This is a genomic window from Kocuria subflava (assembly GCF_012163155.1).
GTDB classification, from domain to species: domain Bacteria; phylum Actinomycetota; class Actinomycetes; order Actinomycetales; family Micrococcaceae; genus Kocuria; species Kocuria subflava.
Genome location: NZ_JAAVUN010000006.1, coordinates 1 through 56,724, shown reverse-complemented (window position 1 = coordinate 56,724; position 56,724 = coordinate 1). Strand labels below are relative to the sequence as shown.

Below are 56,724 nucleotides of genomic sequence, written 5' to 3'. Positions count from 1 at the left end.
CGATTCCTGACGACGACGCCGGGGGCACCTTCCGTACGGAAGGTGCCCCCGGCGTCGTCGTAGACCAGGTGCTGACCAGTGGTTTGTGCCGCCCATCAGCTCTGATGGGCGGCACAAACCACTACTCAGGAAATGAAAGATCAGCCTTCGTAACCGTTGGGGTTGTTCTTCTGCCAGTTCCAGTGATCGCGGCACATGGTGTCCATGTCCCGGTCCGCGGACCAGCCCAGATCAGCCAGGGCGGCGGAGGCATCAGCGTAGGTGGTGGCGGCATCGCCGGGGCGGCGCTCCACCACCTCGTAGGGGATTTCCACGCCGGAGGCCTTCTCAAAGGCGTCCCGGACCTCCAGCACGGAGTACCCGTGACCGGTGCCCAGATTCCAGATGCGCAGCCCACCATTGGCGGCCAGCCAGTCCACGGCCTTCACATGGCCGTCAGCCAGGTCCACCACATGGATGTAGTCGCGCACGCCGGTGCCGTCCGGGGTGGGGTAGTCGCCGCCGAACACGCGCAGCTTCTCCCGGCGGCCCACGGCCACCTGCGCCACAAAAGGCATGAGGTTGTTGGGGATGCCGCGGGGGTCCTCGCCGATCCGACCGGACTCGTGGGCGCCCACCGGGTTGAAGTAGCGCAGCAGGGCAATGTTCCAGCGGTCATCGGCGGCGGCCAGGTCCACCAGGATGTCCTCGATCTGTTCCTTGGTGCGCCCGTACGGGTTGGTGGCGTCCTTCTCCACCTTCTCCGTCAGCGGCATGGTCTCCACCTCGCCGTACACGGTGGCCGAGGAGGAGAACACGATGGTGCGGCAGTCGTTGTCCTCCATGGCATGCAGCAGGTTCAGGGTGCCGCCCACGTTGTTGGAGTAGTACCGCAGGGGCTTTTCCGCAGATTCGCCCACGGCCTTGAGTCCGGCGAAGTGGATGACCGCCTCCGGCTTCCAGGTCTGGAACACGCGGTTCAGGCCCGGGGCGTCCAGCAGATCCACCTGCTCAAAACCGTCGATGCTGCGCCCGGCCAGTTCTTCCACCCGGACCAGGGATTCCCGGGAGGAGTTGGCCAGGTTGTCCAGCACGACGACGTCGTGACCGGCCTCCAGCAGTGACAACACGGTGTGAGAACCGATGTAACCGGTACCGCCGGTCACGAGAATGCGCATGGGATGCCTTTCTGTTGTGGTGAACCGTCCCTCGGTTCACCGGTGATGGGGTGGGACCTGACGATCCCGGTCGGGTCCCACCCACCTCAATCTCTGGCGTGCCGGCGGGCTCACCACCCACCCACACGCGGATCTCAGTTCTTGTGCAGAGCCTCGTTGAGTTCCACGGTGTGCCCGGCACGGGGCAGAGCCTCCACCGCACCGGTGAGGGAGTTGCGGCGGAACAGCAGGTTGGGAACACCGGAGAGATCCACGGCCTTGACCACCTGGGGCTCATTGCCCTCACCCAGCACGTTCACGCGGGTTCCGGCCGTCACGTACAGACCGGCCTCCACCACACAGTCATCGCCCAAGGAGATGCCCACACCGGCGTTGGCACCCAGCAGGACGCGCTCGCCCAGCTGGATGCGCTGCTTGCCGCCTCCGGAGAGCGTGCCCATGATGGAGGCGCCGCCACCGATGTCCGTGTGATCCCCGATCACCACACCGGCTGAGATACGGCCTTCCACCATGGCGGTGCCCAGGGTGCCTGCATTGAAGTTCACGAATCCTTCGTGCATGACCGTAGTGCCCTCAGCCAGGTGCGCGCCAAGGCGGATGCGGTCGGCATTGCCGATGCGCACACCGGTGGGGACCACATAATCCACCATGCGCGGGAACTTGTCCACGGAGAGCACCGTGACATTGCCGGTGGAGCGCATGCGCAACAGGGCGAACTGCAGTTCCTCGGCCAGCACCGGACCGCGGGAGGTCCAGGCAACATTGGCCAACAGGCCGAAAATCCCGTCCAGGTTCAACGTGTTGGGCTGCACCAGACGGTGGGAGAGAAGGTGCAGGCGCAGGTAGGCATCTGCGGCGTCCTGCGGGGCCGCATCAAGATCGATCACGCGTTCCACGATCTCGGCGGTCACGTTGCGCTCGGCATCAGGGACGGCAGCACCGCGGAGGTCGGCATCCAGGGAGGTGTCCGGCTCCTGGGCCAGGACGGGGTTGGGGTACCACACGTCCAAGATGGTGCCGGCCTTGGGGCCTCCAGCCACAACAGTGGCCAAACCCATTCCGGCGGCGTAGCGGGGGGCGTCAGAGTGATTGGAAGTCATGGGTCCATCCTACGGATCACGCGCCGCTAGGGTGGTTGGATGACGATTGCGCATTCCGGCACTCAATCGCCCACACCATCACCGCTGGATCTTGCGGCTGACCCGGCTGAGCTCACAGCAGCGTTGATCGACGTCGAGTCCGTCTCCGGCAACGAGGGCCCGCTGGCCGATGCCGTGGAAGCAGCTTTGCGTGAACATTCTCACCTAGAGGTCCACCGCGACGGCGACGCCGTGGTGGCCCGCACCCAGATCGGCCTGCCCGAGCGCGTGGTGCTGGCCGGTCACCTGGACACCGTCCCGTTGCCGAGCGCGGATGGTGCCAGGGGGACGGTGCCGTCGTCGTGGACTGAGCACGACGACGCCCGGGTGCTCTACGGGCGTGGTGCCACGGACATGAAGGGTGGGGTGGCCGTGCAACTGGCTCTGGCGGCTGAGCTGACCCGCCCCAACCGGGACGTGACCTACGTGTTCTACGACCACGAGGAAGTGGATTCCGCCAAGTCCGGGCTGGGCCGGTTGTACCGCAACTGCCCCGAGCTGCTGGAAGCCGATTTTGCGGTGCTGCTGGAACCCACCGACGGCACGGTGGAGGGTGGCTGCAACGGGACGCTGCGATTCACCATTGAGCCCACCGGCCTGGCTGCCCACTCCGGGCGTGCCTGGCGAGGGGAGAACGCGATTCACAAGCTCGCCGACGTCCTGGAGGTTCTGGCGGGGTATGAACCGGCTGCCATTGAGGTGGAGGGGCTGGTTTACCGGGAGGGACTGAACGCCATTCGGATCAGCGGCGGCGTGGCGGGCAATGTGATTCCGGATGCCGCGCGGGTGGAGATCAACTACCGCTTTGCCCCGGACAAGACCCTGGAAGAAGCCCAGCAGCACTGCCGGGACCTGTTCCCCGGACATGACCTGAGATTCGTGGATCTCTCCCCGGCCGCACGTCCCGGTCTGGACCGCCCAGCTGCTGCAGCCTTTGTGGCCGCGGTGGGACAGGAGCCCAAGCCCAAGTACGGCTGGACTGATGTGGCCCGCTTCTCCGAACACGGGGTTCCGGCCGTGAACTTTGGGCCCGGAGATGCGCTGCTGGCGCACACCGACGACGAACACGTGACCGCCGATGCGGTGCGCGCCTGCCACCGAGCCTTGAAGTCCTGGCTGAGCGCTGAATGAGTCAAACGGGTGGCAGTTCGGTACGTCGTCAACAGCTGATGAGGTACCGAACTGCCACCCGTCTGTGGTTGGGTCCTGGAACTACTTGGCAGGAGTTGGAGCAGCCGGTGCTGGTGCGTCAGGGGTCTTGGTCTTGCCGGAAGTGCGGTAGCTCAGGAACCCGGAAAGCCACTGGGCCAGTGAGGTCAACGCAAAGTTGATGACCACAAAGATCACGGCTGCCATCAGCAAGGTCTGCAGGATGTTGCCATCCCCCGATCCCAGGCGTCGGCCGGAGGCCAGCAGCTCGGGGTAGGTGATGATGTATCCCAGTGCCGTGTCCTTGAGGATCACCACGAACTGGCTCACCAGGGACGGCAGCATGGCCGTGAGAGCCTGCGGCAGCAAGATCGAGCGCAAGGTCTGGGACTCGGTCAGACCCACCACCAGGCCGGCCTCCCGTTGCCCCCGGGGCAAACCGTGGACACCGGAGCGGATGAGCTCGGCAATCACGGATCCGTTGTAGAACATCAGGGCCAGCACCACAGCCCAGAACGGGGTCTCCGTGGGCTGGACCAAACCGGTGCGTCCAAGCCCTAAGTAGAAGAAGATCATCATGACCAGCACGGGCACCGCGCGGAAGAACTCCACCACCACTGTGGAGATCCCGCGGATCACCGCCACCTGGGACAGGCGGCCCAGACCAAAGATCAGGCCGAAGATCACTGAGAGCACCACGGCCACACCAGCGGCCCGCAAGGTGGCGATGATGCCGGGAATGAAGAAGTTGTTCCAAGACCTGGCCGTGAACAACTGGGTCCACTTGGACGACTCCAGCTGACCGCGCTCGCCCAACTGAGCCAGCACGTACCAGGCGATGGCTGCCACCAGCAGCACACCCACGATGTTGAAGATCAACGTGAGCATCCGCCCGCGCGGTCCTTGGACGTCAAACAGAACGTTCTGTGCTTTGGAGGACATCAGCGCACCACCGCAAACTTTCGGGAGGCCCACGTGGTCAACAGACCCACGGGAACCACGATCAGGACAAAGCCGATGGCCACGGTCAAGAACACCGCAATGATCACGTCAGGCCGGAACTCAATCATGGACTTCATCAAGGCGGAGATCTCCGTGACCGAGGCGGCAGCAGCCACCGTGGTGTTCTTGGTCAGTGCGATCAGCGTGTTGCCCAGGGGAGTGATGGCTCCGCGCAGGGCCTGCGGGAAGATGATCAGCCGCGCGGCGGGCAGGAAGCCCAGCCCGATGGCGCGGGCCGCTTCTGCTTGCCCCACCGGGACAGTGTTCACACCGGACCTGATGGCCTCACACACGAACGCTGCGTGATAGATGGCCAAACCGACCACGGCGTAGCGGAAGAAGTTCTTGTTGAAGTCCGGGCTGAGGTTCAGCTGCAGCTGGGACCACACACCCAACACCAGGAAGACCAGGATGATGGTCAACGGGGTGTTGCGGATGATGTTGACGTAGGCGGCACCGAGCCAGCGCATGGAAGTGATGGGGGAGACCCGCATCAGGGCGAGCACGGTGCCCAGCAGCATGGAGCCGATGGCCGCAAAGAAGGTCAATTGGATGTTGACCCAGAACGCGGATGCGACGTCGAACTGCTCGAACAGACTCGCAAAGTCTGAGAAATAGCTACTCACGATGCCTCTTTGAGGTCACAGACGAGTCTGTGAGATGGAAATGGGATGAAACCTGCCCGGTGCATGTTCGGACAGGGGGTTAACGGCGTGTGGTGGGTGCACCACCTGGGCAGTGCACCCACCACACGCTGATCACGATGATTCAACGGGCCTGGTGCGGCCGGTTGGATCAGGAACCGCAGGTCTCGTCAGGAGTCGGCGGGTTCCAGTCGGTGTTGTAGGAGTAGTCCGCGCCCTCGGTGTTGGAGGTCACGGCCTCCTCCCAGGCGCCGTCCTCAACCATCTTTTCGATGGCGGCGTTGATGTCCTCGCACTTGTCCGAGCCCTTGGGCAGGCCCACGCCGTAGCGCTCCTCGGAGAAGGTGTTGCCCACCACGCGGAACTGGCCCTGGTTGGCATCCGTGGAGGCCAGTCCGGCCAGAATGATGTCGTCAGTGGTCACCGCGTCCACACCGCCGGAGCCCAGCATGGTCACGCAGTCTGCGTAGCCGCTCTGCTCCACCAGGTTCACACCTTCGACCTCGTCGCGAACGTTCTCAGCGGAGGTGGAGCCCGTGACGGAGCACAAGTTCTTGCCGTCCAGATCCTGGGGTCCGTTGATGGAGTCGTCATCGGCACGCACCAGCAGGTCCTGACCTGCGGTGAAGTACGGGCCGGCAAAGTCCACGGACTCCTTGCGGGCGTCAGTGATCGAGTAGGTGGCAAAAATCATGTCCACCTGGTTGTTCTGCAGCATGTTCTCGCGGTTGGCCGAAGGGGCTTCAACCCACTCGATCTGGTCCTCGGAGTAGCCGAGTTCATTGGCCACGTACTTTGCGACGTCGACGTCAAAGCCCGTGTAGTCCCCGCCGTCGGCGTAGCCCAGGCCGGGCTGGTCATACTTGATGCCGATGCGAACGGTGTCCGAATCGCCGCCGTCGCCGTTGCCCGAGTCCCCGCCGCCACAGGCGGAAAGGGTCAGGGCGGCAGCTGCGGTCAGAGCCACGGCGCTGTAGATCTTTTTGCTGCGGTGCATTGGTGTCTCCCTTGGTGTTGTGAGGGTGTTGAAGGGTTGGTGGTGCTGGATCAGTGGTTGAGGATCTTGCTCAGGAAGTCCCTGGCGCGCTCGGACTGCGGGTTGGAGAAGAACTCCTCCGGGGTGTTCTGCTCCACGATCTGCCCGTCAGCCATGAACACCACCCGGTCTGCCGCACGGCGGGCAAAGCCCATCTCGTGGGTGACCACGATCATGGTCATGCCTTGGCGGGCCAGATCGGCCATGGTGTCCAGGACCTCGTTGATCATTTCCGGGTCCAGGGCGGAGGTGGGCTCATCAAAGAGCATGACCTTGGGGCTCATGGCCAGGGCGCGGGCTATGGCCACACGCTGCTGCTGTCCACCGGAGAGCTGGGCCGGCAGTTTTTCCGCCTGGTTGTCCACCCCCACGCGCTTGAGCAGTTCCATGGCGCGCTCCTTGGCGGCAGCCGAGGACTTGCCACGGACCTTCATTGGTCCGAGCGTGACGTTTTGCAGCACGGACTTGTGCGCAAACAGGTTGAACGACTGGAAGACCATGCCGACGTCCGCACGCAGCTTGGCCAGCGCCTTGCCCTCCTTGGGCAGGGGGTTGCCGTCAATGGTGATTTCGCCCTCGTCAATGGTTTCCAGGCGGTTGATGGTGCGGCACAGTGTGGACTTGCCGGAGCCGGAGGGGCCGATGACCACCACCACCTCACCGCGCTTGACGTCCAAGTTGATGTTCTTGAGCACGTGCAAGCTGCCGTAATGCTTGTTTACGTTGGCGATCTTCACCAAGGTCTCACCGGCCTGCGTGGCGATGGGACTTGTTGGCGGACTCACAGTCTGGTTGGGCATGTCAAGAACATAGTTGAGGTTTGGTCAATGTGAGGTCAACCACGTTGCAAGTTGGTGAAATTCCTAGAGAATGTTGCGCCACGAAGCCACGGGGGGAGCCTGCGCGGGGCACCCCGATACCGTGGAGACCATGACTTCCACCCCAGAAACCCCCACGCCGGAGCGACAGACCCGAACTGATCCGCCCGCAGATGCTTCCGGACAACCGGTGTCACCTGCGCATTCAGCGAGCCCATCAAGTGGCTCCGGCCAACCGTTCCGACACAAGGGCCCGATTCTTCTGCGCGGCCGTGAGTTGCACCGCAGCACTTCTGACCAGCGGTTCTTGGAGCCGGAAGTGCTGGCTGGGCGCGAACCCGGTGACTTCACGCGCAGCGACCCCTGGCGGGTGCTGCGGATCCAGAGCGAGTTCGTGGATGGTTTCGACACCCTGGCTCGACTGGGGCCTGCAATCTCCGTGTTCGGTTCCGCGCGCACGCCGGAGTCCTCGCAGGACTACTCCATGGGGCGCGCCGTGGGCCGCCAGTTGGGGGAGGCCGGGTACGCCGTGATCACCGGTGGTGGCCCGGGCATTATGGAGGCCGCCAACCGCGGTGCCCATGACGTCGGCGCCCGCTCGGTTGGTCTGGGCATTGAGCTGCCGCATGAGCAGGGTCTGAACCAGTACATCGACCTCGGCATCAACTTCCGGTACTTCTTTGTCCGCAAGACCATGTTCGCCAAGTACTCCCAGGGCTTCATTGTGCTGCCGGGTGGATTCGGCACGTTGGACGAGCTCTTCGAGTCCCTGACCTTGGTGCAGACCAGCAAGATGACCCGGTTCCCGGTGGTGCTGATGGGAACGGCCTTCTGGGCACCGCTGGTGGACTGGATCAAGAACACCTTGGTGTCCGAGGGCATGATCTCCGCCGGAGACGTTGATCTGCTGTGTGTCACGGATTCCCCCGAGGAGGCTGTGGCTGTCATGCGGGAAGCTCACGAACGCCGGTCCCACGAACAGCACCATCTTGACCTTGATGAGTTCCCCGAAGGTGGACAACGGTGAACCCAGATGCCCCCACCCGGGTGCATCTGGCTCTCACACAGGCCACCGGTCGGACGGCCTCTGCCTTCGCCGTTGTCCCGTGGTGGGGCCAGGCTCTTCTGATCTGGTTGGTCTCCAGACTGTGGGCGGCGATCATCTTCGTCGTCGTCGACCGCCAGTCACCTGACGGTCCGTGGGGGCCCACTCCGCTGGGGTACTTCAACGTGCTGAGCATCTGGGACGGCCAGTGGTACGAGCGGGTTCATGACGGCGGTTACCCCTCCGAGCTGCCTAGAGACGCCACCGGTTCGGTGCAAGCCAATGCATGGGCGTTCTACCCGGTGTTTCCCCTGGTGGTGCGAGCCATCACGGCGGTCACAGGTCTGCCGTGGGCCGTTGCGGCCTCCACCGTGGCGCTGTTGGCGGGGTTTGCAGCCGCCGTGCTGATCCTCAAGCTGTTCCGGGAGTTCTTGGCACCGGATCCAGCGGTGTGGGCATTGGCTGTGGTGGCCTTCGGCCCGGTGTCGCCGGTGTTCCAGGCGGCGTATGCGGAATCCCTCCATCTGGCCCTGCTGGCAGCCGCTTTGCTGTTGGCGGTACGGGGCCGGGTGCTGTGGTCCGTGGGTCTGATCCTGGTGATGTGCCTGACCCGGCCGGCCGGTGTTCCGTTTGCTGCCGCGTTGGGGCTGACCTGGTTGATCCACGCCGTGGGATCCCTGCGCAGCCACCACGCCAACGGGACGTGGAAGGCGGGTGCGGTGCTAGGGGTGTTCAACAAGTGGTTCTGGTTGGCGGTGTGGGCCTGCGCCTGCGCGTTGGTCTGGCCGGCCTTCGCGTGGGCCGTGACCGGTGAAGCCACGGCGTACACGGAGACCGAAACCGCATGGCGTGGATCTTCCCTGGTGGTCTTCGAACCCTGGTTCGCACTGGGGGAGAGGTTTATGGGCCCGTACCTGGGGTGGCTGGGCGTGGTGGTTCTGGTGGTGGGCTTTGCCCTGTTGATCACCACCCGCACGGTGCGTACCACGCTGCCGCTGATCGTGTGGATGTGGGTGGCCTGCTACGCCGTGTACCTGCTGGCCTTCCTGCACCCGCAGTCCTCCACCTTCCGCATGTTGGCGCCGTTGTTCGTCCTGGCAGCCCCGTTGGTGGCCGCAAGCCCGGCGCGTTCCTACCGGATCACGCTGATTGTGGTGGGTGCCTTGTTCCAGATCGTCTGGGTGGGATACCTCTGGCAGTGGTCGCCATTGCCCGGCGGCGGTGACTGGCCACCGTGATCCGGCTTGTCACCAGCAAACCCAGCCGGTCGCGCTCGCAAATACCAGCAGGCCGTCCGGTAAGATGTGACGGAAACTCACGTCGATGACAGGAGAACAACCAATGGCGGCTATGAAGCCGAGGACTGGTGACGGTCCCATGGAGGTCACCAAGGAAGGCCGCAGCCTGATCATGCGCGTGCCCCTGGAAGGCGGCGGACGCCTGGTCGTTGAACTCAAGGCCGATGAGGCCGCAGAACTCAAGGAATGCCTGGAAGGCGTGACCTCCTGAGCCTGAAGTGACCTCGTCAGTTCCCGGGCAGTTCTGCCTGGCGGCTGACCACGAACTCAAGAGCCCTCCACCGATCACGGTGGAGGGCTCTTTTCACCAGAGATGTCCCTACAGGGACGGGTAGACGACTGCCAATCCCGGGCCCGGGTCACTTCTTGACGGCCACCAACAGGCCCGAACCGGCTGTGAGGATGGCGGAGAAAAAACGGTCGTCCTCACGGAACACACGGTGCATCTCCCGGTGGATGCGTGTGGCTTCATCCCGGACCACCGGGTCCGGCACCCGGTCCTGGTCCAGGGTGTCCTGGACCACCAGGGTGCCTCCGGTGCGCAGCATCCGTGCGGCTTCATCCACGTAGAGCAGGGCGTTGGCGGCATCGGCGTCCAGAAACACCATGTCGTAGGCCCCCGTGGTCAGGCGAGGCAGGACCAAGGAGGCTCGCCCGGAAATGGTGCGGATCCGGTTGCTGGCCACTCCGGCCTCCCGGAAGGTGTCCCGTGCGCCGCGCAAAGCCCGGACATCGGTGTCCACGGTGGTCAACACGGAACCCTCAGGCAGGCCCCGCAGAATGGCGGTACCGGAAACTCCGGTGCCGGTACCCACTTCCACCACGGATCGTGGCCGGGCTGCGGCGGTCAGCACCGTGAGCGCTGCAGCAACACCCGGTGTGACCGGGCGGATGTTCAAGGTGGTGGCGCGTTCGCGTGCACGCAGCAGGACCTCGTCCTCCCGAGGGTAGGCCTCGGCATAGGACCAGCTGGTGGTCTTGCCTCGGCCCATTTTTCACCCTCCCGTTCTGCGTCAACTCCAGTGTGCCCTGAGCATCCTACTCGTCCCGACCGCTTGGGGGACCGGGGGGGTGAGGATCAGTCCGCTCACGGCCCGCAACGGGCCTGCGCCCAGGAGGCGTTCAGGTTCTCCGGTGACCATGGCGGTGACCTCTTGAACCGGTCTGTTGTGAACACCCCACAGACCTCTTCACCAACGGGATGAATCAGGCGTGCACAAGGTTTTCTGGACTCAACGGATCGTGGTGGTCTCCCTGGCGGTCGCCTCGTTCCTGCTGGTGGGAATCGCCCTGTCCGGTTGGTATGTCGGATCCCGCGGTGCCACCACGTCCACGGGCTCCGCAACGGTCTCCGGTTCCACCTGGATGGGGCCGCAAGGGCTGGTGCACACCCAGAACTCCGACGTCGACACCTTGCGTGCCGACGGCTGGACCCTGCCGCTGGTGGGGCTCAACGGGTACAGCACAGAATCCTTGAGGTTGACCACCGTTGCCGGGCAACCGGCCGTCGTCGTGGTGGTGGAGAACAACCGATCCCGGCAGATCACCGTGGTGGAACAACGCGGCACCGTGGACACCGAGCACCCCGTGGCCGGGGACACCGGGCTGCCGGCCAGTGCCGTGGGGCTGGAGCGCACCTCCATTTCCGGTGCCACCGTGTGGGTCCATGAGGGCAAACCGTGGCGGGCCATGATTGTTCACGACGACGTCGTCTACACCCTGGTCTCCGATGCCGCACCACCGCGCATGGTGAATCTGTTGCAGCAGGTCGAGGCCGGTCACCGGGCCGTTCTGGACCAGCCGGCCCAACCCGACCACGGGACCTTGGAAACCATTGCGCTGGGCTGGCGGCGCATCCTGGGAGTGCAATGAGAACTCGCGTCCGCACCCAACTCCGACTGCTAACCTCTTAGCCGTGTTCGGTATCAGTGGAGCAGAAGCAATCGTCCTGATTGTGGTGGCGCTGCTTGTGATCGGCCCGGAACGTCTGCCCGAATACGCGCAGAAGCTCAAGGACCTGGTCAAAGCAGCACGCCGTTATGCCAGCGGAGCCAAGGACGACCTGCGCGAAACCCTGGGCCCGGAAGTCACTGACGTCGACTGGCGCAGACTGGACCCCCGGCAGTACGACCCCCGCACGATCGTGCGGGAGGCGTTGGCGGAAGTGGATCAGGAGGACGCCGAGGAAAAGCGCCGCCGTGAACGGGAAGAGCGTGAGGCCGCCCGGGAAGCACGCAAGGCCGAGCGGGAGGCTGGAGGCAGTGGGGGAGGCTCCACCGCCGCCACCCAGACCACGTCACTGGTGCGCCTGGCACCCGGTCAGCGGGCTCCGTTCGATTCAGAGGCCACCTGAGCCACCGCTTTCTGGGGCTGGTGCCACGTTGCTCAGCGTGGGGTGACGCCCAAGGACATGCCTGCCAGCCCGCGGGGGCCGTCGATCTGTTCGGCGATCTCACGCAGGGCAACCGCTGCCGGGGAATCAGGCTCCGACCAGACCACCGGCGCACCGGCATCACCGGCCTGACGCAGCGCCACGTCCAAAGGAATGGAACCCAACTTGGGCACGGGGTGGCCCATGCGTTCCGTCAAGGACTCCGCAATCTGCTGCCCACCACCTGAGCCGAAGAGCTCCAGGCTGGAGCCATCCGGCATGACCATGGCGGCCATGTTCTCCACCACCCCGGCCACGCTCTGCTCCGTCATGGCGGCCAAGGTCCCGGCGCGCTCGGCGATGCCTGTGGCGGCCTGCTGGGGGGTGGAAACCACCAGGACCTTGGAGTGCGGGAGCTTCTGCGCCACGGAGATGGCAACATCTCCTGTGCCCGGGGGCAGGTCCAGGAGCAGGTGGTCAAGATCCCCGAAGTGGACATCCGCCAAGAACTGCTCGATGGCCCGGTCCAACAGGGGACCGCGCCACACCACGGGAGTGGCGGGGTCAGTGAACATTCCGATGGAGATCACCTTGACGCAGCCAGGAGTGCCGTTGTCCCGACGGGCGTTGCCCGGAACCTCCACGACAGCAGGCAGGATCATCTCATCCACTTTGGTGGGGCCACGCTGAATCCCGAACAAACCAGGGATGGAGAACCCATGGATGTCCGCATCCACCACTCCCACCTGCCGCCCGCGGGCAGCCAGGGCAGCTGCGACGTTGGCAGTCACCGAGGACTTGCCCACCCCACCCTTGCCGGAGGCCACTGCGTGCACCCGGGTCAGGGAATCGGGATCGGCGAACGGGATGCTACGGGTGTGGCCCAGACGCTGTTTGAGTTCCTGCCGCTGCTCCGGGGTCATCACGCCCAGTTCCACCGTCACGCGGTGAACGCCGTCCACTTGCATGAGGGCGGATTCCAGGTCCGCCTCAATGGTGGAGCGCAGAGGACATCCGGAAATGGTGAGCAGCACCCCCACGGTGGCCGTGCCATCGGCTTCCAGAACGGCCCGCTGCACCATGCCCAGATCCAACAGCGGACGCTGCAGCTCCGGGTCCTGGACCGTGTTCAACGCATCACGCAGCCTGGGATCCACGGTGGGTTGGGGCAAAACGGTCTCAGAACTCACTGGTGTCACTGCTCTCAGGACGGGGTGTTGGTGTCCGGGTCGGTTTGGGTGCGCTCCACGGGCTGATCCAGCGGCTCGGCATGGGGTTCCAGCGAGTCCGGAACCACCGGAATCAGCCCGGTGGGTGCAGCCTTGGAGTCCCGGGATTCACCGGGACCTGTCTTCTTCTTTTTCTTCGTCTTGGGCGCCAACGTGGCAGGTGTTGCCGGAGATTTCTTACCGGCGTCGTCGTCGTTCTCATCCCGGTCCTCCAGCAGTTCCTGGAGGAGGTCACGCATCTCTGAGCGGACGAAGTCGCGGGTGGCCACATCCCGGACAGCCATGCGCAACGAGGCGATCTCCCGGATCAGGTACTCGGTGTCCGCCAGGTTCTCCTCGTCGCGCTTGCGGTCCTGTTCGGCAATCACACGGTCACGGTCGTCCTGTCGGTTCTGGGCCAACAGCAGCAGGGGAGCGGCGTAGGAGGCCTGCAGGGAGAGCATCAAGGTCAACAGGGTGTAGTTCAACGCACGGGGGTCGAACTGCAGGCTCTCGGGCATCAAGGTGTTCCACCCCAGCCACACCACCACGAACACGGTCATCCACAACAGGAACTGCGGAGTACCCATGAAACGGGCAAAACCCTCTGTCATCTGACCAAAGGAGTCCGGGTTGGGACGCAGTCGGTCCCACACGCCGTGACGCAGACCGGATGGCGTGTCCAGACCGGAGGAACGGCGTTCGGCGTTTGCGCGGATGTCACTCATAGCGTCGTCCCACCTTTCGTACGGGGGTTCCATCGTCCCAAGTCCGCCAGTCATCGGGCAGAAGATCGTCCAGGACGTCGTCAATGGTCACAGCGCCCACCAGGCGCCGGTTCTCATTGACCACAGGGATGATGGTGAGGTCATAGGTGGCCAGTTCTTTGGCCACATCGGAGATCGGGGCCATGTCACGCACGGGCTCGATCGAGGTGTCCAGCATGGTGCCCAGAGGTTCAGGCGGCGGCACGCGCAACAACTGTTGCATGTGCACCATGCCCAGATACCGCCCAGTGGGGGTTTCCAGCGGCGGGCGGCACACGAACACGGCGGCCGCCACGGCGGGGGAAACCTCCTCCTGCCGGATGGCGGCCAGGGCATCGGCCACGCTGGTTTCCGGGGAGAGGATGATGGGCACGGGAGTCATCATGGAACCGGCTGTGCCTTCGTCGTACTCGAGCAGGCGGCGGACGTCCTCGGCTTCTTCCGGCTGCATCAACTGCAGCAGGTCCTCGGCCTGGGTGTCCGGCAGCTCGTTGAGCAGGTCCGCGGCATCATCCGGTTCCATTTCCTCCAGGACGTCTGCAGCACGCTCAACGTCCAGGTTGGTCAGGATGTAGACCTGGTCCTCCTCCGGAAGCTCCTGGAGAACGTCTGCCAGCAGTTCGTCCTGCAGCTCACCTGCGATCTCCATTTTTCGCTTGTCGGAGAGCTCGTGCAGTTCCTCCGCCATGTCCGCGGGCTGGTCCTCCTCGTGCGCTTGGACCCACTGCGTGGCGGCCTGTGGCCCCACACTGGCCAGATCGCGGGCCTCTTCCCAGTCCACCACCAAGGTTTCCCCGGGACGACGACGCATCAACCCGCCCGTGGTGCTTGCCCGGCGCACGAACAACTCCGTGAGTTGCCAGTCCCCGGAGCGGGCCCGTTCCATGGCCACGTCCACAATGGTGGCCGTGCCCGAGCCGTCCAGCAGGGCAACGTGTTGATCAAACATCTCCCCGATCACCAGGGTTTCCTGTCCGCGCTGTTGGAACCGGCGCAGGTTGACCAGGCCGGTGCACACTATGCGTTTGGAGTCCATGCTGGTCACACGGGTCATGGGGACGAACACACGCCGTTTGCCGGGGACCTCAACCACCATGCCCACCACAATGGGCCGTTTGACCTGACCGCCGCGTTTGCCTCCGGGGGCGCGGCGCAGCACCACAAAGTCGCGGAGGCGTCCCACACGGTCGCCCAGGGGGTCGAAGACGTCCAGACCGATCAATCGGCCGATGAAGATCTTTTCCAGGGAGCTGCTCACCGCATCAGCCTACTGGCCGTGCACCGGGTTCAGCCCATCGCGATGATGCAGCGGATCTTCACGTGACTTTCAGTGAACCGGGTGATCATGACGGCATGAGCTTTTTTGGTCAGCGTCCCTCGTCCCTGGCTCCCACCGGTCTGCCCGAAGGCCAGGCCATTGGCACGTTCTCCCGCTACGCCGATGCCCAGAAGGTGGTGGATCACCTCTCTGACCAGCACTTTGACGTGCAGGCGGTCTCGATCGTGGGTCATGACCTGCGTTCCGTGGAGCGGGTGACGGGCCGGTTGTCCTATCCACGGGTGGCCATGCTCTCCGCAGCGCAGGGCGCCATGTTCGGTTTGTTCTTCGGTGTGATTCTGGCCATGTTCGGAGGCAGCGGCTGGGGAGTCTCGGTTCTGCTCACCGTGCTGCTGGGGGCCGCGTTCTGGGTCATCCTGGGCGTGATCAGCTTTGCCGCCCAACGGGGACGCCGCGACTTCACCTCGGTCTCCACGTTCGTGGCCGCCCGTTACGACGTCGTGGTCCGTGGTGACCTTGCGCAGTCGGCACGCCAGGCCGTCCAGGGACTCAACCTGGCCGAACTGCAGCCCGGGGGATGGGGCGCCCCGCACCAGCAACCCCAGCCGCAGCAGCCTGTTCAGCAGGCAGGCCCGCAGTCAGGACCCGTGAGTCAGGGTCAACGCCAAGGCACGGGTCAAGGCACGGGCTCGAGCGCTTCGGGTTCCAGTGCCGCAGGTTCCAGTGCTGCAGGTTTCAACGCTTCGGGTGGAACTGCCACGGGTCACGCGCCCTGGAATGGCGGCCAACCGGCGTCGGGGACTCACGGTGCCCCGGGTCAGGCCGCGTCCCAGCAGCCGACCCGCCGGGCTCCCGCACCTGGTGAGAAGGACCTGCCGGATGGTCGCCCCCGCTACGGGGTGCGCGTGGATCCGCAGGAAACCCCTGGGGACGCTGGGCAGTCCCAGCAACAGTCCTGAGCAGGCCCCAGCAGCACTGTGCCGGGGAACCCGACTCAGTGCTGCCGGGCCATCCAGGATTCCACCTGGTCCGGATCACGCGGGAGGGCAGCGGAGAGGTTGTGGTTGCCGTCGGCGGTGACCAGGACGTCGTCCTCGATCCGCACACCGATGCCGCGGTACTCGGCCGGGACGGAGAGGTCTTCTTCCTTGAAGTAGAGACCCGGTTCAATGGTGAACACCATGCCGGGTTCGATCACGGCGTCCTGGTACATCTCGCGGCGGGCTTGGGCGCAGTCGTGGACGTCCAGACCCAGGTGATGACTGGTGCCGTGGGGCATCCAGCGACGGTGGTGCTGACCCTCCACGGACAGCGACGCCTCAGCTGAGACCGGCAGCAACCCCCACTCTTCCAGGCGGGCGGCCAGGACCTTCATGGCGGCATCGTGCACGTCCCGGAACCGGTTGCCTGGCACGGCCACGGTGAATGCGGCATCGGCAGCATCCAACACCGCTTGATAGACCTTGCGTTGCACCGGGGTGTAGCGGCCGTTGACCGGCAGGGTCCGGGTGACGTCAGCCGTGTAGAGGGATTCGGCCTCCACTCCGGCGTCCACCAGGATCAGATCCCCGTCCCGGACCACACCGGTGTTGCGGGTCCAGTGCAGCACGGTGGCGTTGTTGCCCGAGGCCGCAATGGTGTCGTACCCCAGATCGTTGCCTTCGGCCCTGGCCCGGGCAAAGAAAGCACCTTCCACCACACGTTCTCCGCGCGGCTTCTGCGTGGCCACCGGCAGGGCCTGCACCACGTCTGCGAAACCGCGAATGGTCATGTTCACGGATTCCCGCAGTTGGTCGATCTCATGGGAGTCCTTGACCAGGCGCAGTTCGGAGAGAGCCTCCAGCAACGCCGAATCCACAGCATCTTCGGCAGCCAGGTCAACCCCAGCTGCCAAGCGGGCGGCATCCACCATCTGGTCCACGACCGCGTCCTGCCCCTTGATCACGCGGATGCGCATTCCACCACCGGCGGGGTCGCCCACGTTCTTGGAGACCGCAGCCTCCAACCCGCTCAGATCCGCCGTCTTGATGCCGTAGGCGCTGCTGATCTCCCGCAAGGAGGGCCGATCTCCCACCCAGAACTGGCCGTTGCGGGTGTCTGCGTAGAACTCCTGGGTGTCATGCCCGGCCATGGGATGGAAGTAGAGCGTGGCGGTGTGGTTGGCGTCGTCGTCACCCGTGCCGGTCTCCACCGGCTCCATCACCAGCACCGCGTTGGGCTCGTGGTCCACGCCCAACCCGGTCAGGTGGGCGAAGGCGGAGTGGGGGCGGAAACGGTAGTCGGTGTCATTGGAGCGGACCTTGGGTGCACCGGCCGTGACCACAATGCGCTCACCCGCGAACTTCTCCGAAACCCGGCGGCGGCGCTGCGCGGCGAATTCAGCAACTGCCTCCCGCGGCAGGTCCGCATCCGGCACCGGCGCCCACTGGGAGGCCATAAACGTTTTGAAGGCCTCGGATTCCGGGGAGCGGGTCCGGTTGTCACCGCGCTGGGCCATGGACTGCTCCTCGGTGGGTGCGGACTGCTGGGCGGGGGTGGCGGAATCCTTCTGGGTGGTCATGTGGCTCCGTTCGGGTGGAAGGTGCAAAGCATGAGGGGCAGCAACCCTGCGGGTCATGGGCTTGAGCCCCGAGCTCAATCGTGCCACGTCCTGGTGCGTGCCTGAGTTCTGCGCGGAGCCACCAATTGACGCTGGGAGCCACCAGTTGAAGCGGGAATCCAGGGGCGCAAGCGGGGATCCAGGAGTGCAGGCCGGCAGCCGTGCCAGGATGGTTGCATGAAGATCGACCTCCACACCCATTCCACCGTTTCTGATGGCACACAGCCCCCGGCTGAAGTCATGGGGTCGGCGGCACAGGCCGGTTTGGACGTGGTGGCGCTGACGGATCATGACACCACCGCCGGATGGGCTGAAGCCGCGCAGGCAGCCGCCCGCCTGGGGGTGAGTCTGGTGCGTGGCACGGAGGTTTCCTGTCAGACGGAACACGGGATCTCCGTTCACCTGCTGTCCTACCTCCACGATCCGCATCATGAGGGACTCAATCAGGTGATGGAGAGGGCCAGGAACTCCCGCCTGACGCGCGCGCAGCGCATGGCCGAGTTGATCGGCAACGATTACCCCATCACCTGGGAGATGGTCCAACGCCACGTTGCTGACGGAGCCACGGTGGGACGCCCTCACCTGGCAGACGCCTTGGTCTCAGCCGGTGTGGTGGCGGACCGCACGGAGGCATTCGACACCGTTTTGCACCCACGTTCCGGGTACTACGTGCGCCACTACGCGCCGGACCCGGTCACGGCCGTTCGTCTGGTTCGGGAAGCGGGCGGCGTCCCGGTCATGGCGCATCCCCTGGCCTCTCTGCGCGGCCGGGTGGTGGGGCAGGAGGTTTTTGACACCATGATTGCGGCCGGGTTGGGTGGGCTGGAGATCGCCCACCGGGACAACCCGGATGCTGCCCGCGCTCAACTTTCCGAGATGGCCGCACAGCACAATCTGATTGTCACCGGGTCCTCCGACTATCACGGGGCCGGCAAGCCCAATCGGTTGGGGGAGAACTTGACCTCTGTGCAGTCGCTGCGCCGGATCGAGGCGGAATCCAGTGGGGTCACGCCCGTCCTGTGGGCATGACGCCAACTCCTGGCCCAGATGTGACTTGTGCCGCCCATCAGGCCTGATGGGCGGCACAAAACACTGCTCAGCGGGGAGGGTCAGCCCTCCTGGGACTGCACCTCACCGTTGGTGGTCCTACGGCGCCGACGACGACGCCGTGCTGCACCTTCCGCTGACCGGTCACGCGGGGCGGTGGTGGAGTTCTCAGCGGCGGAAGCCGAGGTTGCCTCACGGTTCTCGGTCTTGCGTTCGTGGTCATGCGGGCGACCGTCACGCTGGGCCTGGTTGCTCCCGTTGGAGTCACCCCGGCGTCCGTCCTGATCGCGACGGCCTTCACCACGACGGCCTTCACCACTACGCCCTTGGCCGCCACGGTTGTTCGAGCGGCGCCGATTGCGTCCCGAACCTCCGCGTGAATCCTCACTGTCACGCTCGGAACCGGAGCCACCACGTCGGTTACGGCCCTGACCGGCATCACTGCGACCGGAGGGCTGGCGTCCGGACTTGTCAGGGCCACCCAGGTCTTCGAGTTTCTCCGCGCCGAGCCCGGCGTGGGTGCGCTTGTCCTTGGGCAGGCGGCCCTTGGTGCCTTCCGGGATGTTCAGGTCCGTGTAGAGGTGGGCGGAGGAGGAGTAGGTTTCCTGCGGCTCCTGGACACCGAGCTCCAGGGCTTTGTCGATCAGGCGCCAGCGCGGGACGTCGTCCCAGTCCACGAACGTGACGGCGGTGCCCTTGTTCCCCGCACGCCCGGTGCGACCAGTGCGGTGCAGGAAGGTCTTTTCGTCCTCCGGGCACTGGTAGTTGATCACGTGGGTGACGTCGTCGACGTCGATGCCGCGCGCGGCCACGTCCGTTGCCACCAGCACGTCAACCTTGTTGTTGCGGAAAGCGCGCAGCGCCTGCTCACGGGCACCCTGACCCAGGTCACCGTGCAGGGGAGCGGCTGCGAACCCGCGGTTGGTCAGCTCATCTGCCACCTTGGCTGCGGTGCGCTTGGTGCGGGTGAAGATGATGGTCTTGCCGCGGCCCTCGGCCTGCAGAATGCGGGAGACCACCTCGTCCTTGTCCAGGTGGTGGGTCCGGTAGATCACCTGGCGGATGTCCGCCTTGGTGGTGCCTTCATCCGGGGCTGCAGCACGGATGTGCATGGGCTTGGACATGTAGCGGCGGGCCATGGCCACCACGGGGCCGGGCATGGTGGCGGAGAACAGCATGGTGTGGCGGACCTTGGGCACAGTGGAGAGGATCTTCTCCACATCCGGCAGGAAGCCCAGGTCCAGCATTTCATCGGCCTCGTCCAGGACCACGGCCTTGACCTGGGAGAGGTCCAGGTGGTGCTGGCGATTGAGGTCGATCAGACGGCCAGGTGTGCCCACAATGATCTCCGCGCCCTTTTCCAGGGCCTCGATCTGGGGCTCGTAGGCGCGGCCACCGTAAATGGTCAACACGCGGGCGTTGCGGGTCTTGGCCGCCGTGGCCAGATCCGAGCCCACCTGAACGGCCAACTCACGGGTGGGGACAACGATCAACGCCTGGGGTGCACCGGCGTGGGCGAGTTTGCCCCAGCCGTCGTCGTCGCGGCCCACCACACGCTGGATCACGGGAATGCCGAAGCCCAGGGTCTTGCCGGTGCCGGTCTTGGCCTGGCCGATGATGTCCTGGCCGGTCAACGCCACGGGCAGGGTCATGGCCTGGATGGGGAAGGGGGAGGTGATGCCCTCCGCTGCCAAGGCGTCCACGATGTCCTGGCGCACGCCGAAGTCCGCGAACGACTTGGGTGCGGCCTCAACGGTCTCGGGGGTGGCCTCCACGGAGGATTCGGCAATCGCCTCAACGGATTCGGGGGTGGAATTGGTCTCAGTCACAGGTTTTCGGGGTCCTCTTACGTTGATCGGGCGCGGGGGCAGCGGCGTGGGGCGGCTGATGCATCGTGGGTTTTTTGACGACGCCGCACCATGTGCCGTGCGGCAACCACGTCTGTGGTGCGGACACGCGCTTGGCGGAAGCCGATCGCGGTGTGCAGGCTTCGCCTAGGGCGCCAACCGAAAAGCTGAAGACGTGTTGGGTGTCTACGACCGGTCATCCGAATACGGGCCAACTCTACCGCGACCGGCGCTGCAGGCCGAGATGTTGGAGCCGAACACGAAAAAAGTGCAGATCCGAGAAACGGATCTGCACTTTTTCCATCACCACGTCAGTTGTTGGAAACACCTGGCATGAAACCGACCTTGCGGCGCGATTCGCTGCCGATTTCCACGTAAGCAATCCCTGTAGAGGGAATTATGGTGGTGTGCTCCTTGGTGTCCGTAAGGGTCAGCACGGAACCGTCCGCCAGAGCGGCACTGACCAGTTCTTGGGCTTCCTGGGCGCTCAACGGGGAGTCCACAACAACTTCACGTCCCACGTTCTGGATGCCGATCTTGATCTCCATGGTGCCTCCTGCGGCTCTGGTGACGGGGTTCAGTTCCCCCATCCTAGGAAGGTGTCATTGCCAGTCTTCGTCGATGATGCTGATTCCGCCCCAGGCTAAACGGAACACCTGGCGTTGAGCCTGCTCACGGTCGCCCACAGACGGGTTGTGTGCCCAGTAGTAGGCACCGGCTTCCGCCATGGCCGTCAGAGAGCGGGCCAGCATGACGGCGTGGGCCTGACTGATTCCGGCATTGGGTCCCAGCACGGAACCGATGGCTTCTGCCACGCCCATGTGGAAGTTCTCAAAGCGTTCGCGGATCTCCGTGTCGGCCAACTGGTCCGTGTGGAAGATCAAGCGGTAGGCCTGCGGGGAGTCCGCCACAAAGTCGAAGTAGACGTTGAGCATGGACTCAACACGCGTGCGGTTGACGGTGCTGGACTGCAGGGCGGTCAGCAGGCGGGCTGCCAGCTGATCCAAGTTGTCATCCACCAGCGCCAGGTACAGCTCCCGTTTGCCCGGGAAGTGCTGGTACAGAACGGGTTTGGAGACGCCTGCAGACTCTGCGATGTCATCCATGGAGGCTTTGTGGTAGCCGTGGCGGGAAAAGATCTCCAGGGCAACGCCCAGTAGTTGCTCCCTGCGTTGCTCGCGGGGCAGGCGGGTTGATCTCAGGGGCCGGGCGGACCGTGATGTTGGCATGGGAACTCCTGCCGGTTCAGCCGGCGGCGCGCGGTGCGGAGGGCAGGCGCGGCTCGGAGGTGGTGTGTTGGCCGCTCACGGCAGCATTCGTGCCGGATTCTTGGGCGGGCGCCTGGGCCGCTGGAACTTCTATGCCGAACAAGGCCTCCAGGCCCATCAGGTAGTCCTCGGCACGGCCCTCGGCAGCCATTTTCCGTGCGCGCACGGTGGGTTGGTGCAAAAGGGACTTGACCATGCGGCGCATGGCGAACTCGATTTCCTCATGGGCCCCGGTGCATCCGTGCTGCTGGCGGATCTTATCCAGCTCCTGCTCCAGGACACCCATGGTGTGTTTGCGCAAGGCCACGATGGCAGAGCTCATGTCCCTGCCCGTGCGCTGGTTCTTGAACCGGTCAGCGGCCTGGTCCACGATGCGCTGGGCAGCCGTCACGGACTCCCCGGTTTCCTCCGGTGCAGCCAACTTCACGGATTCCAGCGTGATCAGCTCCACGTGGGGAAGGTCTGCCACGGAAGGATCGAAGTCCCGGGACAGAGCCAGGTCCACCACGGTCAGGGCATTGGTCGGCATGTCCTGGGCCGGCATGGGTTCTGCTCCACCGGAACATCCGATCACGACGTCGCACCGGTTCAGGGCGTCTTCCAGGTCATCGGATGCCACGGGGGTGCCACCGCGGTTGGCGGTGAACTGTTCCGCGCGCCCGGAGGCCGAATAGACCTCAATGTCCGCACAGCCCCGGTCACGCAGCGCGGCCATGGTGGCGCCCGCATAGGCTCCGGTTCCGAACACCAGGGCGCGTCGGTCCGGCCACTGTCCGTCGGTGACGTCGTCGGCAAGATCCAGGGCCACGGACACGATGGAGCGGCCCCGTTCACCCAAACTGGTGTGGGTTCCCACCTCGCGGGCAGTGTGGGCGGCGGCCTCGAACAGCCTGACCAGCTCACCGCTGGCGGTGCCGTCACGCTGGGCCTCGGTCAGGGCTCGCCGCACCTGGCCGGTGATCTCACGTTCACCCACCACTGCCGATTCCAGGCCGGAGACCACGGTGAACAGGTGACGTGCGGCGTCGTCCTCGGTCAGCAGTTGCACTCCATGGGCCACGTCCTGGGGATCGAATCCGGCCCGTTCGGCCAACAGACCCACCAGCTCGGCGCGCGTTTCCCTCAGGGCCGCAGCATCCTGGGTGGGGGTGTTGATCTCCCCGTAGAGCTCCAGCCGGTTGCAGGTGGACAGGGCCACGGCGCCGTTGAGCAGACCGGATCCCACCAGGTCAGAGGGCAGACCTCTTGCACCGTCTGCCAGGCGGGCAACGGTTGTCAGGTCAACATCGCGGTGTGAGGCCACCAGTGAAAAGAGCACCACAGTGCAAGCATCGTAACGCGCAGACCGCTGTCTGTGCCTCAGCAGTGTGGCGCACCACGTGGCCGCGCACGCGCCGACGTAGGGCCGGTGCTGCGGTGGTGCAGGCCGCACGAGTGATACGCCTGCCCAATGACGAGGCGTCACCAAAGTCCCGGACGGTGCTTGGCACAATGGCAGTGATGACTACTGCACCCTCAACTTCCGGTCACAGTGACGTGACCGATGACTCCGCTCCCGCAGGTTTCCGCCGCGGATTCCACAACCTTCCCCAGCAGCATCCTCTGCGCGCCGGAGGCACCGTTGACGCGCCGTTGCTGCAGGCCTTGACCGCTCGGAAGCCGTCGCGGCGGCCCGTGTGGTTCATGCGCCAGGCGGGGCGCTCGCTGCCGGAGTACCGTGCAGCCCGGGAAGGCAACGCCATGCTGGATGCCTGCCTGACACCCGATCTGGCTGCGGAGATCACCCTTCAACCGGTGCGCCGCCACAACGTGGATGCCGGGATCTTCTTCTCGGACATCGTGGTGCCCCTGCGGTTGGCCGGGGTGGGCGTGGAGATCGTGCCCGGCAAGGGTCCGGTCCTTGACACCCCGGTCCGAACGGCTGCAGATGTTGCCGCTCTGCCGGAGATCGACGACGCCGCTCTGGAACCCATCCGTGAAGCCGTGGCCTTGACCGTTGCTGAACTGGGCAGCACCCCGCTGATCGGTTTTGCCGGTGCCCCGTTCACAGTGGCCGCATACATGGTGGAGGGCGGCCCGTCCCGTGACCACCTGCTGCCGCGCACCATGATGCACGCGGATCCGGACACCTGGGAGGCCCTGGCCGACTGGGCCGCGCGAGCCTCCGGTGCGTTCTTGCGGGCACAGGTGATGGCCGGTGCCTCCGCCGTGCAGCTCTTTGACTCCTGGGCGGGGTCCCTGTCCGTGTCCGACTACCTGGACCACGTGGTGGGTCATTCCGCCACCGCGCTGTCAGCTGTTGCGGACACTCCCGTGCCGCGTATCCACTTCGGCACCGGAACCGGTGAACTGCTGGGGGCCATGCGTGATGCTGGTGCCGAGGCCGTGGGTGTGGATCACCGCATCCCGTTGCAGGAAGCCAATCGGCGCCTGGGTGGGCGCACCGTGGTGCAGGGCAACATTGATCCGGCACTGCTGCCTGCGCCGCGTTCGGTGCTGTACCGGCACGTGGACGAGGTGCTGCGCGGTGGCGCCCTGGCCCCGGGCCACGTGGTGAACCTGGGGCACGGAGTTCCGCCGCACACGAACCCCGATGTGCTCACTGACCTGGTGGAGTACATCCACCAGAACCCCGCGGGGACAACCGGTTGAGCATGGTTGCGGCTGCCTGAACCACGTGCAGTCCTCAGCACCTGAATCCCATGACCGTCAGGCCTACATCTGAACCGTCCGGCCTACATCTGAAAGGAGCCCAGCGGTGACCACCAGCTCGGATCGGAGTGCGTCCGTGTTCCTCCCGCGCAAGCCTCGCAGCGCGTTGGTGGTGGGTGGTGGCATTGCCGGACTGGTGGCGGCACGGGATCTGGCCAAGGCCGGTCTGCGGGTCAGCTTGGTGGAGTCCCGCCCGCAGTTCGGCGGTGCTGTGGGTTCGCACATGGTGGCTGAATCGGTGTTCGATTCCGGTGCCGAGTCCTTTGCCACTCGCACTCCGGACGTTGCGGCTCTGATTGATGAACTCGGTTTGACGGATCGTGTGTGCACCCCGAATCAAGCTGGATCCTGGGTATACCTTCCCGACGGAGCCCGGCCCGGTGAGCGCTCCGGTGTGCTGGGCATTCCGGGAGACCTGAGCAGTGACGCACTGCGTCAGACCCTGGGCCGCCTGGGCTGGTGGCGGGCCAAACAAGATCTGAAGCGTCCCGCCCGGATCGGGTCCCAGGCCACCACCGTGGGTGAGCTGGTGCGCGCCAGGATGGGCTCCGCCGTCGTGGACAAATTGGTGGCCCCCTTCACGCTGGGTGTCCATTCCCTGCACCCGGATGATCTGGATGTGGACGCGGTGGCCCCGGGACTCAAGCAAGCCTTGCGGGAGAAGGGCTCACTGGTGGCTGCTGCCGCCTCCCTGCGCGCGGCAACCCCGGCTGGGCAGAACGTTGCCAGCCTGCGCGGTGGCATGAACGTTCTGGCTGAAGCACTGGTCCGCGACCTGACCCGGCGTGGAGTCAAGCTGGTGGCCGGATACGACGTCCTGGCACTGGACCGGGACCCGCGCCGGGATGGCTGGATGGTGGTGCAGCGTCAACCCGAGGCCGGTGACAAGACCGCGATTGCCCGCGGTGAGCTGCTGGTCATGGCAGCTGATGGCACCAGCGCCATTCGTCTGCTCTCCGGCGCCGACCCCGAGTTCTCCCACCTGCAACCTGACCCCAGCCCCCGGGTTGCCCTGGCAACCCTGGTGGTTGACTGCCCTGCGTTGGATTCCGCTCCGCGTGGCACCGGGGTCCTGGTATCACCGGCCGTGACGGATGTCCGGGCCAAGGCCATGACCCATGCCAGCGCCAAGTGGGAATGGGTCCGTGATGCGCTGCCAGAAGGGCGCCACGTGGTCCGGTTGTCCTACGGACGCGGTGGTGGAACCGATGCCCAACCGGCGCCGGAACTGGAGCTTTCCGATGACCAGCTGGTCAGACTGGCTCTACGGGATGCCTCCCGGTTGTTGGGCGTACCGATCGAGCCCCAAGACCTGGTGGATGCGGACGTAGTCCGGTGGGAACAGGCCCTCAGCCGCCCGTCGGCCGGACACCCGGAACGTGTGATCAAGGTCCGGGAGGGAGTTTCGCGCCTGCCCAGCGCCATTGCCGTGGGGGCGTGGTTGGCTGGGACGGGCCTGGCCGCCGTCGTTGCTGACACCAGGGCGCAGGTTGCAGCGCTACTGGCCAGCAGGGGAGTGCACCCGGCTCCGGACTGAGGCGGTAAGCAGCAAGCAGCCCGAGCAAAAACTGAACACACCATCACCGAGCCGCCTGCGGGTATGCAGCCCGCACCGTCGGCTCACCATCGCAGATGACGAGGAAGTGGAAAACCGTGAGCGAGCACGCACACAGCAGCCAGGCAGCCGAGGAAACTGGTCAGAACCAGGGGCAGGAAACCCTGTACTGGGCGGTGTGGTCCGTCTACGCCCGTGACACCAACCGTGTGGCGCTGGAGGCCTCCCAGGAAGCGGCTGCCGTGCAGGAATATGACTCCCTGGTGGCCGAACTCCAGGCCCAGGGTGTGACCGTGCGCGGCACCTACGACGTCTCCGGGCAGCGCAATGATGCTGACGTGATGGTGTGGCTGCACGGTGAGGACCCCCAGGCGCTGCAAGCGGCACTGCGCAAGATCCGCCGCACCGCCATGATGAGTGGAACCCACCAGGTGTGGTCCTCCATGGGTGTGCACCGTGATGCGGAGTTCACCAGCAACCACCTGCCGTCCTACGCTCGAGGCACCGAACCGGGTGCCTGGCTGTGCGTCTACCCGTTTGTGCGTTCCTACGACTGGTACTACATGGATGCCGAACGCCGGTCCCAGATCCTGCGCAGCCACGGCATGAAGGGCCGCGATTACCCGCAGGTCCAGCCCAACACCATCGCCTGCTTTGGCCTCAACGACTACGAGTGGCTTCTGGGACTGGAAGCCCCCGAACTGGTGGATCTGGTGGACATCATGCGCCACTTCCGAAACACGGAGGCCCGCCTGTACGTGCGTGAGGAGATCCCGTTCTACACGGGCCGTCGCGTGAACACCACCGAACTTCTGGAGGTCCTTCAGTGAGCCACAACGAATCCACGGGCAACGATGCCAAGCCGGAGGAAACTCTGGCACCCTCCGCCGTGGTGGTTCCCACGGGTGCCGAACTGGAGCGGATTGCAGCGGACGGTGGAGCCGGTGCCGCTGCGGGACGTGATCACGAGTCCTCGGCAGCCCTGAGCCAGGCGCGTGCCGATGCACCCGCCGACTGGGATGCCGTGGTGCTCTCCAGCTTTGGTGGTCCAGAGGGCCAGGATGACGTGATCCCGTTCCTGCGCAACGTCACCCGCGGACGCGGCATCCCGGACGAGCGTCTGGAGGAAGTGGCCACCCACTACCGTGCCAATGGTGGGGTCTCTCCGATCAACGCCCAGAACCGTGCGCTGCGGGAAGCCCTGGAAACGGAAATGCGTGCCCGCGGGATCCAGACGCCCATTCTGTGGGCCAACCGAAACTGGGACCCCTACGTGGCCGATGTTCTGCGTCAGCTGCACCAGGACGGCAAGGACCGTGTGCTGGTGTTGGCCACCTCCGCGTTCTCCGGGTACTCCTCCTGCCGCCAGTACCGCGAGGACTACGGGGTGGCCCTGGAGGAGACCGGGCTGGTGGATCAGATGACCGTGCGCAAAATCCGCCAGTACTACGACTCCCAGGGCTTCCTGATTCCCTTTGTGGAGGGACTTCAGACTGCATTGACTCAGATCACCGAACAGGAGGCGTTCCAGGACGGCCCGGTGCGCATCCTGTTTGCTGCCCACTCGGTGCCGGACGTGGACGGTCTGACCTCCGGACCGGAGCAGATGCGGGATCAGTTTGTGGGCGGCTCCGCCTACGTCCACCAGTTGCTGGCCGCTTCCCGGGAGATCATGAACCGGATTGGTGGGGCCACCGGTGAAACCCCGGAATGGGAATTGGTTTTCCAGTCCCGCTCCGGTTCGCCCAAGGTTCCGTGGCTGGAGCCGGACGTCAACGACGCCATTGAGAAGGCTGCTGAAGACGGCGCCACGGGGGTGATTGTGGTGCCCATCGGTTTTGTCTCCGATCACATGGAAGTCATCTGGGACCTGGACACCGAGGCCGCCGAAACTGCCGGCGAGCAGGGCCTGGCTTTCATCCGCACGGCCACCCCGGGGACTCACCCCGCGTTCGTGTCTGCTCTGGTGGATCTGCTGGAACAGCGGATGGTGGGCCGTGACGCCCCGCCGCGCGTTTCGGCGTGTGCGGAGGGCACCTGGTTTGACACCTGTGCCGCTGAATGCTGCGTCAAGGTGCTGCGTGGGGCCACTGAACCGCGCCCCACGATTTCGCAGCGCACCCCGGCAGAACCCTTGCCGGTGGGCCTTGACGACGTCGCCGCAGTGGTTCAGGCGTGATGCCGGAAGATCCTGCCGTGACGGGGCCTGCAACTCTGCGGATCGGAACCCGTGGCTCCGCCCTTGCCACCACACAGACCGGGCACGCCGCGGATGCCCTGGTGGCAGCCGGTGGGCCCGCCTATGAGTTGGAGATCATCCGCACGGAAGGTGATGTTGCCACCGGCTCCTTGGCAGCTTTGGGTGGTACCGGGGTTTTTGCAGCTGCTCTGCGGCACGCCCTGGTGGATGGCCGGGTGGATCTGGCCGTGCACTCCCTCAAGGATTTGCCCACAGCACCCCATCCGGGACTGGCCATCGGGGCCGTCCCAGTGCGTGAGGACCCCCGGGACGCGCTGTGCGCTCGGGACGGTCTGAGGCTGGAAGACCTCCCGGAGGGTGCCACCGTCGGCACAGGCTCACCCAGGCGGGTCGCCCAACTGTTGGCTGCCCGCCCGGACGTGACCGTGGTGGACATTCGCGGCAACGTGCCCACCCGTCTGGCCAGGGTCGCGGGCCTGGATTCCTCCGGCCCCGGTGACTTGGACGCGGTGGTGTTGGCCAGCTCCGGCCTGCGGCGTCTGGGTCTTGAGGGCCACATCAGCCAGCACCTGGATCCCTCCGTCATGCTGCCGGCTCCGGGGCAAGGCGCTCTGGCCCTGGAGGTGCGGGCGGAGGTGCTGCATGCCGATGCCGAGTTGGCAGCCCAGGCCTTGGGCGCCTACGGAGACGTCCCGGAGCACGTCCGAACACCCCAACGCCCAGGGCAGGCGGAGCTGGATGCAGCACTGGTTGCGGCCCTGAGTCGCGTCAATCACGTGGAATCCCGTTGGGCCGTCAGCGCCGAACGTGCCTTGCTGGCGCGGCTGGAAGCCGGCTGTGCGGCGCCGGTGGGCACCTTGGCCACCGTGGAGGACGGTCTGCTGGTGTTGCAGGTTGCGGTGGCCTCACCGGACGGAACACGTCTGATGCGCCGTACCGAGGCCTCGGATGAGCTCTCCGTGGATGCAGCCCGGGAACTGGGACGCCGAGTGGGTGACGGGCTGCTGGCTGACGGCGCTGCCGAACTGGCTGGACTGCGCTGACGTGCCCCGCGGTGACACGGTGCTCAGTGGGTTACGTGTTCTGGTGACTCGCACACCGGAGCGTGCCGGTGACCTGGTGGCCGGTCTGCGTGACCGTGGGGCAGAGCCGGTGCTGGCACCCATGCACCAGGCTGCAGCGGTGGCCGGACAGGAAGCCCGTGACCTCAGCCAGCTGGTGCGGACGGTGGCCGACGCCGATGCACGGGAATGGTTGGTGTTCACCTCCGTCAACACCGTGCGTGCCCTGCAGGCGGTTGTTGAAGGTGCCGATGGCGGCAGTCCCGACTCCTCCCGCCATGACCAGGCTCTTGACCTGGGGGAGCACCTGGCGCAAGCCGTTGCCGGAGGTCTTCAGATTGCCGCCGTGGGTGCGGCCACCGCACGGGCCGCACGCAATGCCGGGTTGCCGGTGCATCTGGTCCCACCCCCCGAACAGTCTTCGGCCGCAGGGTTGGTGAACGTGTGGCCCCATGCGGCGGAGGTCAACCAGCCAACGGCCACCGGCCCGGCTGTGGTGTACTTGCCCCAATCAGCCTGGGCACGCGCCACCTTGCGTGACGGGCTTGAGGCAAAAGGCTGGAGGGTGGAGACGGCCGTGGCCTACCGCATGGTGGACTTCCCGGCGGCCAGCCCTCTCACGGAGGTGACCAGCACTGGTTCCGTGGCCGTGTGGGACCCACATCGTGCCCGGGAGGAACTGGCCCGGGGGACGGTGGATGCGGTGGTGGCCACGGCGCCGTCGTTGTTGTGGGCACTGTTTGCATCCACTGACGGCAAACCCCCAGCCCCCGCGGTTACCGTGGAGCCCATGGCCTGCGCGGTGATGGGGGAGCCCACCCTGAACGCGGCCCAGGAACTGGGGCTGAAGGCCGTTGCGGCCACCGTGCCGGATACGGCCGGATTGCTGGATGCACTGGAACACGCTGTCAAGGAGAACCGAGCATGAACCCCGGTGGAGAGATCACCCACCCCCGCAACCTTCCGTACCGCCCGCGGCGGCTGCGCACCACGCCCGTCATGCGCTCGCATGTCCGGGAAACCCGGGTGCATCCCAGTCAGTTGATCCTGCCCGTGTTCGTGCGGGAAGGTGCACGGCAACCGCGGCCCATCACCTCCATGCCCGGGGTGGTGCAGCACTCCATGGAATCGCTCAAGGAGGCTGCCCAAGAGGCAGTGGAGCTCGGTCTGGGCGGTGTCATGATCTTTGGCGTGCCCACTACCTTGGACGCCACCGGCTCCGGAATCCTGGCACAGGACGGGATCCTCAACCGGGCCCTCAATGAAGTTCGCGCGGAGGTTGGCGATGACATCCTGGTCATGGCGGATCTGTGCCTGGACGAATTCACCGACCACGGCCACTGCGGCGTACTGGACGCCCAGGGGCGGGTGGACAACGACGCCACACTGGATCTCTACGCCCAGGCAGCCGTGGCGCAAGCCCAGGCCGGCGCACACGTCCTGGGCCCCTCCGGCATGATGGACGGGCAGGTGGGAGTGATCCGTCAGGCCCTGGATGAGGCCGGACACACCGATGTTTCCGTGCTGGCCTACTCCGTGAAGTACGCCTCCGCCTTTTACGGTCCGTTCCGGGAGGCCGTGGACTCCACCCTGACCGGGGACCGCAAGACCTACCAGATGGATCCCGCCAATCGCCGCGAGGCCCTGCGGGAACTGCAACTGGACCTGGCTGAAGGCGCGGACATGGTGATGGTCAAACCCGCCATGTCCTACCTGGACATGGTGCGGGAGGTGGCTGATCTCTCCCCGGTTCCGGTCTCCGCCTACCAGATCTCCGGTGAGTACTCCATGATTCAAGCTGCAGCGGCCAACGGCTGGATTGATCGCCGGGCGGCCGTTGAAGAATCGATCCTCTCCATCCGCCGAGCGGGAGCGGACACCGTGCTGACCTACTTTGCCGCCGACTTCGCTCGCTGGTGGCACCAGGACAACTGACTTCCCGCCCCGTGAACACCCTGGGCGGCTGCAACCCCGGATCCGGTTTTCACCCCGGACCACGACGACGAAAGAGGACGATCCCGTGACCGTCTCCCAAGAACTCTTTGAACGCGCTCGCCGCGTGATGCCCGGTGGGGTCAACTCACCCGTGCGCGCCTTCAACTCCGTGGGGGGAACCCCCGCCTACATCACTGCTGCCCGCGGCCCCTACCTGCAAGATGTGGACGGCCGCGAGTACGTGGACCTGCTGGGATCCTGGGGACCCGCCCTGGTGGGCCACGCCCATCCGGTGGTCTTGGAAGCCGTTCACGCCGCGGTGGAAAAAGGTTTGGGGTTTGGCACCTCCACCCGGGCCGAGACCGAACTGGCCGAATTGGTGGTGGATCGGATCGGGGCCATCGAGGAGATCCGCATGGTCTCCACCGGAACCGAGGCCACCATGACCGCCATCCGGTTGGCCCGCGGTGCCACCGGACGCGACCTGGTGATCAAGTTCGCTGGTTGTTACCACGGACACGTGGATTCCCTGCTCTCCGAGGCCGGTTCAGGAGTGGCCACATTCTCCCTGCCGGGGTCGGCGGGCGTCACGGAAGCCACCGCAGCTGAGACTCTGGTGCTGCCTTACAACGACCTCGACGCCGTGCGAGCAGCTTTTGAGGCTCATCCGGGCAAGATCGCCGCGGTGATCACAGAGGCAGCGCCCGCCAACATGGGCGTGGTTCCGCCGGATCCCGGGTTCAACGCCGGTCTGCGCCAGATCACCAGCGAACACGGTGCCCTGATGATCTTTGACGAGGTCATGACCGGATTCCGGGTTCACGCTGCCGGGTACTGGGGCCTGTCCTCGCCCCAGGAAGGGGATTGGGCGCCAGACCTGTTCACCTTTGGCAAGGTGATTGGTGGCGGCCTTCCGGCAGCAGCGGTGGCCGGCCGGCCCGAGCTCATGGAGCAGCTGGCTCCCACGGGACCCGTCTACCAGGCGGGCACCCTCTCCGGTAACCCGGTGGCCATGGCCGCCGGTCTGGCCACGCTGCAGCTGGCCGACGATGACTGCTACCGCACGGTCAACCGACGTTCCGAACAGCTGCGGACGGCAGTCTCTGAAGCACTGCATGCCGAAGGCGTGGATCACTCCGTGCAGAACGCAGGGTCGTTGTTCTCCGTGACCTTCGGGACATCGCAGGGTGCGGTGCGCAACTACGCAGATGCCAAGGCCCAGGAGGTCTTCCGCTGGGCACCGTTCTTCCACTCCATGCTGGAGCAGGGTGTGCACCTGCCACCCTCGGTTTTTGAAGCGTGGTTTGTCTCCGCAGCCCATGATGACTCTGCCATGGAGCGCATCTTCCAGGCACTGCCGCCGGCTGCACGCGCTGCAGCTCAAGCCACACCGCAGAACTGAGAACCTGAACCGAACGCAGTTGGGGCCCCACCGATTGGTGGGGCCCCAACTGTTCGCAGAAGAATCAGCTGATCACTGACCAGTGATGTTCTTGGCGGCGTCCTTGACGTTCTCGCCGGCCTGCTTGGTCTTGGACGAAGCCTGGTCGCCAACGCCTTCAGCCTGAAGCTGCTCGTTGTCCGTGGCGTCTCCGACCGTTTCCTTGCCCTTGCCGGAGATCTCTTCAGCCTTGTTCTTGATCTTGTCGCCGAGTCCCATGTGTTCCTCCTGTGTGTGATCAACAGTGACCTTGCCAACAGTACCCTGATTGAGGGGTCAAGTACCTGACTGTTCGCCAGGAGTGGCAGGTGGTCACCGGCGCAGCGGCCAGTCCCCGTGGATGACCACGGTGGGGTCGTTCTTCTTCTGGCGCAGGTACTCCTGGAAACTGGCGGCCTGCTCCTGCGCCCAGCCGATCTGGCTCTGGTGCAAGACCTGGGCCGGTACGGACAATTCTGGGTTCTCGCGGGCCAACAACTGGGCCAGGTGAACAGCCGCCAGCGCATCCGCTGCGGAGGTGTGCGCGGATTCAAGTCTCACCTGGTAGGCCTCACACAACGCCACCAGAGTGCGCTTGCCACGCCAACGGCGTCGGACCTGCTTGTGCAGTACGTACGGGTCGATGACCGGCTGGGCCGTGGGACAGTTCAGTCCGTGCCTGCGCGCCTCAGCTTCCAGGACGGTGAAGTCATAGGCGGCGTTGAAGGCCAGAACGGGAATGGAATGCTCAAACAAGGCGTCCATCAGTTCCACCGTCTCGGCCACCACCGCTGCTGCCGGGGCCCCGTGGGTGCGTGCGTGCTCTGTGGTGATGCCGTGAATGGCAGCAGCCCCTTCCGGGATCTCCACACCCGGGTCCGCCAGCCATTCCCATTCGTGCAACACCTGACCTGTTGGATCCACCAAGAGCACGGATGCGGTCACAATCCGGCAGGTGGTTGCTTCCCGCCCGGTGGTTTCCAAGTCGAATGTGGCCACGGGCTGCTCTGTCCACGCCACGGCGGGATCGGAGGCGATGGTGGCCCAATCGATGGGGCCAACAACATCCCGTGGGTCAACACCGGCCCTTGGGAGATCAACCTGCCCTCCGGTCTCACCCGGTGGGTCGAACAGCGTGGGCTGATGGGTCCCTTCCGACTGGCGGGTGGACGGCGCGGCAGGTTCTTGATGCGGCATGTCATTACGGTACGTCCGGACTCGGACACCGTTGTGAGCGGTACGGAGATGGGCTCCACATCCGGTCACGGGGTGGTCCAGCAGACCGGAATCCTTGTGTTGTCCGTGCCACGTGGTGAGATGGATCCATGATCGATTTCGGGCGTGATGGTGCCGGGGACCATGGATCCCGTGAACTTTCTCGGATGCTGCACAGCCCGGGGGATCACAAGCATGCACTCGGCACCGCGGACCTGGCAGTCCACACTGTGCCGGGCCTGGAGGACCTGGACCCAGGTCAGCGCCGAATCGCTGATCTGCCCGCGGGATGTGGGCCGGTCATGGTGTGGGGTGGACCCGGCACAGGACGGACCACCGCGGTGTTGTCATTGGCGATCCAGCGGTTGAGGGCTGGGATGTCCTCGGAAAACTTGTTGGTCCTCACGCCCAGCCGTGCCTCAGCTGCCCGCCTCCGGGACGCGCTGGCCACCGCTGCCGGTGCCACCATGTCCACTCCTCCGGTCCGTGCGTGGCAGGCGTATGCCTTTGACGTCCTGCGTCGCGCCCATGTCCGCGGACTGCTACCAGGGGTGGAGAACCCACCCAAGTTGCTCTCCGGCCCGGAACAAGACGTCTTGATCCGCGAACTCATGGAAGGTCACGCGCAAGGTGCTGGGGCCGCCGTCGTCTGGCCGCCCAACCTGGGGGAGGCCGTCGGCACCCGCGGTTTCCGGGGTGAGATGCGGGAGTTGTTCGATCGTCTGTCAGAACATGACATCTCACCACAGCGCCTGCGGCAGCTGGCCCGCGAGCTGCAGCGTCCCGAATGGGCCGTGGCAGCCGGATTCCGGGAGGAGTACCAGGCGGTTCGTCGATTGCGGATGCCTGAGGCCTTTGACCCCGCAGCACTGGTCACGGAGGCCGCCCGGGTCCTGGAGACCAATCCTGAGTTCTTGGCGGAAGAACAACAACGGCTCCAGCTGGTGATCGTGGATGACCTGCAGGAGGCCACTGCCTCCATTCATCGCCTCCTGCGGGTACTGTGCGCCGGGCAGGACGTGGTGACCACGGCGTGCCCGGACACGGTGGTTCAAGGATTCCGTGGTGCCAGGCCGGATGCGTTGCGTGATGCCGTCCGTCAACTCGGGCACCACGGTGAACCCATGACCCCCATGGTGCTGGAACGCAGCCACCGCATGAACTCTGCTGTTCAAGAAGCCTGGCACCGGGTGGTACAGCGCATCCCGGCGGTGACGGCGCACAACCTGCGGGCCGCCCGCCCGGAACCTGAAGAGGATGGGTGTGCAGTACAGGCTGCAGTGTTGGCATCGAGCACCCATGAGGCGCGATGGATCGGTGCTGACATCCTGCGCCGTCACCTGCTGGGCGGGGTGGGCCTGGACCACATGGCCGTGGTGGTGCGCAACAGCGCGGCGTTGCGTGGGCTCCAGCGCCACCTGGAATCCCTGGGCATCCCGGTGACCACCTCTGCGGCGGAAACCCCGGTACGGGACGAGCCCGCCGTCAAGCCATTGTTGGCTGCCTTACGGCTGGTGGTGGCCCAGGAGCGCGCTGGGGAAACCGCTCAGGAGGACATTGGCCGGGACGTCTTGGAGGCTGCCCAAGCCGTGGAACTGCTGACCTCCCGGATCGGGGCTGCCACAGCCATGGACATCCGTAGGCTGCGCCAACGTCTGCGGTATGCAGAAATACGGGACGGTGGCGGACGCAACTCTGATCGCTTGCTGGTGGAGGCCTTGACCAAGCCGGGTGCTTTGGACGTGGCCCAGGTGCGTTCCACCCCGGCCAAGCGCGTGGCGCGAATGCTCCAGTCCGGTAAGGATGCACTGGAGAACCCCAATGCCACCGCGGAAACGGTGTTGTGGGCCCTGTGGGAAGCAGCCGGTGTGGCCTACACCTGGCAAAAGGACGCCCTGGCCGGAGGAGAGTCCGGACGTCGTGCCGACCGCGACCTGGACGCCGTGGTGGGCTTGTTCGAGATGGCCGAGCGCTTTGTTGACCACCTGCCCGGTGCTGGTGCCGGCGAATTCTTGGACTTCCTGGAATTGCAGGAACTGCCCATGGACACCCTGGCGGCCCGGGCGCCGTCGTTGGCCTCTGTGGAGATCATGACTCCAGCCACGGCAGCGGGTCGCCAGTGGCCCGTGGTCTACGTGGCGGGGGTGCAGGAGGGGCAGTGGCCCAACACCGCGTTGCGCGGAGCCCTGCTGGGAGCGGATCTTCTGGGAGATGCTGCTGAACTCGGAGTGGAGGTGGCCCGCCACACCTCGCCCGTCACGCGGTTGAACCTGGTCCGGCACGATGAACTGCGCAGTTTCTCCACGGCCGTCTCGCGTGCTGCCGAGTGCCTGGTGGTCACGGCCGTGGCTGACCAGGACAACGAACCCTCTGAATTCCTGAGCCTGATCGACCCCTGGGACCACCGATTCCACCCGGAGGCCGCCGAGCAGACGCGCCCCGTGCTGACAGCACCCAGGCCCCTCACTCTGCGTGCACTCACCGCCCAGCTGCGGGCGGTTGCGCAGAGCGGGGCGGAGGGCAACACTGCGGATGACTCTGACAGTCACCGTGTTTTTGACCAGGGTGGGCCTGAAGCGGTGCACGCTGAGGCTGCGGCGCGGATCCTGCATCACTTCATGCGTGCTGGAACACCCGTGGCTGGTGCGGATCCGGAGGACTGGTGGGGCTTGTTGGAACTTTCAACTCAGGAGCCCGTGCTGGATCCTGACCAGCCCGTGCCGGTCTCTCCGTCCAGGGTGGAGACCATCCACCGTTCGCCCTTGGACTGGTGGGTCTCTGTGGCCCGGGCGGAGGCCGCCACGGACACGGCACGGAGTCTGGGAACCCTGGTGCATGCCATTGCGGAAGCAACACCGGATGCCCCCAGCTCTGAATTGATCCAAGAACTGGAGCGCCGCTGGCCGGAGCTCGGCTTGGCGCAGAACTGGGAGTCGGAGAAACTCAAACAGACTGCCCAGACCATGCTTCGCAAGTTTGCGCAGTACGCCATTGCCGCTCGCAAGGACTTTGGCCGCGAGTTGGTGGCCGTCGAAGGATCGTTCAGCGTTCTGATCACCGGCGGCGCTCGCGACGCCTTGTTGCGTGGGCGTGTGGACCGGTTGGAGGTTGATGATCAGGGACGCTACGTGGTGGTGGACCTGAAGACCGGCAAGGGCGATGTCACGGGCGCTGCGGTGCAAGAGCATCCTCAACTGGGTGCCTACCAGGTGGCGTTGGCCGCCGGTGCAGGGCAGGCCATGGCTGAACAAGCAGCCACTGAACAGGCTGGAGCTGAGCAGGCGGGGGGTACGCGGCCCGCCGCGGGCAACCATGCCGACGCCAACGCGCAGACTTCAGTGCCGGAGGATCCACACTTGGAGATCGACGTCGCACGGCCGGGCACCGCTGTCCCCGGTGGTGCCGCCCTGGTCCAGTTGGGCACCAAGGCCGTGAAAGTGGCGGTTCGTGCCCAGGACCCCATGCCGGCGGATGAAACCTGGGCCAAGGAATTGATCTCAGCGGCCGCGCAGCTGGTGGCGGGCCACCAGTTCGTGGCACGGCACACGGCGGAGAATTCCGGATCTCACGGGCTCAGATGCAGGTTGCCGGGAGTGTGCCCGCTGTGCAGTGCAGGACGGCAGGTGACCTCATGACAGCCGCATCTGGCGCACCGTTCAAAGACCAGGATTCCGGGCAGACACAGGAGACCACCATGCCCTCTGACCACCCTTACGGCGGGGTTGATCCGCGCTTCTCTCCACAGGAGTTGGCCCAAGCACTGGGTGGCAACCAGCCCACCGCTCAACAAGCTGAGGTCATTGCAGCTCCTCTGGCTCCCAAGCTGGTGGTGGCCGGGGCAGGGTCAGGCAAGACTGCCACCATGGTGGACCGCGTGGTGTGGTTGGTGGCCAACGGCATCGTCCGCCCGGAACAGGTATTGGGCGTGACCTTTACACGCAAGGCTGCAGGTGAGTTGCGGGACCGCGTTCGTGGTCGTCTGAGCGTGCTGCGGTCCAAGGGCCTGGTGGTGGACGCCGACCCCTCGGAGAGCGGGGCAGAGGTCCTGGATGCCACGGTGGAGGCCGATCCCACCGTGTTGACCTACCACTCCTATGCCAACACCTTGGTGCGCACCTACGGGCTGCGGATCGGTGTGGAGCCGGAAACGGTTCAGTTGGGTCAGGCCCAGGCTTGGCAGATAGCGCGTGGCCTGGTGGAGAGCTGGGATGGCGAGGTGTTCGACGACTTCAACGCCACCACCCTGACGGAGCAGATCTTGAAGCTCAGTTCTGGTGCAGCAGAGCATCTGCTGAGCCCACAGGACCTGCAGGAGTTTGCGGAGAAACTTCTGCCGCAGCTTCACGATGTTCCAGCGTTCAAGAGTGACGAGCCAGGTTCGCGGAAGCAGACCTCCACTGGGCCGCATGTCAAGACCGCGGTGGAGACACTGGATCGTCTCCGAGTGCTGGCCCAGATGGTGCAGCGTTTCGAAACTCTCAAACGTGAGAGCGAAACCATGGACTTCGGCGATCTGCTCAGCCGGGCCGCTCGGATTGCCAAGGAGGACCTCGCAGCGCGCGCCTTGGAACGGGAGCGGTTCAAGGTGGTGCTGCTGGATGAGTTCCAGGACACCTCACACGCACAGATGGTGCTGTTCGCTTCCCTGTTCGGTGAGGGGCACTCCGTCATGGCCGTGGGGGATCCCCAGCAGTCCATCTACGGTTTCCGTGGGGCCTCTGCGGGCCAGCTCTTCAGCTTTGACCAGTGGTTCCCGGCTCCGGCAGGGCAGCGGTCCGTCCCCGGTTTCCTGACCACGGCCTGGCGCAACGACACCTCCATCCTGGACGCGGCCAATGCCGTGGCCGAAGCCTTGCGCACCCCACCTCCGTGGGCGGTCACCACGGGAGATGGCTTGCAGGAAGTCCCGCACCTGGATCCCCGCCCAGGTGCCGGTACCGGCACGGTCACCGTGAACCGGTACCTGACGGACGACGACGAAGCCCGCGCCATCGCCCAGTCCATCCACAACACCCGAGCCCAGATCGACTCCGAGCGGCTCGATGGCTCGCAGGCCCCGTATCCCACGGTGGCCGTGCTGTGCCGTGCTCGATCGCAGTTTGAACCCGTTCGCAGGGAACTGGCCGCAGCAGGTATTGCTTATGACGTGGTGGGTGTGGGTGGGCTGTTGGAGGTCCCTGAGGTGGCGGATGTGATCGCCACCTTGCAGGTGCTCACGGATCCAGGGCGCTCGGATGCCCTGGCGCGCCTGCTCACGGGTGCCCGGTGGCGGATCGGTGCCCGTGACCTGGTGGCACTGGCTGACTGGGCGGCTCATCTGGAACGACGCCGCACCCGGGCTGCCAAGCTGGGTGTGGCCCTGGAGGATGTGGACCCCCAGGTCCAGGACGGGGCCTCGACGGCAGAAGAGACTGTGGTGGAGGCCGATTCCGTCGATCTGGCCTCCCTGGTGGAAGCGGTGGAATCGCTGCCGGAAGCGGGGTGGACGTCCTCAGCCGGGCGCAGCCTGACACCTGTGGCTCAGGCTCGCATGGAGCAGTTCGCTCAGGAGCTGCACGGTCTGCGGTCCTGGTTGTCCGAGGATCTGACCAGTGTGTTGGCCGCGGTGGAGCGCACCCTGGGGCTGGACCTGGAAGTGGCAGCTCGCCCTGGATCAGCCGGTGCGGAGGCCAGGAGAAATCTGGATGCCCTGCAGGAGCTGGCCGTCACCCACGTGGGTGCCACGGGTTCACAGGACCTGGGAGCTTTTTTGGCTTGGTTGGAGGTTTCTGCCACCCAGGAGAACCCGGACGTTGCCCCGTCAGAACCCGACCCCCACGCGGTGCAGATCTTGACCATGCACGCCTCCAAGGGGCTGGAGTGGGATCACGTGTACGTGCCGGGCATGAACCAGAAGGACAAACAACAGCAAGGCAAGGATCGATCGGCCTGGACCAAGAATGCGGACAGTGTCCCCTGGCCACTGCGCGGTGACCGCAACCACCTCCCTCAATGGGCCGTGGACACCACAGATGTGAAAGCACTCAAGGAGTCCATGGAGACCTTCCTTCAGGACGGGGATCACCATGACCACAGTGAAGACCGCCGCCTGATGTATGTGGCCTTCACCCGGGCACGAACCCATTTGGCGCTTTCCTGTGCAGCTTTTGCGGGCACAGCCAAGGGCATCAGAGAGCCATCGACGTTCTTGGAGGACCTGGAACCCTTGATGGAGGCTGTCCCGGGTGCCCAGCCGATCATTCACAAACAGCTGTGGGCCGAACCGGAGGAGGACCAGAAGAACCCGTCCGGTTCACGTGTTTTGGAGGCGGCCTGGCCCTATGACCCCCTGGAGGGGCCGGTCATTGCGGAGATCACGGCCGACGGAACTGACCACGAGCACCGTGTGCTCCACCCGCCGGTCCACGCTGGTCGACGTCTCCGACTGGAAACCGTGGCGCAGGCCGTTCGTGACGGTGGGTTCCGGGAGAACCGTCATCTCTCCGATGCGCAGTTGTTGCAGGATCCAACGGTGCGTCAATGGGTGGAGGAAGCCCGAGTGCTCCTGGCGGCCCACCACAACCCTCCCAGGGCGGCCGAATTGGTCATGCCCACACACGTGTCTGCCTCCACGGTGGTGGAACTCGGCAAGGACCCGGCGGCGGTGGCCGCCCAGTTGCGTCGCCCCATGCCGCGTCAACCTGCGGTGGCAGCCAGGGCGGGCACCACGTTCCATGCCTGGGTGGAGGAGTACTTTGACTCTCACGCCATCTTTGACATGGATGAACTGCCAGGCGGTGCCGATGATTTTGTGGACCAGGGCTACGACCTCCCCGCACTGGCTGAGACGTTCCGGGCCAGTGAGTGGGGCACCCGCCAACCGTGGGCGGTGGAGTACCCCATCGAAACGCCCATTGGCGGGGTGACGGTGCGCGGTCGGATTGATGCCGTGTTCCAAGAACCGGACGGGCAATGGGAACTGGTGGACTGGAAATCAGGGCGAGCACCGGGTCCCAAAGACCTGGCTGAACGATCCGTCCAATTGGCGGTGTACCGGCTGGCGTTCTCCCGGCTCATGCAGGTGGACCTGGAGAAGATCTCTGCAGCCTTCTACTTTGTGGGCTCGGATCGCACGGTCCGCCCTCATGACCTTGCCGATGAACAGCAGCTGGAGGCGATCATCACCGGCCGTCGGTGAGACCGGGGCACGGTGGCGCACCAACGCTCAGGAAGGTTGCGGGGCGTCACGGGTGGAGAGTTCTTCCTGGTAGTCCTCCACGTCCTTTTCCAGCACGGCCAGCATCCGTTGGGCATCGGCCACCATGTCTTGGCGCTCGCGGGCCACGCCACGGACCAGCCAGCGGGCCAGGGCAAATTCTGCTTCCAGGTGGGCTCGGCGCAGCAGGTGGGCGTCCGGGGCCTGGAGGCGTGCGCGGGAGTAGGCGGCCACCACGGCCTCGGCAAACCCGGGGTCGTTGGCACCGATCAGCCAGGCGAAGTCCAGTGCGGGGTCGCCCACGTGAACATCGGACCACCCGGTGACGGCGGTGATGCGATTGCCGTCCACCACCAGGTTGTCCTCATGCAGATCCCCGTGGACAACATGGGTGGAGAACCGCCACAGCGTCCGGTCCTCCAGCGCGTTTTCCCAGCGCTGCAGCAGCCCGGCGGGGATCAACCCGGTGGTGGCGGCCTGGTCCAATTCATTGAGCATGCGCGTGCGGCACTGATCGGCGCTGTAAGCAGGAAGGTCTGCGTCCATGACCATGGCCCGGGGGAGATCGTGGACGGCAGCCAGGATGGTGCCGATCTGTGTGGTCACCGCAGGCACGGGTTCAGCACTTGGCGGTTGGGGCCGTGACGGTGCCGCTGATGCCAGCGCGTCCAGCTGGTTGATGGGCACCGGGCGTCCCGGCAGGTGCGAATAGATGAACGTGCGCCCGCCGTCGTCGTCCACCGACCCCACCACGGTGGGGATCAGGAACGGGAGTTTGGCGCGCAGTTGCGGGGTGAAGGCGGAGAGCACTGCGTGCTCGGAGGCCAGGCGGATACCGGCTTCCTCCGTGAGGGGACTACGCACCCTCCAGCGCTTGTTGGTCTGATCGGTGACCACTGCGGAGCGGAAGTCGGCGTCGTCGTCCGGGGAAGGGCCCACGGCAACCGGAACGATCCCCGGAACCCCGGCCACCGCCACCGCTGCCAGATGTTCCAGTGTTGCGCGCATGGGCTCAACCCTACAGTTGATCACCTCCTGTGGACGGCCCAGGCAGGCGCCGTGCTGCGCCGATAGAGTGAGACCGTGCAAACGCCTGACACCACCCGGTTGGACCCCCGTTCCATGCCACTGTCCGTCTCCGCCCTGCAACGTCGCAGCCCGGAGCGCGATCAGGCAGACCAACGTCCGGCAGCCGCACTCACCCTGGTCATGCTGAACGGGCGGATGCCGGTGGCCGGTGGCCGTCTGGTGTTGGTGGCCCGGGACCAGTTGCCGCAGACCGGTGAGGATCCCCGCCTTCCGGAGGTGTACCTGGGGGAGATCACCCAACCGGATGGTGGTGGGGTGACCGTCCGCGCCTTTGAGGACGACGACGACGCCCACGCCACCGTGGAGGTGGTGCGCTCCACCCACCAGGGCTCGGAGGCAAAAGATCAGCCGCTGGAGTTTGCCACCTTGCGCGCCGTGGCCACCGCTCTGGCTGACACGGAACCCGTGCATGCGGCGCTGGCCGTCACGGCGCAGGCGGTGACGGCCTGGCACGTGGATCATCCCCGGTGTCCACGGTGCGGTGAGGTGACTGAGGTGCGGCGTTCGGGGTGGATGCGGCGTTGTCCGGTAGATTCCTCGATGCATTTTCCGCGTACCGATCCTGCGATCATCGTGGCCGTCACGGACGGTGACCCGGACCCGCAGCGCGAACGTCTGCTGTTGGGCCAGGCCGCCGCCTGGCGCGGCAACCGGTTCTCCACACTGGCGGGCTTTGTGGAACCCGGGGAGTCCATTGAGCAGGCCGTGGTCCGGGAGATCCAGGAAGAGGCCGCCATTCAGGTGGGCGATGTCCGCTACCTGGGCTCCCAGCCCTGGCCGTTTCCCCGCTCGCTGATGATCGGATGCACTGCGGTTTGGGAGAGCGGTCAGGCCCAGCCTGACGGGCACGAGGTGGTGGATCTGCGGTGGTTCACTCGGGAGCAACTGCGCCAGTCCGCGGAGCAGGGCAGCCTCACGCTGCCGGGCAAGGTCTCCATTGCCCGCGCTCTGATTGAACACTGGCTGGGTCATCAGCTGCCCGAATCGGGCTGGTGAGCAGATGATCACCCCTGATGCTGCGGCCCTTGCCCTGTTCCCCGCCGCGGAAGATCCTGAGCGTCCGCTGGCCGAACGCATCCTGGACGGGCTGGACCCTGAACAACGTCAGGCAGCCACCGCACTTCGCGGCCCGGTGTGCATCCTGGCAGGAGCAGGTACGGGCAAAACCCGGGCCATCACACACCGTATTGCCTACGGCATTGCCACGGGCGTGTACACCCCGCAGAAGGTTCTGGCGCTGACCTTCACCACCCGGGCCGCCAACGAGATGCGTCACCGCCTGCGTGTCCTGGGTGCTGAAGGTGTCCAGGCGCGGACCTTCCACTCCGCTGCTCTGCGGCAGTTGCAGTACTTCTGGCCGCAAGCCGTGGGCGGCACGGTACCGGAACTGGTGGAGCACAAAGCACGCCTGGTGGCCCAAGCCGCCGGATCCATGCGGCTGAGCAATGACCGTGCGTCCATCCGGGACCTGGCAGGAGCCATCGAGAAGGCCAAGGTGTCCATGCTGACCCCGGAGACCTACGTGGATGCAGTCACCGGCGGCGGCAAAGATTCCTCCGTGGCCCAGTTGCCGGCCGGTCACGATCCCCGGACCGTGGCACGCTTGTGGCAGACCTATGAGGACCTCAAGACCGACCTGGACCTGATCGATTTTGAGGACGTTCTGCTTCTGATGGTGGGGATCCTGGAGGAGGACCAGCGGATCGCGGCCACGGTGCGGGAGCAGTACCGCCACTTTGTGGTGGACGAGTACCAGGACGTTTCCCCGCTGCAGCAGAGATTGTTGGATGCCTGGTTGGGTCCGCGGGATGATCTGTGCGTGGTGGGGGATGCCTCCCAGACGATCTACTCCTTCACGGGGGCCACGTCCCGTCATCTGCTGGAGTTCCCACGCCGTTTCCCGTCCGCAACAGTGGTCAAACTGGTCCGCGACTACCGCTCCACCCCGCAGATCGTGAACACCGCCAACCGTCTGCTGGCCGCCCGGCGACCTGGTGCTGATTCAACGCCGGGATCCTGGGCCACACCGCTGGAGCTGGTGGGGCAGCGCGCGCCCGGTCCGGTGCCCTCCTGGAACGAGTACGACGACGACCAACTCGAGGCCCAAGCCACTACCGTGCGGATCCAGGACCTGTTGGACGACGGCGTGCCGGCCTCTCAGATCGCGGTGTTGTTCAGGACCAACGGCCAGGCCCAGGCCTATGAGACCGCATTGGCGGATGCCGGGATCGGCTTCCGGCTGCGCGGCACGGAACAGTTCTTCCGCCGTCCGGAAATTCGTCAGGCACTGTTGCAGATCCGCAGTGCCGCCCACGCCGTGGACCCGGACACGGAGGGGGACCACGGCATCAGTTCGGCCCCAGCTCACGATGTCGGCCAAACCGTGCGTGACATGCTCTCCTCCCTGGGGTGGTCAGCCACTGCACCTCGAGTGACCGGTGCCGTGCGGGAGACGTGGGAGTCGTTGGCCGCCCTGGTGGACATGACTGACCGCATGGCGACAGCCCACCGGGAGGCAGTCCGGGCCGCCGTGGACGCGGGCACCGAGGACCCGGGCCCGTTCACCCTGCGGCATGTGGCCAAGGAGCTGACTCGCCGTTCCGTGCAACAGGATGCCCCGGCGGTGGAGGGCGTCACGTTGGCCTCTCTGCACTCGGCCAAGGGCCTGGAATGGGATGCCGTGTTCCTGGTGGGGCTCACCGAGGGGTTGGTGCCCATTGCTTTTGCAGAGACCTCCGATGAGGTGGATGAGGAACGGCGCCTGCTCTACGTGGGCATCACCCGTGCACGTGAACACCTGATGCTCTCCTGGTCCCTGTCCCGCACCCCGGGAGGCCGCGCCAACCGCAGTGCGTCACGTTTTGTGCAGGACATCGTGCCGCAGCGTTCACTCACCCAGGGGAGCACCAAGCGCAGGGCTCGGGGCCCACACCGGTGATGTCAACGGTGCTCAGTGGGGCGCCCGGTCGCAGCACGGTCACCAGGGACTCACTCGGGTCCACCAGGGTGGATGTCGCTGCTGCAAGAACCTGTTGGGCCGTCACGGCAGCGGCCACAGCTGTGTGGGAAGGCCATGCCTCGTGACGCGGTGTGCGGGCTGGTTCGCGGGGGCTGGTGCCGGCAGCAGCCCTCACACATTCCGAACATGCTCGGGCGTACCAGGGCCGCACCGGCCACACCATGGTGGTCCCCGGGGGATGGCCCTCCACGGAAATCACGTCCAGCACCAGGTGATCTTCCGCCAGGTGGGAGGCCGCGGCCGCCAGCGGGGCGTCGTCGTCGGTGGGGTCGGTGATGCCCGTGGACCGGGCGCGGATCACCAAGGTGCCCGGGCGATCGGGTCCGGGAAAGAGCTCGGCTCGGCCACCGGCAAGGGCCTGCGGGTTGGCTGCCAACAACCGTTGGCGCAGGCTGTGGTCCCGGCTGCGCCCGACGTCGGGGAGGTCGTAGGCACCGGCTGCGGCGTCATCCCAGGTGACCGGCCGTGGATCCAGCACGGTGAATCCCCGGACGCCGCAACCGGCCAGGATGATGGCTGCAGCCGCGGTCACGGGATTCACTCCCAAGAACAACAGCTGAAGATCGGCCGCCGGGGTGCGGGTGAGCAACCGGGTGCCTGTGGGGTGGGCTGCCCGCAACGAGGGGTGGCGTGCAGTGGGGGCGGCGGGAACGGCGGAAGTGGTCACGGTCTTCTCCCAAAGAATGCGCAGGCTCGGGCTGATTTCCTCCAGTCTGCGGCCGGGTGCGGCACCCCAAGGAGTTATCCACAGGAAGATCGTGAACCAGGCGGGAGGCCACCCCACAGGCCGGGTTCAGTCTGTGCGGTTGTTTACCATCGGTAACCGTGACCAGACTTTCCCCAGGATCAGACGCAGCCGGCTCGGCCGTCCCACCGGTTGAGGTGCAGCGATCTGCCCGGCGCAAGAGGACCGTTTCCGCCCACTGGTCCGGGGAGACCGTGGTGCTTCAGGTGCCGGCGCGCATGTCCGCCCGTGAGGTCAAGCGGTGGGAGCGGGAAATGGTGCCCAAACTGGTGGCCAAACGCAACCTGGCCGCATCGCAGCGTGCTGCAAAATCTGGGGACGCGTACCTTGAGACCCGGGCTCATGAGCTCTCCCGACGCCACCTGGAGGGTGCCGTGCAGCCCTCCTCCATCACCTGGTCCTCCCGGCAGAACACCCGGTGGGGATCGGCCACACCGGCCACCGGAACCGTGCGGATCAGCCGCCGTCTGGAGTCGGCGCCGTCATGGGTGTTGGATGCCGTGATTTTCCACGAACTCTGTCACCTGCTGGAAGCCAACCACGGTCCGGCCTTCCGCCGTTTGGAACGGCGCTACCCGCGCATGGCCGAGGCCCAGGCCTTCCTGGACGGAGCGGCCTGGGCCTTGGGTGAACCTGGTTTTTCAGAGCAGGCTCAGCATCAGTAGAGCAGGATCGGCATCAGCTCTGAGGTGACTGGGGATCTTCCGACTCGGGCGGTGTGGTATCGCCCTCGCCTCCCAGCAACTGCTCCAGCGCGGCGTCGAACTCCTCGTCAGAGGCGGTGAGCAGGCCGCGGCGGGATTCGTAGCCGGCGGGGTCATCCAGGTCCTCGTCCGTGGGCAGCAACTCCGGTGCCTCCCACAGGCCGTCACGGTCATCCAGGCCGCGCCGTTGCTCCACGAAACGCCAGAACTCGGCGGCCTCCCGCATGCGCCGGGGGCGCAGTTCCAGACCCACAAAGGAACCGAAGGCGTGCTCGGCCGGGCCTCCGGATGCCCGACGACGCCGCATGGTCTCCGCCAGCGCTGCCGCACCGGGCAGGTTGGTGGTGGCGCGCACCGTGACCACGTCCACCCAGCCTTCGATCAGGGCCAGGATGGTCTCCAGCCGCTTGAGCGTGGCCTTCTGAGTGGGGGTCTGTTCCGGCATGAACATCCCGGATCCCAGAGCTTCCTGCACCGCAGCGGGATCAGAGGGGTCGATCTGGGAGGCCAGTCCCTCGATCCGGTCCATGTCAATGTGAATCTCTTCAGAGAACGTGGTGATCAGATCGATCACGTACTGCCGCAACCAGGGTGCGGCGTGGAACAGGCGGGCGTGGGCCACCTCCCGCACGGCCAGGTAGATGACCACCTCCTGCTGGGGGACACCCAGGTCAGCGCCGAACTCCTTGACGTTGCGCGGGAGCATGGCAGCGCGGTCCTTGGCCAGGGGGAAGCCGATGTCAGAGGACGAGACCACTTCTGCGGCCAAACCACCCAGGACCTGACCCAACTGCATGGCAAACATCATGGAACCGGCGTTGGCCAGCATCCCGGAGGCACCCCCTAGCATTCCGGCCATCTCCTCCGGAAGCTGCCCCTGGATGGAGTCGGTCAAGGCCGTGCTCATGGATTCCGCCACGGGCCCGGTGATCTCCTTCCAGGTCTCGAACGTGGCTTCCACCCATTCCGCACGGGACCACGCACCGGGTTCGGCACCCGGAGCGCCAAAGGAGGTGTGGTCCTCCACCCACAGGTGGGCCAGCTGCACGGCATCGGCCACGATCTTGCGCTGGGCATCATCCACGCTGGGGTCCCCGGCAGCGGCCACCACGCGGCGTGCGTGATCCTTGGCCGCCTTCCAGTTCACGGGGCCGTCACTGGGCCCTGCGGAGAACATGGACTGGACCTGGGCAAACATGGCCTGCATGCCGGCGGGGTCCGTGGGGATGCCCATTTTCTGCAGGTCTTCCGCAGACATCCCGGACTGTCCCAGGAACTGCTGGAACATGGCCTGGAACGGGTCCTGGTTGTTGTTCTGACCGTTGTTCTCGCCCTGGTTTTCGGGGTCGTTCTCCGGGTTGGGTGGCTGCGAAGTCATGGCTTGTTGATCCCGCCTTCAGATCCTCGACATGGAATGGATTCACGGACATTGTCATCCGGTGACCTACAGTGAGGCGTCCAGGCTAACCACTAGCACGCGCATGGATTCCCGTCAGAGCCCGCAGTTCGCTGGAAGCATGCGTGTTAAGGATCGCTCACGTGTCTGCTCGTTTCACCCGTCCCCGTTGGTTGGGGTTGGAGTCCGGCTCCATGATCGCCACCGGGTTGCTGCTGATCGCCGCTGCATGGTCGCCCACCCCCTACGTGTTGGAGCGCCCCGGCCCCAGTTTTGACACCACGGGGGAGATTGACGGCAAACAGGTCATGACGCTGGAGGGCGTGGAGACGTTTTCCACGGACACGCAGTTGGACTTCACCACCGTGTACGTGGTGGGCGGCCCCGGTTCCAGTCCGCGCATCCTGGACACCATGTACTCCTGGCTCTCCTCCACCCAAGCCGTGTTGCCGCAGGAGGTCATGTATCCGCCCACGGCCACCCGGGAGGAGATCACCAATTCCGGTACCGCGGCCATGGATTCCTCACAGGACCTGGCGGTGGCTTCAGCCCTTGAACATCTGGGGGAGGACTACACCACCACGCTCACCGTTCACGACGTCGTCCCCGGTGCCCCTGCCGATGGCATCCTGCAGGCCGGGGACGTCCTGGTCTCCGTTGACGGGCAGCCCATCGCCTCACTGGACGGACTGCGCGAAACCCTGAACAACGACTTCGACGCATCCGTGACCGTGGGTGTGCAACGTGACGGTGACCAGCAGGAGCTGACCGTGGGAACGGTTGAAGTGGACGGAAACCAACAACTGGGTGTGTACCTGGAACGTGAGTTCGACTTCCCGTTCCAGGTCAACTTTGCCCTGGAAAACGTGGGTGGCCCCAGTGCCGGCATGATGCTCTCCCTGGGCGTGATCGATGAACTCACGCCGGGCTCCCTGGGTGGGGACAGGCACATAGCCGGCACCGGGACCATCGACGTCGGAGGGGATGTGGGACCCATCGGTGGCATCCGCCAGAAAATGGTGGGGGCCCAGGACACCGGTGCGGATCTGTTCCTGGCGCCGGTGGAGAACTGCCCGGAATTGGTGGGGCACGTACCTGATGGCATGACCGTGGTGGCCGTGGACACCCTGGATGACTCCGTGAACGCGCTGGAGGCTGTGGCGGCGGGGGAGGACCCGGCCTCACTGCCCACCTGCACCAGCGGTTCCTGAGCACCGGGTGAGCACCCGCGGATCCTCGGAAGCGGGCGGGTCTTGGTCGTCTATCGCGCGGGCCTGGGTCATCAAACGGGCTGGCCTGGGCCATTGACGGCGCTCCCTGCACCTAGAACCTGGAATGAGCCTGTGGCGGAACTGGGTGGAGACTTTGCCCACAAGCACCTGTGGCGGTCAGAATGGAGGTTGCGCAGTCTGCGCAGTCCCATGACCGATCCCAGGGAAGGCCCAGGACCGACGTGACAGCAGGAGCGGCAGAACCGCCTCGACCCCCGAAATCGCCACGGCCCACAGGTGCGGCGAACCGTAAACCCGGCAGGGGACGTAGCCCCCTGTTCATCACCGTGGCAATTGTGGTCGCCCTGATCGCAGCGTTTGTTGCCTTCACCCAGCTCTACACGGAGATACTCTGGTTCAGCCAGGTGGGTTACCTCAACGTTTTTGTCACCCAGAACGTGGCCCGCGCCGTGATCTTTGTGGTGGCAGCCCTTGTTGTGGCTGCCTTGTTGTGGCTCTCCCTGTGGCTTGCCCACCGCAACCGCCCGCTCACGGCAGCAGCGGCTGCCGATGACAACCTGCGGCGTTACCAGCAGGCCCTGGAGCCTGTCCGAAAGCTGGCCATGTTGGCCATCCCGGTGCTGTTCGGCTTGTTCACGGCCTCCACCATGGCCTCCCAGTGGGAAACCGTGCTGCTGTTCTTCAACCAGGTTCCGTTCGGTCAGGACGATCCCCAGTTCGGCATGGATGTTGGCTTCTGGGTCTTCACCCTGCCGTTCCTGCGTCTGCTCCTGGGCTTCCTGGTCTCCGTGCTGCTGCTGTGCGCCATCGGTGCCGTTCTGGTCCACTACATCTACGGCGGCATCCGCATCACGGAGAAGGGCCTGAAATTCAGCACCGCGGCTCGCGTGCAGTTGGCCGTCACCGCAGCCTTGTTCCTGTTGCTGCAGGGTGTGAACTTCTGGTTGGACCGCTACGCCACATTGCAGTCCACGTCCGGTTCCTGGACCGGTGCGCTTTACACGGATGTCAACGCCGTGATCCCCGTGCGTGGCATCTTGGCCATTGCCGCTGTGTTGGTGGCTGTGCTCTTTGTGATCTCCGCGGTGATCGGTCGGTGGCGTCTGCCGCTGATCGGAACGGCCATGTTGGTTGTGGTCGCCGTCGTCGCCGGAGGCATCTACCCCTCCCTGGTGCAGCGTTTCCAGGTGACCCCCACGGAGCAGTCCGTGGAGAACCCTTACATCCAGCGCAACATTGACGGCACCCGTGCGGCCTTTGGTCTGGACGGGATCACCACAGAGGCCTATGCGGCCACCGTGGATGCCGGTGAAGGCGATCTGGCCGATTACGCGCAGACCACCAGCAACATCCGTCTGCTGGACCCCAACGTGGTCTCCCCGGCATTCGCGCAGTTGCAGCAGTTCCGTCCTTACTACAACTTCCCGGGCACCTTGGACGTGGACCGCTACGAGTTGGACGGAGAGGTGCAGGACACCGTCCTGGCCGCCCGTGAGCTGGATGTGGACACCGGCGGAAGTTGGTACAACCAGCACGTGGTCTACACCCACGGCTACGGCCTGGTGGCCGCCTACGGTGACCGTGTGCAGTCGGATGGCCGCCCGTCGTTCATCCAGGGCGGCATTCTGGCCCAGGGTGAGATCTCCGATGACTACCAGCCGCGAATCTACTTCGGCATGCAGTCCCCGGACTACTCCGTGGTGGGTGGTGCCGAAGGTGATGACCACCTGGAACTGGACCGTCCCTCCACGGCAGATGACGAGACCGAGGACGTCCGCAACACCTTCTCCGGTGACGGTGGACCCAACGTGGGCAACCCGTTGAACCGCTTGTCCTACGCGATCCGTTTCCAGTCCTCGGACCTGCTGTTCTCGGATGCCGTGCGGCCTGAGTCCCAGATCCTCTACGACCGCAACCCCCGTGACCGTGTGTCCCAGGTGGCCCCGTACCTGACGGTGGACGGCAACCCGTACCCGGCCATTGTTGACGGACGCGTGAAGTGGATTGTGGACGCCTACACCACGTCCAACAGCTACCCGTACTCTTCCCCCATGCAGTTGCAGGAGGCCACCGCTGACACCACGACGGAGGAGGGTGCTGCGGCTCAGCTGCCCAACGAGCGCGTGAACTACATGCGCAACTCGGTCAAGGCAACGGTTGACGCCTACGACGGTTCCGTGGATCTGTATGCCTGGGATGACGAGGACCCTGTGCTGCAGGCTTGGCAGAACGTGTTCCCGGAGACGGTGAAGCCGTACTCGGAGATGTCCGCCGCGCTCATGGACCACGTCCGGTACCCGGAGGACATTTTCAAGGTCCAGCGTGACCTACTGAACACCTACCACGTGACGGATGCCAACAGCTTCTACGCGGGCGATGACGTCTGGTCCATTCCCAATGACCCCACCAATGACAACGCCACGGCCATCCCGCCGTACTACCTGTCGTTGCAGATGCCCGGTGAGGATCAGGCCAGCTTCTCCCTGACCACACCCTTCATTCCGCAGCAGAACCAAGGCGAGAACACCCGTAACGTGCTCTACGGGTACCTCTCCGCCAACGGTGACGCCGGAACCGGTGAGGACGGGGTCAAGGCTGACACCTACGGGCAGATGACCCTGCTGGAGCTGCCACGTAGTTCGGTGGTCCCGGGACCGGGTCAGGCGCAGAACAACTTCAACTCGAACACAGAAGTTTCCTCCGCGCTGAACCTGCTGCGTCAGGGTGGTTCTGAGGTCATCAACGGCAACATGTTGGCACTGCCGGTCAACGACGGCGTGCTCTACATCCAGCCGGTCTACGTCCGATCCTCCGGTGATTCCGGGTATCCCACGTTGCGCCGTGTGCTGGTGAGCTACGGCGAGGAAGTGGGCTTTGCCCCCACCCTGGAGGAGTCCTTGGACCAGGTCTTCGGTGGCGACTCCGGTGCCCAGACCGTTCAGGGTGCCGGCGTGAGTGAGGAAGAAGCGGCGGATGCCGTGGGTCAGGATGCTGTGCCCACGGAGGGTGAGACGGCAACGCCGTCGCCGTCTCCGTCGCCCACGGGTGGTGCGTCCTTGGACGAGGCCCTCAATGACGCCAGCACCGCCATGCGTGACTCCCAGACCGCCATGGAGGACGGTGACTGGTCCGCTTACGGCGAGGCCCAGGATCGCCTGCAGGAGGCACTCGACCGCGCACTTGAGGCCGATGGGGTCTCCGCCACACCTGGTGCGGGGGAAGGTGCGGTGGCACCTGGTCAGTGAGTTCGTGATACCAGGGAGGGCACTCCTGCGGAGGTAGGCCCTGTGGCACCGGGCGAGTGAGGCCTTGATGTCCCACAGCAATCGGGGGCCCCACCACTGCTCGGGCGGTGATGGGGCCCTCGATTTGCGTCTACCGGGGTGGGTGCGTAAAGTAATCATCTGTCGCCGCGGGGTGGAGCAGTTCGGTAGCTCGCTGGGCTCATAACCCAGAGGTCGCAAGTTCAAATCTTGCCCCCGCAACTCTGAAGAACCCCTCTCCTTGAGTTTTCAGCTCAGGGGGAGGGGTTCTTGCTTTGCCCGCCTGGGCCACCGCGCAGCACTTCTACGCATTCTGGGCCGCCATCACGTCCTGATGGCGGCCCAGAATGCGTAGAAGTCGTGCCGTCAGGCTCAGATTTCCTGGGAGCCCACAATCTTCTCGCCGTCCTTGACCGCGTCCCCGCTGCGGCCGGCCTTCAACGCAGCCAGGCGGGCCTCCACTTCGGACTGACGGCCCAGTTCTTCCAGGGATTCGAATTGTGCGTCCAACGACGACGCCGCGAGCTCCTGCTGGCCTGCAACCCGCGCCTCTTCGCGGCGGATCTTGTCCTCGAACCGGGTGACCTCAGACAGGGGATCCATCACGTCAAAGGCCTTGAGGGAGTCCTGCACGGCCGCCTGCGCAGCAACGGTCTTCTGACGCGCGTTGAGCTCGTCCCGCTTGGCGGAGAGTTCTTGGAGCTTGCCGTGCATCTTGTTCAGCCCGTCCTTGAGCTGATTGACCACCTGGGTCTGGTGCTCGATCTGAGGCTGCGCGGTACGGGCCTCGGACTCGTGCTGCATCTGACGCTGCAGGGCCACCTTGGCCAGGTTGTCGAACTTGTCCGCCTCGGAACTCTGCCCGGCTGCGCGGAACTCATCAGCGCGGGTGGATGCGGCCAGCGCCTTGTTGCCCCACTCCTGGGCGTCCCGAACGTCCTCAGCGTGATCCTGTTCCAGCATGCGCAGCTGGCCGATGGTGGTGGCCACGGCTGATTCGGCCTCGCGGATGTTCTGCGTGTAGTCGCGGACCATCTGGTCCAGCATCTTCTGCGGGTCCTCAGCCGAGTCGATCAGGGAGTTGATGTTGGCCTTGGCCAGCTGGGCAATACGCCCAAAGATGGACTGTTTGGCACTCATGGGTGTTTCCTTCCGTGGTGATGGTGAAGTTGGCGTTGAGGTGGTCAAGAAACTTGGGCGGCAGCGCGAGCGGGCTCAGAAATCGAATCCTCCAAAGTCCCCCAGTCCGCCCAGGAAATCCCCGGAGATGTGGGAGTCACCGAATCCGCCACCAAAACTCTGGCTGATGGCGCCGTCGTCGTCGCCCATGCCATCCAGTACCGAGCCCAGGAGGATGCCTCCCAGGACTGCTCCGCCCAGACCGGGGCCGCCAAAGCCGCCCATGCCGCGCATGGTGCCGGACAGGCCACGGTGGTGTGATCTGCGGTAACCGCCGTTCCAGCCCGCTCCACCCATGCCCCAGCCCCCGCTTGCATCTGGACCGCCTCCAAAACCGGAGACGTCCTGCTGTGCTTCCTGGTGGGAAGCGGTGGCAAGGCGGATGGCCTCGTTGGCGTGGTTCAGGGCGGTGGACGGTTCCGTGTTGCGCAGCCGCTGGGCCTCGGCAAGGTGGCGTTCGGCCTCGGAGAGGTGGGTGCGGGACTGCGCCTGGATGCCCCCGCGGCGGGCGCCCACGTAGTCGTGGGCCTGGGTGACAGCAGCCTGGGCGGAGACCATGGTGCGATCCAGGGTGGCCCGTGCGGCACGGTCCCGTTCGTGTTCTTCGCGCAGCCCGGCCAGAGCTTTCTCCAGTTCGGTGGTGACCACGGAGAGTCGGTGGGACAAGGCGTAGGGATCAAATCGGCCGCCTGCCAGTTCTGCTTCAATCCCGGTCAACACGGATCGGACCCCGGCTGCGGTGCCCGTGAGTTCGGTGCGCATGGCAACCTGCGCGGTGGCTTCGGCCTCGGCCACGTCCCGGTGGGCCACGGCAATGGCATCACGCAAGCTCTGGTCCGCGCGTTCCAGGTCCTGCGCGCCGCGTTGCACGGAGTCCACCAGGTCCCGCGCCTGTGTGGCCGCAAGTCCTGCGGCACGGACCTCCACGGCCGCCTGGGAGCGCTGACCGGAGCTCAGGTGTTGCTCAGCCTGCTGTGCGGCTGTACGGACGAATGCAATGCGCTCACCGGCCTGGGTCAGGTTCTCCGGAAGGGTTTGCCACGCGGAATCCAGATAGCGCTGCGCCAAACGGTCCAGGGTTGTCTGGGCCCGTTGCATGTCCGGGCCCAGGGCATCCACAGCAGCGACAACGGCGTTTCCCGCCTCCTGCGCAGTGGACTCCAGCGCACGCAGCTGACTGAAGTCTTCACGGTGTTGCGCCAAAGGAGTCTTGGCTTGTTGGCAGCGGTCCAGGATTTCGGCGATCCAGGCGCGCTGTTCTGCTTCTGTGTCGGGGATGGAATCCTCCAGCTTCTGCTGCAGGGCGAAGGAGCGTTGAAGGTGGTCCTTGGCCTCCTGCAGGGCGCGCTGGTAGGGGGCCACGGCGTCGTCGCCGAATTGCAGCTGGGCGAAAGCCAGTTCCTGATCCGCGGACTGGACGGCATTGTCCGTTGCCACCAGCGCCTCACCGGCGCGCCGATGCAGCTCCGGGAGGGGGAGCGGGGCGTTCGCCTGTGGCGCCTGAGTCTGGGCCTGCACTGGTTGGCCACCGGGGCCGAACCGCTGCTCGGCTGCGGTGCCCTGGATTTCTCCACGACGACGCCGGGACCGTGACCAGGAGATCAAACCAGCCACCACAACAATGGCCAACAGCCCCGTGACGCCCAGGGCGCCGAAAGCAGACGCGGTGTTCATGGTTGGGAGTGTACTGAGCGCAGCTGCCGGATGGCTGGGTCCACTGGGTTATTCGCCGTGGACGTAGTGGTTCAGGAGGGTGGCGAGGTTGGGGTAGATCACGCCTTGGTCGGTTCCGACGGTGGTGATGCTGATGATTTGGCCGGTGGTGCCGTTGGGGCCGGGTGTGGTGTCGGTGACGTAGGCGTTGCCGGTGCCGTCGTCGGTGATGGGTATCCAGCCGGGGTTCCAGAATCCTGGCAGGGTCAGGCCGGTGTCGCCGGAGAGGTTGAACTCTGCGGTGTCTTCGTGGAGGTCTTCGAAGACGTCTTGCCAGGTTTCGTATTGATCGATGATTTCTGTGCAGGAGAGCAGGATCTCTCCGGGGAAGTTGTCTTCGGGGTAGGTGGCCATGCCGTTGTGGCGGGTCAAGCTGGCTCGTAGTTGGGTGGGGAGGGTGAGTCCGAGGGTGGTTTCGAGTTCTGTGATCTCTTCGTCGGTGGCTGGTGGGTTGAGGATCTCTGGGGCTTGATCGCCGAGGTGGTGTTCCACGGCTTCCCAGTAGGGGGTGATGTCTGCGTCTGCGGGGATGGGGGTGGTGATGGTGTGCTCCTGGGGTTCGGTGGCTGGTGGGGTCACCGTGGGTGTGGTGTTGCGGTGTTGAGCGATGGTGGCTGGGTCGGTGTTTGCTGGGAGGTAGATAGTGGGTATGGGGGGTGTGTAGCCGCCTGCGGGGCCAAAGTCGGGGTTGGTGGTGTCGTAGACGCTTGTGAATCCTTCGGGCAGGATCACCACCGGATCGGGGGCTCCCAGGTCCTGGAGCTCTGGCTCGAGTCCGATTCTGGCTCGTAGATCCGCTGCGATGGCTTCTAGTTCGGCGTCGCAGTGCGCGCGGTTCCAGCCCAGGGCGTTCTCACCGGGAGACAAACGCAGAAACATGATCTCTGACATCTCCGACAGATATCGTTGAACGGCGATATCAGGCCGTTTTGACCAAGCAAATCCCGGTTCCTCATGTGTGCCAAACTCGAAATTGTGGTCCTCTGAGGGATTTGTGACGAATCGTTCTACTCTACGTGCATGCCTGTCACGGGCCCCCCTGCGTATATTGAATAATTCGGCATAGCCCGTGAGGCCCACTCGTTGGGCACACCATTGCATTTCGGGCCACGTGGCCGAAGCGCCCCCCGGGGCCAAGCGGAAGGTTGAATCCAAACAGTGAGTTAAGAGGGCGCGACAGAACAAGGACACCGACTCCTGGTACCCGCAAACTGCCGCAAGAATGGGCGTATAGTGGGCGATAGGGCGACTTTGCTTGGTGGTGATCTCCGTTCTTATTTTTCGAGTTAAATAGGAGTGTATTTCCTTCGGTGCATTTCTCGGAATGGCATCGACTGCTGAAATTCGGCCCTTCACAGATGAGCATGGGTAGCGGTGTGCGCGTGGGCGTCTCGAGGGGTGTGTTGTGAGGTCTGGG

Annotated in this window: 46 protein-coding genes and 1 tRNA gene; 24 read left to right on the top strand and 23 right to left on the bottom strand. The window is 65.3% G+C overall.

Annotated features, from left to right (window positions below; genetic code table 11):
* Window positions 1-140 precede the first annotated feature (140 nt).
* Both galE and dapD read right to left on the bottom strand, forming a co-directional pair.
* Window positions 141-1,157, bottom strand: coding sequence for a UDP-glucose 4-epimerase GalE (galE, locus tag GTW58_RS04640; protein WP_119933196.1), 1,017 nt, complete (start codon window positions 1,155-1,157; stop codon window positions 141-143).
* A gap of 134 nt (window positions 1,158-1,291) precedes the next feature.
* The gene (gene dapD / locus GTW58_RS04635; protein WP_047688436.1) at window positions 1,292-2,257 is read right to left on the bottom strand and encodes a 2,3,4,5-tetrahydropyridine-2,6-dicarboxylate N-succinyltransferase; all 966 of its coding nucleotides are present in this window, start codon (window positions 2,255-2,257) and stop codon (window positions 1,292-1,294) included.
* 39 nt (window positions 2,258-2,296) lie between these two features.
* On the opposite strand from dapD, the gene dapE reads away from it, so the two are divergent.
* Window positions 2,297-3,427 carry a succinyl-diaminopimelate desuccinylase gene (gene dapE / locus GTW58_RS04630; protein ID WP_119933197.1) on the top strand — a complete coding sequence of 377 codons (1,131 nt, stop codon included), beginning with the start codon at window positions 2,297-2,299 and terminating at the stop codon, window positions 3,425-3,427.
* An 81-nt stretch (window positions 3,428-3,508) separates the two neighbouring features.
* Here dapE and GTW58_RS04625 read toward each other — a convergent pair whose 3' ends face one another.
* From GTW58_RS04625 to GTW58_RS04610, 4 genes are all read right to left on the bottom strand, one after another.
* Window positions 3,509-4,387: an amino acid ABC transporter permease gene (locus tag GTW58_RS04625; protein WP_047688432.1), complete on the bottom strand. Its 879-nt coding sequence runs from the start codon at window positions 4,385-4,387 to the stop codon at window positions 3,509-3,511.
* On the bottom strand, window positions 4,387-5,073 hold the full coding sequence (locus GTW58_RS04620) for an amino acid ABC transporter permease (RefSeq protein ID WP_119933198.1): 687 nt from the start codon (window positions 5,071-5,073) through the stop codon (window positions 4,387-4,389). Before GTW58_RS04620 ends, GTW58_RS04625 begins: the two co-directional genes overlap by 1 nt.
* Before the next feature lie 169 nt (window positions 5,074-5,242).
* Complete coding sequence (locus tag GTW58_RS04615; protein ID WP_047688427.1) at window positions 5,243-6,088, bottom strand: glutamate ABC transporter substrate-binding protein; 846 nt, start codon at window positions 6,086-6,088, stop codon at window positions 5,243-5,245.
* 50 nt (window positions 6,089-6,138) lie between these two features.
* The gene (locus GTW58_RS04610; protein ID WP_119933199.1) at window positions 6,139-6,927 is read right to left on the bottom strand and encodes an amino acid ABC transporter ATP-binding protein; all 789 of its coding nucleotides are present in this window, start codon (window positions 6,925-6,927) and stop codon (window positions 6,139-6,141) included.
* A gap of 130 nt (window positions 6,928-7,057) precedes the next feature.
* Here GTW58_RS04610 and GTW58_RS04605 point away from each other — a divergent pair, with 130 nt between their 5' ends.
* The 3 genes from GTW58_RS04605 to GTW58_RS04595 all read left to right on the top strand — a co-directional run bounded on the left by GTW58_RS04605 (window position 7,058) and on the right by GTW58_RS04595 (window position 9,499).
* The gene (locus GTW58_RS04605) at window positions 7,058-7,972 is read left to right on the top strand and encodes an LOG family protein (RefSeq protein WP_047688425.1); all 915 of its coding nucleotides are present in this window, start codon (window positions 7,058-7,060) and stop codon (window positions 7,970-7,972) included.
* Window positions 7,969-9,228, top strand: a complete 1,260-nt coding sequence (locus GTW58_RS04600; protein WP_232818063.1) for a hypothetical protein — start codon at window positions 7,969-7,971, stop codon at window positions 9,226-9,228. The genes GTW58_RS04605 and GTW58_RS04600 overlap by 4 nt, the downstream gene beginning before the upstream one ends.
* Window positions 9,229-9,331: 103 nt before the next feature.
* A complete protein-coding gene (locus GTW58_RS04595; protein ID WP_081993569.1) occupies window positions 9,332-9,499 on the top strand; it encodes a DUF3117 domain-containing protein in 168 nt (55 codons plus the stop codon).
* Between the two features lie 148 nt (window positions 9,500-9,647).
* Here the strand turns inward: GTW58_RS04595 and GTW58_RS04590 are convergent, their stop codons facing one another.
* Window positions 9,648-10,280: an O-methyltransferase gene (locus tag GTW58_RS04590; protein ID WP_047688423.1), complete on the bottom strand. Its 633-nt coding sequence runs from the start codon at window positions 10,278-10,280 to the stop codon at window positions 9,648-9,650.
* Between the two features lie 220 nt (window positions 10,281-10,500).
* Between GTW58_RS04590 and GTW58_RS04585 the strand changes: the two genes are divergently transcribed.
* Window positions 10,501-11,160, top strand: coding sequence for a hypothetical protein (locus GTW58_RS04585; protein ID WP_119933200.1), 660 nt, complete (start codon window positions 10,501-10,503; stop codon window positions 11,158-11,160).
* 43 nt (window positions 11,161-11,203) lie between these two features.
* Complete coding sequence (locus tag GTW58_RS04580) at window positions 11,204-11,641, top strand: twin-arginine translocase TatA/TatE family subunit (RefSeq protein ID WP_119933201.1); 438 nt, start codon at window positions 11,204-11,206, stop codon at window positions 11,639-11,641.
* Between the two features lie 32 nt (window positions 11,642-11,673).
* On the opposite strand, the gene GTW58_RS04575 is transcribed toward GTW58_RS04580, so the two are convergent.
* The 3 genes from GTW58_RS04575 to GTW58_RS04565 are packed head-to-tail and all read right to left on the bottom strand — an operon-like array spanning window position 11,674 to window position 14,892.
* Window positions 11,674-12,849 carry a P-loop NTPase gene (locus GTW58_RS04575; RefSeq protein WP_119933202.1) on the bottom strand — a complete coding sequence of 392 codons (1,176 nt, stop codon included), beginning with the start codon at window positions 12,847-12,849 and terminating at the stop codon, window positions 11,674-11,676.
* A 14-nt stretch (window positions 12,850-12,863) separates the two neighbouring features.
* A complete protein-coding gene (locus GTW58_RS04570) occupies window positions 12,864-13,595 on the bottom strand; it encodes a DUF1003 domain-containing protein (protein WP_081993566.1) in 732 nt (243 codons plus the stop codon).
* Window positions 13,588-14,892: a magnesium transporter MgtE N-terminal domain-containing protein gene (locus GTW58_RS04565; RefSeq protein ID WP_047688419.1), complete on the bottom strand. Its 1,305-nt coding sequence runs from the start codon at window positions 14,890-14,892 to the stop codon at window positions 13,588-13,590. The genes GTW58_RS04570 and GTW58_RS04565 overlap by 8 nt, the downstream gene beginning before the upstream one ends.
* Before the next feature lie 95 nt (window positions 14,893-14,987).
* Between GTW58_RS04565 and GTW58_RS14275 the strand changes: the two genes are divergently transcribed.
* Window positions 14,988-15,872, top strand: coding sequence for a YflT domain-containing protein (locus tag GTW58_RS14275; protein WP_189587255.1), 885 nt, complete (start codon window positions 14,988-14,990; stop codon window positions 15,870-15,872).
* Window positions 15,873-15,907: 35 nt separating this feature from the next.
* Here the strand turns inward: GTW58_RS14275 and GTW58_RS04555 are convergent, their stop codons facing one another.
* Window positions 15,908-17,473: an aminopeptidase P family protein gene (locus GTW58_RS04555; protein ID WP_119933204.1), complete on the bottom strand. Its 1,566-nt coding sequence runs from the start codon at window positions 17,471-17,473 to the stop codon at window positions 15,908-15,910.
* Between the two features lie 216 nt (window positions 17,474-17,689).
* Between GTW58_RS04555 and GTW58_RS04550 the strand changes: the two genes are divergently transcribed.
* Window positions 17,690-18,541, top strand: a complete 852-nt coding sequence (locus tag GTW58_RS04550) for a PHP domain-containing protein (RefSeq protein ID WP_119933205.1) — start codon at window positions 17,690-17,692, stop codon at window positions 18,539-18,541.
* 80 nt (window positions 18,542-18,621) lie between these two features.
* On the opposite strand, the gene GTW58_RS04545 is transcribed toward GTW58_RS04550, so the two are convergent.
* The 4 genes from GTW58_RS04545 to GTW58_RS04530 form a co-directional block, all read right to left on the bottom strand.
* Window positions 18,622-20,388, bottom strand: a complete 1,767-nt coding sequence (locus GTW58_RS04545) for a DEAD/DEAH box helicase (protein ID WP_119933206.1) — start codon at window positions 20,386-20,388, stop codon at window positions 18,622-18,624.
* A 329-nt stretch (window positions 20,389-20,717) separates the two neighbouring features.
* Window positions 20,718-20,954: a DUF3107 domain-containing protein gene (locus GTW58_RS04540; RefSeq protein WP_047688454.1), complete on the bottom strand. Its 237-nt coding sequence runs from the start codon at window positions 20,952-20,954 to the stop codon at window positions 20,718-20,720.
* 54 nt (window positions 20,955-21,008) lie between these two features.
* Window positions 21,009-21,635: a TetR/AcrR family transcriptional regulator gene (locus GTW58_RS04535; RefSeq protein ID WP_047688410.1), complete on the bottom strand. Its 627-nt coding sequence runs from the start codon at window positions 21,633-21,635 to the stop codon at window positions 21,009-21,011.
* 16 nt (window positions 21,636-21,651) lie between these two features.
* The gene (locus tag GTW58_RS04530; protein ID WP_119933207.1) at window positions 21,652-22,995 is read right to left on the bottom strand and encodes a glutamyl-tRNA reductase; all 1,344 of its coding nucleotides are present in this window, start codon (window positions 22,993-22,995) and stop codon (window positions 21,652-21,654) included.
* Between the two features lie 179 nt (window positions 22,996-23,174).
* Between GTW58_RS04530 and hemE the strand changes: the two genes are divergently transcribed.
* The 8 genes from hemE to hemL all read left to right on the top strand — a co-directional run bounded on the left by hemE (window position 23,175) and on the right by hemL (window position 32,539).
* Window positions 23,175-24,326 carry a uroporphyrinogen decarboxylase gene (hemE, locus tag GTW58_RS04525; RefSeq protein ID WP_370448282.1) on the top strand — a complete coding sequence of 384 codons (1,152 nt, stop codon included), beginning with the start codon at window positions 23,175-23,177 and terminating at the stop codon, window positions 24,324-24,326.
* 106 nt (window positions 24,327-24,432) lie between these two features.
* Complete coding sequence (hemG, locus tag GTW58_RS04520) at window positions 24,433-25,923, top strand: protoporphyrinogen oxidase (RefSeq protein ID WP_232818064.1); 1,491 nt, start codon at window positions 24,433-24,435, stop codon at window positions 25,921-25,923.
* Window positions 25,924-26,039: 116 nt separating this feature from the next.
* Window positions 26,040-26,771 (top strand): hydrogen peroxide-dependent heme synthase, encoded by a 732-nt coding sequence (hemQ, locus tag GTW58_RS04515; protein WP_232818065.1) that lies wholly within the window; start codon window positions 26,040-26,042, stop codon window positions 26,769-26,771.
* 92 nt (window positions 26,772-26,863) lie between these two features.
* Window positions 26,864-28,120, top strand: a complete 1,257-nt coding sequence (locus tag GTW58_RS04510; protein WP_119933222.1) for a ferrochelatase — start codon at window positions 26,864-26,866, stop codon at window positions 28,118-28,120.
* Entirely contained in the window at window positions 28,120-29,184 is a 1,065-nt protein-coding gene (hemC, locus tag GTW58_RS04505; protein ID WP_189587256.1) for a hydroxymethylbilane synthase, read from the top strand. The genes GTW58_RS04510 and hemC overlap by 1 nt, the downstream gene beginning before the upstream one ends.
* A 1-nt stretch (window position 29,185) precedes the next feature.
* Window positions 29,186-30,130 (top strand): uroporphyrinogen-III synthase, encoded by a 945-nt coding sequence (locus GTW58_RS04500; RefSeq protein WP_157980508.1) that lies wholly within the window; start codon window positions 29,186-29,188, stop codon window positions 30,128-30,130.
* Window positions 30,127-31,137: a porphobilinogen synthase gene (gene hemB / locus GTW58_RS04495; RefSeq protein ID WP_047688402.1), complete on the top strand. Its 1,011-nt coding sequence runs from the start codon at window positions 30,127-30,129 to the stop codon at window positions 31,135-31,137. Before GTW58_RS04500 ends, hemB begins: the two co-directional genes overlap by 4 nt.
* Window positions 31,138-31,222: 85 nt before the next feature.
* Window positions 31,223-32,539, top strand: coding sequence for a glutamate-1-semialdehyde 2,1-aminomutase (gene hemL / locus GTW58_RS04490; protein ID WP_119933210.1), 1,317 nt, complete (start codon window positions 31,223-31,225; stop codon window positions 32,537-32,539).
* A gap of 72 nt (window positions 32,540-32,611) precedes the next feature.
* Here hemL and GTW58_RS04485 read toward each other — a convergent pair whose 3' ends face one another.
* Together GTW58_RS04485 and GTW58_RS04480 are read right to left on the bottom strand one after the other, a co-directional pair.
* Entirely contained in the window at window positions 32,612-32,797 is a 186-nt protein-coding gene (locus tag GTW58_RS04485) for a CsbD family protein (RefSeq protein ID WP_047688397.1), read from the bottom strand.
* Between the two features lie 93 nt (window positions 32,798-32,890).
* Entirely contained in the window at window positions 32,891-33,754 is an 864-nt protein-coding gene (locus GTW58_RS04480) for a 3'-5' exonuclease (protein WP_081993555.1), read from the bottom strand.
* A gap of 128 nt (window positions 33,755-33,882) precedes the next feature.
* Here GTW58_RS04480 and GTW58_RS04475 point away from each other — a divergent pair, with 128 nt between their 5' ends.
* Window positions 33,883-37,407 carry an ATP-dependent helicase gene (locus GTW58_RS04475; protein ID WP_232818067.1) on the top strand — a complete coding sequence of 1,175 codons (3,525 nt, stop codon included), beginning with the start codon at window positions 33,883-33,885 and terminating at the stop codon, window positions 37,405-37,407.
* On the top strand, window positions 37,404-40,949 hold the full coding sequence (locus tag GTW58_RS04470) for an ATP-dependent helicase (RefSeq protein ID WP_232818068.1): 3,546 nt from the start codon (window positions 37,404-37,406) through the stop codon (window positions 40,947-40,949). Before GTW58_RS04475 ends, GTW58_RS04470 begins: the two co-directional genes overlap by 4 nt.
* A gap of 27 nt (window positions 40,950-40,976) precedes the next feature.
* On the opposite strand, the gene GTW58_RS04465 is transcribed toward GTW58_RS04470, so the two are convergent.
* A complete protein-coding gene (locus GTW58_RS04465; protein WP_119933211.1) occupies window positions 40,977-41,975 on the bottom strand; it encodes a macrolide 2'-phosphotransferase in 999 nt (332 codons plus the stop codon).
* 75 nt (window positions 41,976-42,050) lie between these two features.
* Between GTW58_RS04465 and nudC the strand changes: the two genes are divergently transcribed.
* Together nudC and GTW58_RS04455 are read left to right on the top strand one after the other, a co-directional pair.
* The gene (nudC, locus tag GTW58_RS04460) at window positions 42,051-43,052 is read left to right on the top strand and encodes an NAD(+) diphosphatase (RefSeq protein WP_232818069.1); all 1,002 of its coding nucleotides are present in this window, start codon (window positions 42,051-42,053) and stop codon (window positions 43,050-43,052) included.
* A gap of 4 nt (window positions 43,053-43,056) precedes the next feature.
* Window positions 43,057-44,994 carry an ATP-dependent helicase gene (locus GTW58_RS04455; RefSeq protein WP_052209291.1) on the top strand — a complete coding sequence of 646 codons (1,938 nt, stop codon included), beginning with the start codon at window positions 43,057-43,059 and terminating at the stop codon, window positions 44,992-44,994.
* Here the strand turns inward: GTW58_RS04455 and GTW58_RS04450 are convergent.
* Window positions 44,948-45,742, bottom strand: a complete 795-nt coding sequence (locus GTW58_RS04450) for a hypothetical protein (RefSeq protein WP_157980509.1) — start codon at window positions 45,740-45,742, stop codon at window positions 44,948-44,950. The two genes, GTW58_RS04455 and GTW58_RS04450, sit on opposite strands and share 47 nt — an antisense overlap.
* A 158-nt stretch (window positions 45,743-45,900) precedes the next feature.
* On the opposite strand from GTW58_RS04450, the gene GTW58_RS04445 reads away from it, so the two are divergent.
* On the top strand, window positions 45,901-46,485 hold the full coding sequence (locus tag GTW58_RS04445; RefSeq protein ID WP_232818070.1) for a M48 metallopeptidase family protein: 585 nt from the start codon (window positions 45,901-45,903) through the stop codon (window positions 46,483-46,485).
* Window positions 46,486-46,498: 13 nt separating this feature from the next.
* Here the strand turns inward: GTW58_RS04445 and GTW58_RS04440 are convergent, their stop codons facing one another.
* Window positions 46,499-47,902, bottom strand: coding sequence for a zinc-dependent metalloprotease (locus GTW58_RS04440; protein WP_119933214.1), 1,404 nt, complete (start codon window positions 47,900-47,902; stop codon window positions 46,499-46,501).
* A gap of 161 nt (window positions 47,903-48,063) precedes the next feature.
* Here GTW58_RS04440 and GTW58_RS04435 point away from each other — a divergent pair, with 161 nt between their 5' ends.
* The 3 genes from GTW58_RS04435 to GTW58_RS04425 all read left to right on the top strand — a co-directional run bounded on the left by GTW58_RS04435 (window position 48,064) and on the right by GTW58_RS04425 (window position 52,637).
* The gene (locus tag GTW58_RS04435) at window positions 48,064-49,131 is read left to right on the top strand and encodes a YlbL family protein (RefSeq protein WP_232818071.1); all 1,068 of its coding nucleotides are present in this window, start codon (window positions 48,064-48,066) and stop codon (window positions 49,129-49,131) included.
* Between the two features lie 242 nt (window positions 49,132-49,373).
* Window positions 49,374-52,397 (top strand): UPF0182 family membrane protein, encoded by a 3,024-nt coding sequence (locus tag GTW58_RS04430; RefSeq protein WP_425338826.1) that lies wholly within the window; start codon window positions 49,374-49,376, stop codon window positions 52,395-52,397.
* Between the two features lie 166 nt (window positions 52,398-52,563).
* Window positions 52,564-52,637, top strand: a tRNA-Met gene (locus GTW58_RS04425).
* A 150-nt stretch (window positions 52,638-52,787) separates the two neighbouring features.
* Here GTW58_RS04425 and GTW58_RS04420 read toward each other — a convergent pair.
* From GTW58_RS04420 to GTW58_RS04410, 3 genes are all read right to left on the bottom strand, one after another.
* Window positions 52,788-53,555, bottom strand: coding sequence for a PspA/IM30 family protein (locus tag GTW58_RS04420; protein WP_119933216.1), 768 nt, complete (start codon window positions 53,553-53,555; stop codon window positions 52,788-52,790).
* A gap of 75 nt (window positions 53,556-53,630) precedes the next feature.
* Window positions 53,631-55,268 carry a coiled-coil domain-containing protein gene (locus tag GTW58_RS04415; protein WP_119933217.1) on the bottom strand — a complete coding sequence of 546 codons (1,638 nt, stop codon included), beginning with the start codon at window positions 55,266-55,268 and terminating at the stop codon, window positions 53,631-53,633.
* Between the two features lie 48 nt (window positions 55,269-55,316).
* The gene (locus tag GTW58_RS04410; RefSeq protein WP_157980510.1) at window positions 55,317-56,186 is read right to left on the bottom strand and encodes an SMI1/KNR4 family protein; all 870 of its coding nucleotides are present in this window, start codon (window positions 56,184-56,186) and stop codon (window positions 55,317-55,319) included.
* Between the last annotated feature and the right edge of the window lie 538 nt (window positions 56,187-56,724).

What these genes read in the sequence shown, in the direction of transcription:
- GTW58_RS04625 (WP_047688432.1), bottom strand. Translation starts at nt 4,387, where the DNA reads ATGTCCTCCAAAGCACAGAACGTTCTGTTTGACGTCCAAGGACCGCGC.
- GTW58_RS14275 (WP_189587255.1), top strand. Translation starts at nt 14,988, where the DNA reads ATGAGCTTTTTTGGTCAGCGTCCCTCGTCCCTGGCTCCCACCGGTCTG.
- GTW58_RS04595 (WP_081993569.1), top strand. Translation starts at nt 9,332, where the DNA reads ATGGCGGCTATGAAGCCGAGGACTGGTGACGGTCCCATGGAGGTCACC.
- GTW58_RS04410 (WP_157980510.1), bottom strand. Translation starts at nt 56,186, where the DNA reads ATGTTTCTGCGTTTGTCTCCCGGTGAGAACGCCCTGGGCTGGAACCGC.
- GTW58_RS04605 (WP_047688425.1), top strand. Translation starts at nt 7,058, where the DNA reads ATGACTTCCACCCCAGAAACCCCCACGCCGGAGCGACAGACCCGAACT.
- GTW58_RS04465 (WP_119933211.1), bottom strand. Translation starts at nt 41,975, where the DNA reads ATGCGCGCAACACTGGAACATCTGGCAGCGGTGGCGGTGGCCGGGGTT.
- GTW58_RS04440 (WP_119933214.1), bottom strand. Translation starts at nt 47,902, where the DNA reads ATGACTTCGCAGCCACCCAACCCGGAGAACGACCCCGAAAACCAGGGC.
- GTW58_RS04610 (WP_119933199.1), bottom strand. Translation starts at nt 6,927, where the DNA reads ATGCCCAACCAGACTGTGAGTCCGCCAACAAGTCCCATCGCCACGCAG.
- hemE (WP_370448282.1), top strand. Translation starts at nt 23,175, where the DNA reads ATGACTACTGCACCCTCAACTTCCGGTCACAGTGACGTGACCGATGAC.
- GTW58_RS04570 (WP_081993566.1), bottom strand. Translation starts at nt 13,595, where the DNA reads ATGAGTGACATCCGCGCAAACGCCGAACGCCGTTCCTCCGGTCTGGAC.
- GTW58_RS04615 (WP_047688427.1), bottom strand. Translation starts at nt 6,088, where the DNA reads ATGCACCGCAGCAAAAAGATCTACAGCGCCGTGGCTCTGACCGCAGCT.
- GTW58_RS04535 (WP_047688410.1), bottom strand. Translation starts at nt 21,635, where the DNA reads ATGCCAACATCACGGTCCGCCCGGCCCCTGAGATCAACCCGCCTGCCC.
- hemB (WP_047688402.1), top strand. Translation starts at nt 30,127, where the DNA reads ATGAACCCCGGTGGAGAGATCACCCACCCCCGCAACCTTCCGTACCGC.
- GTW58_RS04480 (WP_081993555.1), bottom strand. Translation starts at nt 33,754, where the DNA reads ATGCCGCATCAAGAACCTGCCGCGCCGTCCACCCGCCAGTCGGAAGGG.
- GTW58_RS04415 (WP_119933217.1), bottom strand. Translation starts at nt 55,268, where the DNA reads ATGAACACCGCGTCTGCTTTCGGCGCCCTGGGCGTCACGGGGCTGTTG.
- GTW58_RS04550 (WP_119933205.1), top strand. Translation starts at nt 17,690, where the DNA reads ATGAAGATCGACCTCCACACCCATTCCACCGTTTCTGATGGCACACAG.
- GTW58_RS04590 (WP_047688423.1), bottom strand. Translation starts at nt 10,280, where the DNA reads ATGGGCCGAGGCAAGACCACCAGCTGGTCCTATGCCGAGGCCTACCCT.
- GTW58_RS04555 (WP_119933204.1), bottom strand. Translation starts at nt 17,473, where the DNA reads ATGACCACCCAGAAGGATTCCGCCACCCCCGCCCAGCAGTCCGCACCC.
- GTW58_RS04475 (WP_232818067.1), top strand. Translation starts at nt 33,883, where the DNA reads ATGATCGATTTCGGGCGTGATGGTGCCGGGGACCATGGATCCCGTGAA.
- dapE (WP_119933197.1), top strand. Translation starts at nt 2,297, where the DNA reads ATGACGATTGCGCATTCCGGCACTCAATCGCCCACACCATCACCGCTG.
- galE (WP_119933196.1), bottom strand. Translation starts at nt 1,157, where the DNA reads ATGCGCATTCTCGTGACCGGCGGTACCGGTTACATCGGTTCTCACACC.
- GTW58_RS04455 (WP_052209291.1), top strand. Translation starts at nt 43,057, where the DNA reads ATGATCACCCCTGATGCTGCGGCCCTTGCCCTGTTCCCCGCCGCGGAA.
- GTW58_RS04485 (WP_047688397.1), bottom strand. Translation starts at nt 32,797, where the DNA reads ATGGGACTCGGCGACAAGATCAAGAACAAGGCTGAAGAGATCTCCGGC.
- dapD (WP_047688436.1), bottom strand. Translation starts at nt 2,257, where the DNA reads ATGACTTCCAATCACTCTGACGCCCCCCGCTACGCCGCCGGAATGGGT.
- hemC (WP_189587256.1), top strand. Translation starts at nt 28,120, where the DNA reads ATGCCGGAAGATCCTGCCGTGACGGGGCCTGCAACTCTGCGGATCGGA.
- GTW58_RS04540 (WP_047688454.1), bottom strand. Translation starts at nt 20,954, where the DNA reads ATGGAGATCAAGATCGGCATCCAGAACGTGGGACGTGAAGTTGTTGTG.
- GTW58_RS04420 (WP_119933216.1), bottom strand. Translation starts at nt 53,555, where the DNA reads ATGAGTGCCAAACAGTCCATCTTTGGGCGTATTGCCCAGCTGGCCAAG.
- GTW58_RS04470 (WP_232818068.1), top strand. Translation starts at nt 37,404, where the DNA reads ATGACAGCCGCATCTGGCGCACCGTTCAAAGACCAGGATTCCGGGCAG.